57 protein-coding genes, 1 tRNA gene and 2 pseudogenes are annotated in these 55,631 nt (G+C 64.9%); 38 read left to right on the top strand and 22 right to left on the bottom strand.

Features of this window, described 5'->3' with window-relative positions; translation table 11 throughout:
* Window positions 1–128: 128 nt before the first annotated feature.
* Window positions 129–593: a hypothetical protein gene (locus CFR71_RS12095; protein WP_110531477.1), complete on the top strand. Its 465-nt coding sequence runs from the start codon at window positions 129–131 to the stop codon at window positions 591–593.
* 147 nt (window positions 594–740) lie between these two features.
* Here the strand turns inward: CFR71_RS12095 and CFR71_RS16580 are convergent, their stop codons facing one another.
* Window positions 741–1,460: a hypothetical protein gene (locus tag CFR71_RS16580; RefSeq protein WP_165832102.1), complete on the bottom strand. Its 720-nt coding sequence runs from the start codon at window positions 1,458–1,460 to the stop codon at window positions 741–743.
* Between CFR71_RS16580 and CFR71_RS16575 the strand changes: the two genes are divergently transcribed.
* Together CFR71_RS16575 and CFR71_RS12085 are read left to right on the top strand one after the other, a co-directional pair.
* The gene (locus CFR71_RS16575; RefSeq protein ID WP_165832101.1) at window positions 1,434–1,721 is read left to right on the top strand and encodes an HNH endonuclease signature motif containing protein; all 288 of its coding nucleotides are present in this window, start codon (window positions 1,434–1,436) and stop codon (window positions 1,719–1,721) included. The two genes, CFR71_RS16580 and CFR71_RS16575, sit on opposite strands and share 27 nt — an antisense overlap.
* 252 nt (window positions 1,722–1,973) lie before the next feature.
* Window positions 1,974–2,477, top strand: coding sequence for a DUF1697 domain-containing protein (locus CFR71_RS12085; RefSeq protein WP_207781382.1), 504 nt, complete (start codon window positions 1,974–1,976; stop codon window positions 2,475–2,477).
* 250 nt (window positions 2,478–2,727) lie between these two features.
* Here CFR71_RS12085 and CFR71_RS12080 read toward each other — a convergent pair whose 3' ends face one another.
* Complete coding sequence (locus CFR71_RS12080; RefSeq protein ID WP_110531453.1) at window positions 2,728–2,922, bottom strand: hypothetical protein; 195 nt, start codon at window positions 2,920–2,922, stop codon at window positions 2,728–2,730.
* Window positions 2,923–3,614: 692 nt separating this feature from the next.
* Between CFR71_RS12080 and CFR71_RS12075 the strand changes: the two genes are divergently transcribed.
* Window positions 3,615–5,006 carry a GntT/GntP/DsdX family permease gene (locus tag CFR71_RS12075; RefSeq protein WP_110531451.1) on the top strand — a complete coding sequence of 464 codons (1,392 nt, stop codon included), beginning with the start codon at window positions 3,615–3,617 and terminating at the stop codon, window positions 5,004–5,006.
* 342 nt (window positions 5,007–5,348) lie between these two features.
* Here CFR71_RS12075 and CFR71_RS12070 read toward each other — a convergent pair whose 3' ends face one another.
* The gene (locus tag CFR71_RS12070) at window positions 5,349–5,699 is read right to left on the bottom strand and encodes a zinc ribbon domain-containing protein YjdM (RefSeq protein ID WP_110531475.1); all 351 of its coding nucleotides are present in this window, start codon (window positions 5,697–5,699) and stop codon (window positions 5,349–5,351) included.
* 543 nt (window positions 5,700–6,242) lie between these two features.
* Here CFR71_RS12070 and CFR71_RS12065 point away from each other — a divergent pair.
* From CFR71_RS12065 to CFR71_RS12050, 4 genes are all read left to right on the top strand, one after another.
* On the top strand, window positions 6,243–6,704 hold the full coding sequence (locus CFR71_RS12065; protein ID WP_239020393.1) for a hypothetical protein: 462 nt from the start codon (window positions 6,243–6,245) through the stop codon (window positions 6,702–6,704).
* Between the two features lie 15 nt (window positions 6,705–6,719).
* Entirely contained in the window at window positions 6,720–6,995 is a 276-nt protein-coding gene (locus CFR71_RS12060) for a CBU_0592 family membrane protein (protein ID WP_110531447.1), read from the top strand.
* Between the two features lie 164 nt (window positions 6,996–7,159).
* The gene (locus CFR71_RS12055) at window positions 7,160–7,390 is read left to right on the top strand and encodes a DUF2171 domain-containing protein (RefSeq protein ID WP_110531445.1); all 231 of its coding nucleotides are present in this window, start codon (window positions 7,160–7,162) and stop codon (window positions 7,388–7,390) included.
* 19 nt (window positions 7,391–7,409) lie between these two features.
* Window positions 7,410–7,838, top strand: coding sequence for an NUDIX domain-containing protein (locus tag CFR71_RS12050; protein WP_110531443.1), 429 nt, complete (start codon window positions 7,410–7,412; stop codon window positions 7,836–7,838).
* 131 nt (window positions 7,839–7,969) lie between these two features.
* Here CFR71_RS12050 and CFR71_RS12045 read toward each other — a convergent pair whose 3' ends face one another.
* The 8 genes from CFR71_RS12045 to CFR71_RS12010 all read right to left on the bottom strand — a co-directional run bounded on the left by CFR71_RS12045 (window position 7,970) and on the right by CFR71_RS12010 (window position 13,824).
* Entirely contained in the window at window positions 7,970–8,464 is a 495-nt protein-coding gene (locus CFR71_RS12045) for a YaiI/YqxD family protein (RefSeq protein ID WP_110531441.1), read from the bottom strand.
* 416 nt (window positions 8,465–8,880) lie between these two features.
* Complete coding sequence (locus CFR71_RS12040; RefSeq protein WP_110531439.1) at window positions 8,881–9,123, bottom strand: hypothetical protein; 243 nt, start codon at window positions 9,121–9,123, stop codon at window positions 8,881–8,883.
* A gap of 358 nt (window positions 9,124–9,481) precedes the next feature.
* Window positions 9,482–10,402, bottom strand: coding sequence for a delta(1)-pyrroline-2-carboxylate reductase family protein (locus CFR71_RS12035; protein WP_110531437.1), 921 nt, complete (start codon window positions 10,400–10,402; stop codon window positions 9,482–9,484).
* Between the two features lie 116 nt (window positions 10,403–10,518).
* Window positions 10,519–11,304, bottom strand: a complete 786-nt coding sequence (locus tag CFR71_RS12030) for an SDR family NAD(P)-dependent oxidoreductase (protein WP_110531435.1) — start codon at window positions 11,302–11,304, stop codon at window positions 10,519–10,521.
* Between the two features lie 225 nt (window positions 11,305–11,529).
* Window positions 11,530–12,030: a hypothetical protein gene (locus CFR71_RS12025; protein WP_110531433.1), complete on the bottom strand. Its 501-nt coding sequence runs from the start codon at window positions 12,028–12,030 to the stop codon at window positions 11,530–11,532.
* Between the two features lie 47 nt (window positions 12,031–12,077).
* Entirely contained in the window at window positions 12,078–12,599 is a 522-nt protein-coding gene (locus tag CFR71_RS12020; RefSeq protein ID WP_133251149.1) for a hypothetical protein, read from the bottom strand.
* Between the two features lie 5 nt (window positions 12,600–12,604).
* Window positions 12,605–13,504 (bottom strand): DUF1376 domain-containing protein, encoded by a 900-nt coding sequence (locus CFR71_RS12015; protein WP_110531429.1) that lies wholly within the window; start codon window positions 13,502–13,504, stop codon window positions 12,605–12,607.
* Entirely contained in the window at window positions 13,501–13,824 is a 324-nt protein-coding gene (locus CFR71_RS12010; protein ID WP_110531427.1) for a helix-turn-helix domain-containing protein, read from the bottom strand. Before CFR71_RS12010 ends, CFR71_RS12015 begins: the two co-directional genes overlap by 4 nt.
* A gap of 305 nt (window positions 13,825–14,129) precedes the next feature.
* On the opposite strand from CFR71_RS12010, the gene CFR71_RS12005 reads away from it, so the two are divergent.
* Window positions 14,130–14,417 carry a hypothetical protein gene (locus CFR71_RS12005; protein ID WP_133251148.1) on the top strand — a complete coding sequence of 96 codons (288 nt, stop codon included), beginning with the start codon at window positions 14,130–14,132 and terminating at the stop codon, window positions 14,415–14,417.
* A 260-nt stretch (window positions 14,418–14,677) separates the two neighbouring features.
* Here CFR71_RS12005 and CFR71_RS12000 read toward each other — a convergent pair whose 3' ends face one another.
* Both CFR71_RS12000 and CFR71_RS11995 read right to left on the bottom strand, forming a co-directional pair.
* Window positions 14,678–15,676 (bottom strand): glycosyltransferase family 2 protein, encoded by a 999-nt coding sequence (locus CFR71_RS12000; RefSeq protein WP_110531423.1) that lies wholly within the window; start codon window positions 15,674–15,676, stop codon window positions 14,678–14,680.
* Window positions 15,677–16,012: 336 nt separating this feature from the next.
* A complete protein-coding gene (locus CFR71_RS11995; RefSeq protein WP_110531422.1) occupies window positions 16,013–16,585 on the bottom strand; it encodes a TetR/AcrR family transcriptional regulator in 573 nt (190 codons plus the stop codon).
* A 532-nt stretch (window positions 16,586–17,117) separates the two neighbouring features.
* Between CFR71_RS11995 and CFR71_RS11990 the strand changes: the two genes are divergently transcribed.
* The 7 genes from CFR71_RS11990 (at window position 17,118) to CFR71_RS11960 (ending at window position 23,889) form a co-directional block, all read left to right on the top strand.
* On the top strand, window positions 17,118–17,330 hold the full coding sequence (locus CFR71_RS11990) for a hypothetical protein (protein WP_133251147.1): 213 nt from the start codon (window positions 17,118–17,120) through the stop codon (window positions 17,328–17,330).
* A gap of 345 nt (window positions 17,331–17,675) precedes the next feature.
* Window positions 17,676–17,951: a hypothetical protein gene (locus CFR71_RS11985; protein ID WP_110531418.1), complete on the top strand. Its 276-nt coding sequence runs from the start codon at window positions 17,676–17,678 to the stop codon at window positions 17,949–17,951.
* Complete coding sequence (locus CFR71_RS11980) at window positions 17,948–19,162, top strand: PBSX family phage terminase large subunit (RefSeq protein WP_110531416.1); 1,215 nt, start codon at window positions 17,948–17,950, stop codon at window positions 19,160–19,162. Before CFR71_RS11985 ends, CFR71_RS11980 begins: the two co-directional genes overlap by 4 nt.
* Window positions 19,163–19,315: 153 nt before the next feature.
* Window positions 19,316–20,731, top strand: a complete 1,416-nt coding sequence (locus tag CFR71_RS11975; protein ID WP_110531415.1) for a phage portal protein — start codon at window positions 19,316–19,318, stop codon at window positions 20,729–20,731.
* The gene (locus tag CFR71_RS11970; protein WP_110531413.1) at window positions 20,728–21,846 is read left to right on the top strand and encodes a DUF2213 domain-containing protein; all 1,119 of its coding nucleotides are present in this window, start codon (window positions 20,728–20,730) and stop codon (window positions 21,844–21,846) included. The genes CFR71_RS11975 and CFR71_RS11970 overlap by 4 nt, the downstream gene beginning before the upstream one ends.
* A gap of 244 nt (window positions 21,847–22,090) precedes the next feature.
* On the top strand, window positions 22,091–22,831 hold the full coding sequence (locus CFR71_RS11965) for a structural cement protein Gp24 (protein ID WP_110531411.1): 741 nt from the start codon (window positions 22,091–22,093) through the stop codon (window positions 22,829–22,831).
* Complete coding sequence (locus CFR71_RS11960; protein WP_110531409.1) at window positions 22,831–23,889, top strand: DUF2184 domain-containing protein; 1,059 nt, start codon at window positions 22,831–22,833, stop codon at window positions 23,887–23,889. The genes CFR71_RS11965 and CFR71_RS11960 overlap by 1 nt, the downstream gene beginning before the upstream one ends.
* 34 nt (window positions 23,890–23,923) lie before the next feature.
* Here CFR71_RS11960 and CFR71_RS11955 read toward each other — a convergent pair.
* From CFR71_RS11955 to CFR71_RS11940, 4 genes and pseudogenes are all read right to left on the bottom strand, one after another.
* Window positions 23,924–24,214 (bottom strand): annotated as a pseudogene (locus tag CFR71_RS11955) (transposase); the annotation flags it as partial.
* Window positions 24,215–24,437: 223 nt separating this feature from the next.
* Window positions 24,438–25,508, bottom strand: coding sequence for a hypothetical protein (locus CFR71_RS11950; protein WP_133251146.1), 1,071 nt, complete (start codon window positions 25,506–25,508; stop codon window positions 24,438–24,440).
* A gap of 32 nt (window positions 25,509–25,540) precedes the next feature.
* The gene (locus tag CFR71_RS11945; RefSeq protein ID WP_110531406.1) at window positions 25,541–26,224 is read right to left on the bottom strand and encodes a helix-turn-helix domain-containing protein; all 684 of its coding nucleotides are present in this window, start codon (window positions 26,222–26,224) and stop codon (window positions 25,541–25,543) included.
* A 381-nt stretch (window positions 26,225–26,605) separates the two neighbouring features.
* Window positions 26,606–26,680: transfer RNA gene (locus CFR71_RS11940), tRNA-Gly, on the bottom strand.
* Window positions 26,681–26,924: 244 nt separating this feature from the next.
* Here CFR71_RS11940 and CFR71_RS11935 point away from each other — a divergent pair.
* From CFR71_RS11935 to CFR71_RS11925, 3 genes are read left to right on the top strand one after another with little or no spacing between them, the layout of a single operon-like run.
* On the top strand, window positions 26,925–27,902 hold the full coding sequence (locus CFR71_RS11935) for a tetratricopeptide repeat protein (RefSeq protein ID WP_110531404.1): 978 nt from the start codon (window positions 26,925–26,927) through the stop codon (window positions 27,900–27,902).
* Complete coding sequence (locus tag CFR71_RS11930; RefSeq protein WP_110531402.1) at window positions 27,899–28,648, top strand: LON peptidase substrate-binding domain-containing protein; 750 nt, start codon at window positions 27,899–27,901, stop codon at window positions 28,646–28,648. The genes CFR71_RS11935 and CFR71_RS11930 overlap by 4 nt, the downstream gene beginning before the upstream one ends.
* Before the next feature lie 33 nt (window positions 28,649–28,681).
* Window positions 28,682–28,876: a Trm112 family protein gene (locus CFR71_RS11925; protein ID WP_110531400.1), complete on the top strand. Its 195-nt coding sequence runs from the start codon at window positions 28,682–28,684 to the stop codon at window positions 28,874–28,876.
* 163 nt (window positions 28,877–29,039) lie between these two features.
* Here the strand turns inward: CFR71_RS11925 and panC are convergent, their stop codons facing one another.
* Window positions 29,040–29,906, bottom strand: a complete 867-nt coding sequence (gene panC / locus CFR71_RS11920; protein ID WP_110531398.1) for a pantoate--beta-alanine ligase — start codon at window positions 29,904–29,906, stop codon at window positions 29,040–29,042.
* A gap of 227 nt (window positions 29,907–30,133) precedes the next feature.
* Between panC and CFR71_RS16570 the strand changes: the two genes are divergently transcribed.
* The 3 genes from CFR71_RS16570 to CFR71_RS11905 all read left to right on the top strand — a co-directional run bounded on the left by CFR71_RS16570 (window position 30,134) and on the right by CFR71_RS11905 (window position 32,717).
* Window positions 30,134–30,283, top strand: a complete 150-nt coding sequence (locus tag CFR71_RS16570) for a hypothetical protein (protein ID WP_165829365.1) — start codon at window positions 30,134–30,136, stop codon at window positions 30,281–30,283.
* Window positions 30,284–30,484: 201 nt separating this feature from the next.
* On the top strand, window positions 30,485–31,882 hold the full coding sequence (gene cysG / locus CFR71_RS11910) for a siroheme synthase CysG (protein WP_110531394.1): 1,398 nt from the start codon (window positions 30,485–30,487) through the stop codon (window positions 31,880–31,882).
* A gap of 286 nt (window positions 31,883–32,168) precedes the next feature.
* The gene (locus tag CFR71_RS11905; RefSeq protein ID WP_110531392.1) at window positions 32,169–32,717 is read left to right on the top strand and encodes a hypothetical protein; all 549 of its coding nucleotides are present in this window, start codon (window positions 32,169–32,171) and stop codon (window positions 32,715–32,717) included.
* A 341-nt stretch (window positions 32,718–33,058) separates the two neighbouring features.
* Here the strand turns inward: CFR71_RS11905 and CFR71_RS11900 are convergent, their stop codons facing one another.
* Window positions 33,059–33,889, bottom strand: coding sequence for an aldo/keto reductase (locus CFR71_RS11900; protein WP_110531390.1), 831 nt, complete (start codon window positions 33,887–33,889; stop codon window positions 33,059–33,061).
* A 181-nt stretch (window positions 33,890–34,070) separates the two neighbouring features.
* On the opposite strand from CFR71_RS11900, the gene CFR71_RS11895 reads away from it, so the two are divergent.
* The 7 genes from CFR71_RS11895 (at window position 34,071) to CFR71_RS11865 (ending at window position 40,551) form a co-directional block, all read left to right on the top strand.
* Window positions 34,071–35,108, top strand: a complete 1,038-nt coding sequence (locus CFR71_RS11895) for a dipeptidase (protein WP_207781381.1) — start codon at window positions 34,071–34,073, stop codon at window positions 35,106–35,108.
* A 148-nt stretch (window positions 35,109–35,256) separates the two neighbouring features.
* Window positions 35,257–36,549, top strand: coding sequence for an adenosylhomocysteinase (gene ahcY, locus CFR71_RS11890; RefSeq protein WP_110531388.1), 1,293 nt, complete (start codon window positions 35,257–35,259; stop codon window positions 36,547–36,549).
* 79 nt (window positions 36,550–36,628) lie between these two features.
* Window positions 36,629–37,051, top strand: a complete 423-nt coding sequence (locus CFR71_RS11885) for a DUF3597 domain-containing protein (protein WP_110531386.1) — start codon at window positions 36,629–36,631, stop codon at window positions 37,049–37,051.
* A gap of 282 nt (window positions 37,052–37,333) precedes the next feature.
* Window positions 37,334–38,392 (top strand): CorA family divalent cation transporter, encoded by a 1,059-nt coding sequence (locus CFR71_RS11880; RefSeq protein ID WP_110531384.1) that lies wholly within the window; start codon window positions 37,334–37,336, stop codon window positions 38,390–38,392.
* A 144-nt stretch (window positions 38,393–38,536) separates the two neighbouring features.
* Window positions 38,537–39,721 (top strand): lytic transglycosylase domain-containing protein, encoded by a 1,185-nt coding sequence (locus CFR71_RS11875; RefSeq protein ID WP_110531382.1) that lies wholly within the window; start codon window positions 38,537–38,539, stop codon window positions 39,719–39,721.
* Window positions 39,718–39,927 carry a hypothetical protein gene (locus tag CFR71_RS11870; protein WP_110531380.1) on the top strand — a complete coding sequence of 70 codons (210 nt, stop codon included), beginning with the start codon at window positions 39,718–39,720 and terminating at the stop codon, window positions 39,925–39,927. The genes CFR71_RS11875 and CFR71_RS11870 overlap by 4 nt, the downstream gene beginning before the upstream one ends.
* A complete protein-coding gene (locus CFR71_RS11865) occupies window positions 39,928–40,551 on the top strand; it encodes a peroxiredoxin (protein WP_110531378.1) in 624 nt (207 codons plus the stop codon). It begins immediately after the preceding gene.
* A gap of 133 nt (window positions 40,552–40,684) precedes the next feature.
* Here the strand turns inward: CFR71_RS11865 and CFR71_RS11860 are convergent, their stop codons facing one another.
* Window positions 40,685–41,929: an ABC transporter substrate-binding protein gene (locus CFR71_RS11860; RefSeq protein ID WP_110531376.1), complete on the bottom strand. Its 1,245-nt coding sequence runs from the start codon at window positions 41,927–41,929 to the stop codon at window positions 40,685–40,687.
* 398 nt (window positions 41,930–42,327) lie between these two features.
* Here CFR71_RS11860 and CFR71_RS11855 point away from each other — a divergent pair, with 398 nt between their 5' ends.
* From CFR71_RS11855 to CFR71_RS11845, 3 genes are all read left to right on the top strand, one after another.
* Window positions 42,328–43,458 carry a lysophospholipid acyltransferase family protein gene (locus CFR71_RS11855; protein ID WP_110531374.1) on the top strand — a complete coding sequence of 377 codons (1,131 nt, stop codon included), beginning with the start codon at window positions 42,328–42,330 and terminating at the stop codon, window positions 43,456–43,458.
* Window positions 43,459–43,732: 274 nt separating this feature from the next.
* Window positions 43,733–46,840: an EAL domain-containing protein gene (locus tag CFR71_RS16930; protein WP_408891851.1), complete on the top strand. Its 3,108-nt coding sequence runs from the start codon at window positions 43,733–43,735 to the stop codon at window positions 46,838–46,840.
* Window positions 46,841–46,871: 31 nt separating this feature from the next.
* Window positions 46,872–47,351 carry a hypothetical protein gene (locus CFR71_RS11845; protein ID WP_239020392.1) on the top strand — a complete coding sequence of 160 codons (480 nt, stop codon included), beginning with the start codon at window positions 46,872–46,874 and terminating at the stop codon, window positions 47,349–47,351.
* Window positions 47,352–47,500: 149 nt separating this feature from the next.
* Here the strand turns inward: CFR71_RS11845 and CFR71_RS11840 are convergent, their stop codons facing one another.
* A complete protein-coding gene (locus CFR71_RS11840; protein WP_239020391.1) occupies window positions 47,501–48,859 on the bottom strand; it encodes a chloride channel protein in 1,359 nt (452 codons plus the stop codon).
* 334 nt (window positions 48,860–49,193) lie between these two features.
* Here CFR71_RS11840 and CFR71_RS11835 point away from each other — a divergent pair, with 334 nt between their 5' ends.
* From CFR71_RS11835 to CFR71_RS11825, 3 genes are all read left to right on the top strand, one after another.
* Complete coding sequence (locus tag CFR71_RS11835) at window positions 49,194–49,532, top strand: P-II family nitrogen regulator (protein ID WP_110531372.1); 339 nt, start codon at window positions 49,194–49,196, stop codon at window positions 49,530–49,532.
* 59 nt (window positions 49,533–49,591) lie between these two features.
* Entirely contained in the window at window positions 49,592–50,914 is a 1,323-nt protein-coding gene (locus tag CFR71_RS11830) for an ammonium transporter (protein ID WP_275401687.1), read from the top strand.
* 267 nt (window positions 50,915–51,181) lie between these two features.
* Window positions 51,182–52,459, top strand: coding sequence for an outer membrane beta-barrel protein (locus tag CFR71_RS11825; RefSeq protein ID WP_408889680.1), 1,278 nt, complete (start codon window positions 51,182–51,184; stop codon window positions 52,457–52,459).
* On the opposite strand, the gene CFR71_RS16210 is transcribed toward CFR71_RS11825, so the two are convergent.
* A complete protein-coding gene (locus CFR71_RS16210) occupies window positions 52,446–52,712 on the bottom strand; it encodes a hypothetical protein (protein ID WP_133251145.1) in 267 nt (88 codons plus the stop codon). The genes CFR71_RS11825 and CFR71_RS16210 overlap by 14 nt on opposite strands.
* Before the next feature lie 260 nt (window positions 52,713–52,972).
* On the opposite strand from CFR71_RS16210, the gene CFR71_RS11820 reads away from it, so the two are divergent.
* From CFR71_RS11820 to CFR71_RS17250, 3 genes and pseudogenes are all read left to right on the top strand, one after another.
* On the top strand, window positions 52,973–53,485 hold the full coding sequence (locus CFR71_RS11820; RefSeq protein ID WP_165832100.1) for a M23 family metallopeptidase: 513 nt from the start codon (window positions 52,973–52,975) through the stop codon (window positions 53,483–53,485).
* A gap of 739 nt (window positions 53,486–54,224) precedes the next feature.
* Window positions 54,225–55,148: an FkbM family methyltransferase gene (locus tag CFR71_RS11810; RefSeq protein WP_110531366.1), complete on the top strand. Its 924-nt coding sequence runs from the start codon at window positions 54,225–54,227 to the stop codon at window positions 55,146–55,148.
* Window positions 55,149–55,416: 268 nt separating this feature from the next.
* A pseudogene (locus CFR71_RS17250) lies at window positions 55,417–55,527 on the top strand (IS5-like element ISMex42 family transposase); the annotation flags it as partial.
* Between the last annotated feature and the right edge of the window lie 104 nt (window positions 55,528–55,631).

Raw genomic sequence — 55,631 nt, 5'->3', positions numbered from 1 at the left:
CATGACATATGAAGGCATGTGTGGCCCGGCGGACACGGCCCCATGACATCCTGTGCAGGGGAAAGAAACTGGAGTATTGAATCAGGATTGTGAGCTTGGTCCAAATTTCCCGTAAGGTGTCCCTTACCATGAGTAAAAGCTTTTTTGCCCTTGTTCCGGCGCTTCTGCTGGCTGGCCGGGCGTATGCGACGGACGTGAAGCTTCCCGATGGCACCCCGGCAAGCGTGACCGTCCAGACACCCTGCACAAGCGAAAGCTACAAGGAATACGAAACCTGCATTTCCGCGATCCTGAGCCTGCCGTCCAATCGTGGTGGCGATATCGATGTCAGGGCGATCGAAAGCCTGGTGCCCAGGGACATCCACAAGGCCGCGATCATCAGCGGGATCACGGCGGCGCCGGTCGTGCCGATGACCGTGTCGTTAAAGCATTATGACGACAGGAACATCACGTGGCCCTCAACCGATACGCCGCTTGACCATATCATTATTCCCAATAACGGGACCTATCAGGTCGTGCTGACAACGTCCGACGGCGGGAAAACATGGGGCATGCGGATCATCATCGAACAGCCGGGATCGGCCGAGCAGTAAAAGGCGGATGACGTTGTGGTGTCTGGCGGCATGTTCCGGTTTCCGTCACCCGGGACATGATGCGCGCGCGCCGGCCGGAAATCATGAAGGGGTCTGGTGAAGCTTTTGTCTGGAACGCTTCAGGGAATGCCGCCTTTTTGAAAATCCTCATCCGGCAATTCCGTTTCCCGTCATTGTCGGCAGCCTGCGGGTATTTCCCGCGCGGTTGGTCATGACTGTCCCATCCGGTAGGCTGGGGCCATCAGGGGCGGTCATGTATTGCGAAACGGATGCTGTCCCGGGGAGGGGAATATTCACGTGGATGGAAAAACTCCGAAATACAGGAAAGATGCAATTCCGCTGGCTGTGTTCGGGCCGCTGTTCCAGAAGCTGCGCAAGGGCGCGGTCATGGATACAGGGGACAGGCTGCTCGATTTCTACCAGAAATCCCATCTGCTGGGCATGTTGGAAAAGGCCGGCCTGATCAAAATCCGGAATACCCGGCCAACATCTTTCAGTAGGACGGATTTTTTCCACGGCAAATCCGACAAAATCCTGATGGACCACCTGAAGGCGGAGCTTGGGCCCGGAGTCATTTTCAGCACGCCCGTTGCCGGTGCGGAAAGCAAAATAGTTGGCTGGGGCGAAACACGCGCTGGCGTCCCGGTCATCAGATACGCCATCCTTGGAACAAAAGGACCCGGCAACGGATCTGAAGTCGCGGCCACGGAAGAGACCGTCAGCGAAGAAGTAAAAAGACGGATACGACAGGCGGAAATCGCCCAGCGCCAGCGACAGGCGGAGTTTTCGGAAAGGATACGCAGGATTTATGGCGGCAGATGCGCCATAACAGGCTGCGACGTGCGCGAAGCGCTGGAGGCCGCGCATATCCGCGTCCATGACGGCGCGGACGATCATGCGTCAGGCAACGGCATCCTGTTGCGCAGGGACATTCACGGCCTGTTCGATGCCCTGCTGTTCACGTTCAGCCCTGATGGCACGAAAGTGGAAATCAGCAAAACGCTGGCGAATTCCCGCTACTGCGACCTTCGCAATGCGAAAATCGCAAGGCCCGTGGACGGATCGCCCCCGTCAAGGCAGAACATTGCCGATCATCGAAAACGCTTCCGCGAGAAAAAACTGGCATAAGGGGCTGTTTCGGGCGCAGGCATGAAGGGGGCCATGGCGGGGGTTTGAAAAAGTGGCGGAGGCGACATGTTTTTTGCGAAATGGTCTGGAAATGCACAAAGCTTTGCCAGACGCCGTCTTTTTGCAAAAAGGCGGCACCCAAAAACCTTTTTTATTCTTGAATGCTTTCCCGCGCGACAGGGTTGAAGCGGGCATGGATTGTCCCTGATACTTCGCATCCATGTGCCGGGGGGCAGGAAAATGACGGGATATGTGGCCCTTCTTCGGGCGGTGAATGTGGGGGGCACCGGGAAACTGCCGATGTCCGTGCTGGCTGGCATATGCGCGGATGCCGGGTTCAGGCAGGTCCGCACCCATATCGCGAGCGGGAACGTCGTTTTCGGAAGCGACGGGGCGGAGGATGTCGTGCGCGCGACGCTGGAAAAACGGCTGCGCGACCATGCGGGTAAGGATATCGGCGTCGTGGTGCGCAGCGCGGCCGAAATCGCCGGGGCCCTTGCGCGCAATCCCTTCGCCGATGCGCCGGGTAACCGGGTCATGGCGCTGTTTGTTGACGGGCCGCTGCCGGAAGATCCCCTTGAGGGCGTGAGCGGCATTAGAAACGAGGAAATCCGTATCGGGGCGCGTGAACTCTTCGTGTTCTATCCGGACGGGATGGGGAGGTCGAAGCTGCGCATCCCCGTGGAAAAGCATGGCACGGCGCGGAACATGAATACGGTGGCGCGACTGGCGGAAATGTCGGCCGCCATTGCCTGATGCCCGCCCGGGGCAGCCGCACGTCTGAAAAACCCCGTAAAAATAAAGAAGTTTTTGGTGAAGCTTTTTCCAAAAAGCTTCGCAGGTCGTCACATTTCTAAAAAAATGCGCCCCCCGGAAGCTTTCGCCACGTCCTCAACGGATCGTCTCCGGCCCCCCCCTGTCGTCCCGGTATGCGCCCATGGCGACCGGCCGGCCGCATGGAACGATGAACCGGGGCGCGGGCGTGTCGGGGACCGGCGTCCTGCGTTCAGGGCGCGCCGTTGGCCAGGACGTGGGCCAGCAGGGTGAAGAACCCGCCGCACAGGACGCTGCCCAATGCGATGACCGGGCCGATCCAGATTTCGCGCATGAAGGCGCGCGCCCGGTCCCACGTGCGTGCGGGCCGCCGCGTGTTTTCGGACGGGGTACGGGGGGCTGTCGAATGCAGGCAGGCAATGGACATGGCGTGGCTTCCCGGGGCGCGTATCATGGCCCCCAAAAACGACTTCGATGCGTAGGCGGTCGCGCCTGATGCTCCCACCTGTCATGCAAGTCAATGCGGAAAATGCACCCGGGGCGGAATCTTTTTGGCGTCCGTTCCCGCAATGGCGGAAAAACGCCACGCCATTGCGGTTTCCTGATCCCTTGCGATGGCCGCCATGCACCATCCGCAGCGTTGGCGGCCCCGGTTTTGCCCCGGCGCGGGGCCGGCTTTCCCGATGGGCCGGGCGCGTCGCGGAATCGGGGGAAGGCGGAGCCTGTGGCGGGATTCGCATGGGGCGTCCGGCGTGATCGGGTAAGGGGGCGGATCGCGGGCAGGTCGTATCCTGCCCCATGAACCCGTCGCGACCCGGCCACGCGGAAAGACGGCCGTTGCGGCGTCGTGAAAATCATGCGGGCGTATCTGGTGTGGCCTTCACACCACGCCGCCTTTTTGAAAAAAGGCGGCACCCAAAAACTTTCATACTTATTAACATATTTTCCCTAAACGGTTTTCTGCGGTCCCGTCGCGTGGCGCGGAGGCTGCGGGCCGGGATGCCGGGCCTTGCGACGTTGTGCGGGATACGGGATAAAAGGCATGATCCCGTCCTTTGCGCCCGGCGTCCGATATCCACGGCCGCGCGGGAAGGATGCCATCATTCGCAGGGAACCTGTATGACCCCCATCGCGCTGGCCCTGATCGGAACGGGGGCGATTGCCGTTCTGCTGCTGCTGATCGTGGCGGGGCGGGTGCATCCGTTCCTTGCCCTGCTGCTGGTGGCGACCGGCGTCGCCCTGCTGACGGGCACGCCGGTGGCACAACTGGCGGAGGCGGTGCAGGGCGGGCTGGGCCGGACGGTCGGGCATATCGCGATCATCGTCGCGCTGGGCGCGATGATCGGGCGCATGGTGGACCTGTCGGGGGGCGCGCGGGTCGTGGCGGGGGCGCTGGTGCGTCGCGCCGGGGCGGCGCACGTGCCGCTGGCGATCGTGATCGCGGCCTTTGGCGTCGGCATTCCCGTGTTTTTCGAGGTCGGGGTCATCATGCTCATGCCCCTTGTCTATGGCATGGCGCGGCAGACCGGGCGCGTGCCCGCCATCTTTGCCGTTCCCATGGCCGTCACGATGCTGACGGTGCATGCGCTGCTGCCGCCGCATCCCGGCGCGGTGGCCGTGGGCGGCGCGCTGGGCGTGGGGGCGGGGCGGGTGCTGATGCTGGGCCTGCCGCTGGCGGCGTTTTCGGTCGCCCTGACCTATGTCCTGTCACGGCCGCTCATGTCGCGGCCGCTGGGCTGCGCGCCGGATATCCGCGCCATTGTCGATGACGTCCGCGATGCCAGCGACGCCACCCATGCCGCCCCGGCCGATGCGCGCTTTGTCGAACTGGCGCGCGCGCATCCGGTGCATCCGGGGGAAATCGGCCTGGTCATCGGCCTGCCGGTCGTGCTGATGATCGCGGGCACGCTGGCGTCGGACATGATGGCGGCGGGGATGGCGCGTTCGGTCATCGCATTCGCCGGCATTCCGTATGTCGCGCTGGGCATCGACGTGGTGGCGTGCGCGTGGCTGCTGGGGCTGCGGCGTGGCGCGCGGCTGGCGACGGTGTCCGACGTGCTGGCCGCGGCCCTGCCGTCCACCGCGGGGATCATCCTGATTACCGGCGCGGGCGGCGCGTTCGCGCAGGTGCTGGTGCAAAGCGGCGTTGGAGACGCGCTGGGCGGGATGCTGTCGTCCGCGGGGTTGCCGGTGCTGGCGCTGTGTTTCATCATGACCATGATCCTGCGCGTGGCGCAGGGGCCGACGACCGTCGCGCTGATGGCGACGGCGGGCATTGTCGGGCCGCTGGTCGCGCGGCTGCACCTGGACCAGACGCACCTTGCGCTGCTGGCGCTGTCGATGGGGGCGGGCGGCATGGCGCTGTCGCACGTCAATGACGCCGGGTTCTGGATCGTCACCCGCATGGCGGGCCTGAGCGTGGCGGAGGGCCTGTCCAGCTGGACCCTCATGACCGGCATCGCCGCCCTGACCGCCTTCGCCGGGACGGCGCTGATGTGGATGGCCCTGTAAACCTGACCTAAAGTAATCGGGGTGCAGGGGCCTGTGGTCCCTGCCGGGTCCGGGCAGAGCCCGGCTTTCGCCCCCATGCGACGGCGTGGCGGTGGGTGCGTATGGACAGGGGCGCTGCCCCTGACCCCGCCAGAGGTCGTGGACCTCTGGACACCACGACTTAAGGTAAAAGGGGTGCAGGGGCCTGAGGTCCCTGCCGGGTCCGGGCAGAGCCCGGCTGCTGCCCGCGTGCGACGGCGTATCGGTGGGGGCGTGTGGACAGGGGCGCTGCCCCTGACCCCGCCAGAGGTCGCGGACCTCTGGACACCATGACTTGGGGTGGGGGAGGTTCCCGTTCGGGTGTCAGGCTTTCCTTACGAATTCCGATTTCAGGTTCATCGCGCCGATGCCGTTGATCTTGCAGGCGATGTTGTGGCCATCCGCGCCGTCCGTCAGGCGGATGTTGCGGACCTTGGTCCCGCCTTTGACGACCAGGGACGATCCCTTGACCTTCAGGTCCTTCAGCACGGTCACGCTGTCCCCATCGGCCAGCACGTTGCCGTTGGCGTCGCGCACCGTCGCGGCGTCCGCCGTTCCTTCGGCGGGTGCGGCCTGCGGGTTCCATTCATGGCCGCATTCGGGACAGATCCACAGACTGCCGTCCGGATAGGCATGTTCGCAGCCGCATTGCGGGCATTTCGGGTCGGCATCCATGGTCATCTTCCTTATGTGGGAACAACGCTCATAAAGCATGCCGCCACCCCGTGGAAACCCTGACCCGGGCAGCTGCTCCCGTGCGACGGCGTGTTGATGGGTAAGTATGGACAGGGGCGCTGCCCCTGACCCCGCCAGAGGTCGCGGACCTCTGGACACCATGACTTAAGGTAAAGGGGTGCAGGGGCCTGTGGTCCCTGCCGGGTCCGGGCAGCGCCCGGCTGCTGCCCCCGTGCGACGGTGTTGCGGCGGGGGCGCGGCCCCTTGGGAACCCTGACCCGAACCAGCCCCGCGCCGATCGGGCGCGGCAACCTGCTGGCGGCCTGTGGCGTTGCGCCTGCGTGCCGGTGGCGGGCCCCGGCGTCCCGTCCTTTCGCGCTTTCGCCCCTGTGGGCGCGGCCGGTTTTCCACATTATTATCACACGCAATGTAATTGAAAAAACCCATGTCCCGATGCTTGACCCTGCGTGGCGAACATGGGCACCAAGGTGGGATGAAGCAGGCCCATTCGCGGCAGAACGCTTGAGGCAGAGAGGAACAGACATGTACAAGGCCATGATACTTGCGGCGGCCTTCGGGTTATCGGCGGGCACCTGCGTGGCGCAGACGGTCATCGACGCCAGCGCCGCCCATGTCCCCAACGCGCAGGAGGCGATCCGCAAGGTGGCCGGCACCTTTGCCCAGCCATCGGCCACGCGCTTTCGCCATCTGGGGGCGCGCACCGTCGATGGCGGCGCCGTGGTCTGTGGGGAGGTCTCGCCCACCGCCAGCGATTCCCATTTCCAGCAGTTCGGATACGTCGCCGGCCATGATGACCCGATCGTGTTCGCCAACCGCCCCCTGCCCGCGACCATTCCCTTTGGCGAGGTGAATGCCTGGATCAACGACAGCGTCCACCTGGAGGACCTGGAGGAAATGGGATGCGTGCCCAAGGGCACCTATCATGCCTATAGCGACAGGCTGAACGCCAGGATGAACAGCCGCAAGCAGTACGGCGTCAACTGACGCGGGCGGCTGGTGATGGCGTCGGGGGCGCTCGACATCGCGGCGGATGTCGCGGGGTTCGCGGGATCGGTCCTGATTGTGGTGCAGTATTACCTCAGCCTGCGCGGGCGGATCGACACGTCGGGCGTGGGCTATCCGCTGGGCAACCTGTGCGGCAGCCTGCTGGTGCTGGTCTCGCTATGCGTGCATTTCAACCTGCCGTCATTATGCATCGAAGTGTTCTGGAGCAGCGTTAGCCTGTATGGCGTCATCACGGCCCTGTGGCGGCGTTCGCGGCGGGCAGGGTTGTGATCGGGGGCGGCAGCCGGTACACTGCCGCCTTACCGCAAACACGATGCCGGGCCGCCTGTCGCGATCATGACGGGCGACGCGCCGCAATATCGGGCCACGACAGCGTGCATGCCGCACGCCGGGGCCGGGGCGCATGGCGGGCATCGATATGAAAAGGACATGACATGGCTGATGTAACCCAACAGATGATAGGCCGTGACGTCGTGGCCTCCGCGGGGGGACGCATCGGGAAACTGAGCGCGGTCACGGACAAGGGAACGATCGAAATCACCGTCGATGGTCCCGCCGAAAGCGTGTTCGAGGTCCCGGCAAGCTGGGTCGCCTCCACCGAAAACAACCATATCGTGCTGAGCCATACGGTCGAGGACGTGCAGTCCTACACCCCCGCCAGCTGAGCCGCGGGGACGGCGGGCCATGGCGGAGGGTGGAAACGCGCGCGTCGGGTGCGGCGCGCTGGTGCGGCGCGATGACGGGCGCATCCTGCTGGTGCGCCGCCGCCGCCCGCCAGAGGCCGGGCACTGGGGCCTGCCGGGGGGCAAGGTCGACTGGATGGAAACGCTGGAACACGCCGTCCGCCGCGAGGTGGAGGAGGAAACGGGACTGCGGGTCCACCTGTCGCGCCTTTTGTGCGTGGTGGACCACCTGACCCCCGCCAGTGTGGGGGAGGCCGCCTCCCACTGGGTCGCGCCGGTCTATCTCGCCACGCCGGTCACGTCCACGCGCGCGGAACTGCGCGAGCCCGAGGCCCTGTCGGCGGTGGACTGGTTCGCCCCCGACGACCTGCCCGCGCCCCTGACGCAGGCCACGCATGCGGCATTGCGCGCGCTGGCCGCCGGGGCGTGAAAAGCCGGTAAATCGTGAAGAAGTTTTTGGGTGCCGCCTTTTTTCAAAAAGGCGGCGTCTTTCGAAGCTTTTTGCAAAAAGCTTCACCAAAAACTCTTAATCCTGCCTGACGGTCCTGTTCATGCGTTCCCTCACCCGGCGGGCGGGATGATGGGCGGTGGCCTGCGGGGCATGGTTGCGTTGCGCCGCGCGCGCACCACGGCGGTATCAAGCGCCGAGAGGAAGCTGGAGCGGTCGGCGCGCGTGAACCCGCGCCCGCCCTGCATCATCATCCCGTTGGAACGCAGGTCGTCCATCAGGTTCCGCACCGCCAGCGCCATGCCGATCGCGTCTTCGTCCAGGATGCGGCCGCGCGGGTCCAGCACGCAGGCCCCCTGTGCCACGCATCGCGCCGCCAGCGGGATATCGGCGGAAATCACGATGTCATGCGCGCGGACATGTCCGGCAATCCAGTCATCCGCCACATCCATGCCCTGCGCCACCACCACCCGTTCAATCAGGGGGGAGGGCGGAATGGCCATCATCCGGTTGGACACGACAAAGGTATGCACCTTATGGCGCAACGCCACGCGGCAGGTTTCGTCGCGCACGGGGCACGCGTCGGCGTCGATGAAAATGCGGGTCATGGTTCGGGCCGGGGCGCAACGCCGCCCCGGATGGGGAAATGGGTGGACATCCCCCTGTCTAGCCCGTGACGCCGGCCGAGGCCAGCGATGATGGCAACGCGCCGGGCCGCCGTCTGGAAACACAATGCGGTAAATCATAAAGGTTTTTGGTGAAGCTTTTTGCAAAAAGCTTCGAAAGACGATGCCCTTTTCAAAAAAAGGCGTCACCCGGAAACCTCAGTCGTCCCTTAACGCTTTGCGACGTGGGAAATATATGTCCTGTCTCTAAAAGAACAGATCACCAGTACGGAAAGAATGAAGGCATCGGGAAATATGCCGGATACATGGCTCGATTTGACCCAAAACGGGGAGCTGGCAAACGCAATCATGATTGCCGCAAGCCCGGACAGGACCCGCTTTCCTTTCGGCATGGGGCGTTACACGTCGTCCGCAGCCCCCTGCCGCCTGCGCCGGATCGTGATGCACAGGGGCAGGAGCACGGCCGGGATCCATGCAAACCGGCCGAACAGTCCCACCCGGTACAGGGCGGTGGGGGAGTGGTCCATGTATTCCATGAAATGGCCCGTGGCCCCCGCACAGGCCCAGACCATGCCCAGCGTCAGCACGCCAGCCGCGATCCCCATGCCGATGGTCATGTTCAGCATCCGGCGGTCGGGCATGTCGGGCTTCTCCTGCAACGGGGCAATACTTCCCTGATGCTAGCTGTGCCGGCCATGTCAGGTAAAGCGATTCGATACCCCCGGACGCCGCAGGCAGGGGCGCTGCCCCTGACCCCGCCAGAGGTCGCGGACCTCTGGACACCATGACTTAAGGTAAGGGGGTGTTGGGAAAACGATCCCCGGATCAGTGACCGTTTGAAAAAGATGGCGGGGTAACGCACTGTAATAATTAAAGGTTTTTTGGTGAAGCTTTTTGCAAAAAGCTTCAGAAGAACGCCGCCCTTTTCGAAAAAAGGCGACACCCGGAAACCTTTGTCGTTCCCAGACAGTCCCCTGAAGGGCGGGGCCTGTTACGGCGTCATGCCGCGTCATCCGGCAGGCGGGCCTGCATGTCGCGGGCCACGCGGCAGGCCGCAAGGTCCCATGCCGCGCATCCCACGGACTTGAAGAACACGGGCCGCGTGCCATCGGGCGGGTTGTCCAGCGCATCGGCCAGCGAACGCACGGTGGACCAGTCCACGCCCGCCTGGATCAGGTCGCCTGCCTCTGTCCGCGCGCCGGTGGGGTCGTCCACGTACACCATGCTGTCGCGCACGGTGGGGGCCGCGACCTCCACCATGTCGGGCCGGTATGCCCCGACCGCGATGACCAGGCGGCGCGGATCCGCCGGGGCGTCAAAGACGACTTCGCGGCTGGAGGTCACGGTGATGACCACGTCAAACCCGTCCTCCCCCGCCAGTTCGGGGCGCAGCGTCAGGCGGTCGGTGGCGTACCGGGCGCAGAACTGCTCCGCCTGTCGCGGGGTGCGGCCACGGATCGCGACCTCGATGGCCGGGTGCAGCGCCGCCAGCGCCTCCACATGCGCAAGGGCCTGCGTGCCCGTGCCGATCACCAGCACGCGGCCCACATGGCGGTGGGCAAAGGCACGGATCGCCAGCATGCTGATGGCCGATGTCCGGCGCATCGTCACCGTCGGCCCGTCCAGCCCGAACAGGAACCGCCCGTCATGCGCGTCGGCGCACGTGACCTCCCCCTGGATCACCGGCAGGTGCAGCGCGGCGTTCGCGCCAAAGATCGTCAGCAGCTTGGTCGCGATCAGGTCCGTCCCCACCGTGGGCATGCACATCAGGGCGCCGCCGCCGTCATGCGTCGGCACGCTGGTGCGTTCGGGGCATGCGATGCTGCCCGCCGCGTAATCACGCGCGGTGCGCGCCAGCATGTCCACCAGCGCCGGAAACGGCAGCAGCGCCTGTGTCTGCGTTGCGCAGTAATGTTTCATCGTGGTCGTGTTCCGTTCCGGCTCGGCGCCCGCGCGGCGATGTCGCGGCGCGGGGGGGCTGTGACTGGCGCGGATTTTCACCGCGCGCGACGGCCCGCGTCAAGGGCGCGGTGGCGTCAGATCGTGCTCAGCACCCCGCCATCGACGCGCACCGCCGCCCCCGTGGTGGCCGATGCCTGCGGGGAGGAGAGGTAGACGACCATGTTCGCCACCTCCTCCACCGTTGCGGCGCGGCGGATGATGGAGGACGGGCGGTGCGTCATCACGAAGTCGGCCGCGACCTCTGCCAGTGGCTTGTGCGTGCGTTCCTGTTCCGGGCGCAGCATGTCCGCCAGCCCTTCGGACAGGGTCGGCCCCGGCAGCACCGAATTGACCGTCACGTTCGTCCCGGCCATCCGTTCGGCCAGGCCGCGCGCGATGGCGACCTGCGCCGTCTTGCTGAAACCGTAATGGATCATTTCCACCGGGATGTTCAGCGCGGATTCGGACGAGATGAAGATCACCCGCCCCCAGCCGCCCTTTTCCATCCCCGGAAGGTAGGCCCGCGACAGCCGCACGCCGGACATCACGTTCACCTCGAAAAAGCGGGTCCAGTCGGCATCCGGGGTGTCGAAGAAATCGCGCGGCTCGAAAATGCCGAGGTTGTTGATCAGGATGTCGCACGCCGGATGCGCCGCCACCAGTGCCGCGCACCCGTCGGCGGTGCCAAGGTCCCCCACGAAGCCCGTGGCCTGTCCGCCCGCGTCCGTGATCGCCGCGACCGCGCGTTCCACCGCCGGGGCCCTGCGCCCGTTGACCACGACCCGCGCGCCACAGCCCGCAAGCCCCCTTGCAATCGCCAGCCCGATGCCGCCTGTTGATCCCGTCACGATGGCCGTGCGGCCCGCAAGGTCAATCTGCATGGTCATGTTCCCCTTATGCGATGGCGTGAAAACAGGCGCGGAGCGTACACCACGTCCCCCCGCCCATGCCAGCCGCAACGCCCCGCCCTGTCGCATCGTTGCGGGAAAGAAGGTTCGGCAAGATACGTTGCTGATAAAGTAATAAAAGTTTTTGGGTGTCGCCTTTTTTTCAAAATGGCGGCGTTCTTCAAAGCTTTTTGAAAAAAGCTTTACCAAAAACTTTTATTACGATGACTGTCTTTCCACGGGGTGGTCCTGCCCGCGCCAGAACGCATCCAGCGCGCACAATCCCGCGCGCAGGGTGCGCGTGCGCAGGCCCGTGGGTTCGTCCATGCCGCAGGTCGCGATGACGGCGCGGCGTTGCGGCGGGGTCAGGCGCGACAGGGCCTCGTTCAGTTCCAGCACCGCCCATGTCGCCGGGTCGGGGCCGCCCGTCCTGCCGCCCGCATCGCCCGCATGGGGGCGATAGGACTGCGTCAGGGGCGTCTGTCGCGCCGCGCGCCGCCATAACCCGCGAAAGCGCAGGCCCGCGCGGTACTGCGCGGGGTTCAGGGCGCTGTTGGCGCGATGGAACAGCCGGTCGAGCATGCATTCGCAGCGCACCCGCCGCACCACCTGCGCGGGCGCGCGGGGCGCGGGGATGATGGTGTCGGACACGACCTCGCGCGCCCGCGCGGCGGGGCCGTTCGCGCCCATGTCGGGCCGGGCCGTGGTGTGATGGGGCATGAAAATCCTTTGCCTGACCTGAAAAGATGTTGATCCTGACGGCACCCTTACGTGCCGCCGCCCATCGCCAGCAGCCGGCGCAGGGCGTGGCGTTCGGCATGGATGCGCTGTGCCGTTGGGTACAGCAGGGCATGCAGTTCCCCCGGCGCGGGCCAGCGCGCGCCGATGGGATATCCGTCGCGCGGCGGCTGGCGGCACCACGCCATGCGGGTTTCGGGCGTCCACGCGCCCAGCGGGATGTCGGCGCAGACCTCGGCAATCGCGGCGGTCCGCGCCACGACGGCGGCGGGCGGCGGCGGGTTGGCAACCAGCGCGGCCAGCTTTTTCAGCCACGCGGCGATGACCACCGGCGGCGCGGGAAGGGCGGCGGCCTCGACGTGCGACATCTGCGCACGCAGCGCGCGCATCCGCGATGGCGTCAGGTCGCGCGGCAGGACCGCGATCCCCCCGCGCAGCGCGGCAAGCAGCCCGCCGACATCGCCCGTTGCCGGACGCCACGCGCACCCGTCGCCACCTGATGCAGGGGCAGGCGCGGGCATGCCCGCGCGTGGGGTGTCGATGTCACGCATGTCCGTCATATCCCCCGCAGGTCCGGGATCGCGTCCCATGCCGCAAGGTGCGCCTGGCGCCGGGCCTCCCGCCCTGTCTGGCCGTCGCCCGTGCGCTGGCGCAGGCAGGCGAGCACCCACGCCACCGGGTCCGCCGGACGCAGCGCCAGTCCATCGCGCAGCACGGCATCCACCAGCGCCGTATCGTCACGCGCGGCCTTCATCCATTGTCCCGTCAGGGCACGCGCCTGCCGCATGCCGCGACCCGTCAGGTCCCCGGTGCGTGCGATCAGGTCCGCCATCACCGGCGCACCGCCCTGCGGTGGACGCGCCGTGGCGCGCGCGGCGGAGGTATTGCTGTCACTTTCCCTTTCCCTGTCACTATCACTGTCATCGCATGGCGAAACGCGTTTCGCGGCAGGGGCGGGGGGCGTTCCGGCGGCCATGTCGTCCGGTGTGTCCGGCGCATCCGGCGTATCCGGGGCCATGCCCGCATGTCCCGCCCGCCAGCGGCGCAGGCGTTCGGCATCCCCGTCGCGGCGTCGCTGTGCCCGCAGGCGTCCGGCATGGGCGCGCGTGGCCTCCCGCGACAGAAGCGGATGGTACAGCCGCCCGTCCGAACACGTGACGAACCCGTCCAGCGCCCGCGCGCGCACCCGCCGCCATGCCCGCAGGTCGCGCCCGAAATCCGCCAGCGTCGCCAGCGCGCGGTCATCGGCCGGCAGGCTGCCGGCGGGGACCTGGTTCCATGCCGACCACCACAGCCGCACGGCCGCGCGGAATTCGGCATCCGTGCAATGGGTATAAAGCCGCCCGGAAAACAGCCGGTGCCCGAACAGCGGCATGAAATCATACCCCCGCAGGTCACAGTCCGGCGGCGACAGCGGGGCGGGCAGGACAGGCCCGCGATCTGGCGCGGCGGTCATCCGAACATCGCCCGGCAGGTGGGGCACAGCCGCAGGAAACGGCCATCGGCGATGAAAACCCCGTCACAGTTCAGGCAGGTGCGCCGGACCTCGTCCGGGCCAAGCGCCGTGCCGTCGTCAACGCGATGGACGCGCAGGTGGCGCAGGCGGCTTTCCATCGTCTTGACATTCAGGTTCAGCCGACGCGCGGTTTCACGGTTGCTCAGCCCATCGGCACGCAGGCGTGCGACATGGGGGTCCAGCACCGTCCAGTCGATGCGCGGCGGACGGGTGCGGCGGGAGGCCGGGCGCCTGCCCGGCTGTGTGTGCAGTTTCTTCATACAGATTGTTGTGCGAACAAAAAGCACAAAATGCAAGCGAAATTTTCGCACACCTCGGAAGGGTGCGTGGTGCCCGGCTGTCCTTGCGGATGTCGGGGCGGAACGGTGCTTTATGGAAAAATACTTTATGTAAAAGAAGTTTTTGGGTGTCGCCTTTTTTCAAAAAGGCGACGTCTTGCAAAGCTTTTTGAAAAAAGCTTCACCAAAAACTTTTATGACTTTAGCAGTATCCCATCCTTGGGGCTTGTGTCCTTGTGCAATATAAATGCACAATTCCGGCTTTCATGTGGGACGGGGGGCTTGGCATGTGTGATCCGGATTTCCTGTGTGGCGATCATCCACGCTGGGCGGTGCGGTACGTGGCGCAGCTGTGGGCGCGTCTGGCGCGACTGGCGGAGATGCGGGCCGAACTGTCGGCGGCACGGTTCGAGGGCGCGTATGACGGGGCGGACCTGATCGGCTATCTCGACGATGAATGCGACACGGTGCGCGCGACGCTGGCGGGGGTGGGGGCGGAAATCACGCAACGCCAGCATGAGGAGGCGGAGGACCGCGCCGCCACCGCCGCCGACGCCGCGCGGGACGGACGATGAAGGGGGGGGGCGATCTTTCCCGTCTTTCACGGGGCATGCACCTGTTTTCCACAGGATTGTGCGTGACTCCTTCCCCAGAATCTGTGGAATACGTCATCTGTGGGATGCGTCGCGCCGGGGGCGTTGCCCCCAAACCCCCACCAAAGGTCGCGGACCTTTGGAAACCATGACTGCACGGCGTTTCCGATAATATGCTGAAGTCATAAAGGTTTTTGGTGAAGCTTTTTGCAAAAAGCTTCGAAGACCTGGCGGGTCGTTTTTCAGGCCATCCCCTGCCGGCCAGGTCCCGGCGCGGGGGGATCCTGTTCCACGATCCTGATGGCATGTGACAGGTAGGCGAGTTTCTTGATTTCCAGCCGGGCATGCTTGATCGCGTTCAGGACGATGCCACACAGCAGGCACATGCCCGACAGAAGCATCAGCCCGGTGGCAAGGACCGCCGACGGAAGCCGGGGGACAAGCCCGGTGCGCAGGTATTCCATGATGACCGCATTTCCGGTCAGCAGCCCGGACGCGGCGAACACCGCGCAGAAAAACAGGTAGAAGGGCAGTGGCTTTTCCCGCTGGATAAGGGAAAAGATGGTTTTCAGTATCCGCAGCCCGTCATGGTATGTCCGCAGCTTGGACGTTGATCCGTCGATGCGCTGGAAATACCGGGTGGTGATTTCGGAAATCGGCATGTCCAGTTCCAGGGCATGGACCGTCAGTTCCGTCTCGATTTCGAATCCTGATGCGCTGATGGGGAAGGATTTGACGAACCGCCTCGAAAAAACACGATATCCCGAAAGCATGTCGTCCATGCGATGACCGAAGATGGACATTACCAGGCCCGTCAGGACCCTGTTGCCCAGGACATGCCCGCGACGGTAGGCCGCCGCCTGATCGGTGACCCGCGCGCCATTGACCATGTCGAGTCCCTGTGTCGCGGCCTGCGCCAGCATGTCCGGGGCGGCGGAGGCGTCATAGGTCGCGTCGCCATCGACAAGGATGTAGTAATCCGCCTCGATATCCGAAAACATCCGGCGGACGACGTGTCCCTTGCCCTGCATCGTTTCCCGGCGCACGATGGCCCCGGACGCGGCGGCGATTTCGCGCGTCCGGTCGTCCGAATTGTTGTCATAGACGAAGATATCGGCCTGCGGCAGCAGTTCCGAAAAATCCCTTACGACCCTGCCGATGGAAATTTCCTCATTATAACAGGGGATCAGGACGGCAACCCTGATATCGTCCAGCCTGTCCCCCGAATGTCCACCTGGCATCTTGATCCGTTACCCTGCTGTTTCGCGACAGGCCCCATCCCCGTGGGCAGCATACATCCGTTCACCCGGCTTCGGGGTGCGTGCAAGACTTTGACACATACAGCGTGATGTATCGTCATTCAAGGAATGGGGCCGTCTGAAAAACAGTATCCTGACAGGAAACGATAAAGGTTTCCGGGCGCTGCCTGTTCCCGAAGGGCGACGCCATCCGAAGCTTCCTGAAAAAAGCTTCATCAAGAACTTTTGCAGTTTCGTGGTGGCATCGGGTCCCGTGTCAGGCGGCCGGCGCGGACGCCACCGCCGCACGCCGGCACGCCCGGCATGTGGCTGCGCTGGTTATTCCGGCAGCGCGTCCAGCAGGGTCGCGGCCGCGCGTTCCATCATCCGCCCGAACAGGCGCGGCGTTTCCAGCGCCTGCGACACCACCAGCGCGCCCTGGATGGCCGCCACCGTGTCCTCCGCCAGATAGGTGGCGCGCCCGCCCTCTATCCCCGTGCGGCGCAGCATGTCGCGCAGGGCGATGATCCAGCGGCGGAAAAAGACGTTGATGCGGCGGGCGAACTGTTCGCGCGTCGCACTTTCCTGCGCAAAGGCCCCCATCAGGCACGCCCGCCGCCCGGCGCGGTAATATGCGTCCACCGCCGCGAACATCCGCCCGATGGCGTCGCGCGGCGGGGCGGCATGGTTCAGCACGTCAAAGACATGTTGTGCAAACCACGCATCGACCTGCGCCAGGACCTGTTCGGCCATGTCGTGCTTGCCGCCGGGAAAGAAATGATACAGGCTTCCCTTGCCCTTGCCGGTCGCTTCCGTGATCTGGGACAGCGATGTGCCGGAATATCCGTGGACGCGAAACAGTTCCCCGATGCGGGTGACGGTCTCCTCATGGTCGGAAAGCGGGCTGGTCATGGGTGTCCTTGTCCGTTGGGCGTGTCTGGCGCGGCGGGCATATTACAATATCGCAGCCCCAACGGAACAGGCCCCCATGCGTTCCACACCCGGCAGCCATGAAACAGGAACACCCCCCGCATGGCGCGGCCCCACATATCGCCGCGCCGGACGGGGTACCCCCCATGGCGGCATATTTGCCATCATGTCCGGCCAGCATGCCAGACCAGCAAGTCAGATCAGCAAGTCAGGGCGACGTATCAGGGCAACGTGTGCGACGGTGTCATACGCAAAGTGCGCGGGCCGTCCGTCCCGTTACGCAACTGGTAATGATTATCAAGATCAGGCGTCGGGACTGGCGCAAAATCATATGAATACTGTTCATATGATGTAATATTACATAAATTCACTTTGTCTTGTCATGCGGAAAAATCATTGATTTCGCATTCAGCTTTAAAGAGTATGTAAATACATATTTTATAAAGTGTGCATTAACTTTTTTTGGTATATATAAGGGAACACGGCCCCCGTAACGGAGGAAGAGATGCAGGTCATGACGCATAATCACTTCAGGATTTCAGGCGGCCAGATATGGACCCCTCTGTCGCGTGGCGTGGAAAAGCGGATCGTTCTGGACTGTCCTCCCGGTCAGGTGGGGTTCGTCACCGATCTGCAGCCACCGTCCGCCGGTGTTGTTTATGAAACCCTCAATGATTTTCAGGAATGGGTGATGCTGCACGAGGCCGCGGCGCTGCAATGGGACTGACGCCCGCCCGCTGGTGTCCCCGTTCTGACGCCTTCTGTCCTTTTCTGTCCTGATGGCCGCATGCCGGGTCCGCGTCCCGGCGAATGGCCGGTTCCGCGCGATGGCGTGCGTGGACTGCCGTGACGGCATTTTCCCCGATTTTTTCATGACCCCCGCGATATTTTCTTGAGGGATGTCAGGTTCCGCGACATATTGCGCTTAATCGGTTAACGGTGCGTCCCGCGCCGGGCCACTATCAATCGCTGCGGTACACAGGGGCCGCGCCGATCCATCATGGGACCGGCGCGGCCCTTTTTCATATCGGGCGCGATTTCCATCTTGCGATCGTTACAGGAACCACCGCCGATGTCCGCACACAGCGACGGCGCATCCCCCCAGCACGCGCTGGAGGCGCAGTTGCGCGCCCATCGCGACGTGGTGGTGGCCGCGCTGCTGGAGCTTGCCTGTCATGCCTCGAGCGAGGCGACGCGCCTTGCCGCCCTGCGTGAAATGCTCGACCGGGGCTGGGGCCGGGTCGCGCCCGGCAGCGCGGACACGACAAGCGTTGCGGCCGCGCCCACGCTGGTCATCGCGCCCGCGCTGCTGTCGGGCGGGACGGATGGCGCGGGGCAGGGCGCATGAACACGGTGCGCGTGGAAATCCCGCCCGCCTGTGCCGACATCATGCGTCCCGCACGGTACAAGATCCTGTATGGCGGGCGCGGCAGCGGCAAGAGCTGGACGGTGGCGCGGGTGCTGGTGGCGATGGCCGCCACGCGTCCGCTGCGCATCCTGTGCTGCCGGGAATATCACAGCTCCATGGCGGATTCGGTCCGCAGGCTGCTGTCGGACCAGATCGCGGCGCTGGGGCTGGGGGCGTGGTTTTGCATTCGTGAAAACCTGATGACGACGACCGTCGGTTCGGAAATCCTGTTCCGTGGCCTTGGCCGTAATATCGAGGCGATAAAATCCACCGAAAAGGTCGATATCTGCTGGGTGGAGGAGGCACAGGCATTAAGCCGCGCCAGCCTCGACATCCTGCTGCCGACCATCCGCGCGCCTGGCTCGGAACTCTGGTTTACGTACAACCCCGAACGCGAGGACGCGCCGATGCACCAGATGATGCGCGCCCTGCGTGACGATCCCGACGCCATCGTGCGCCGGGTGGGATGGCGCGACAACCCGTGGTTCCCGCCCGAACTGGACGCCGAACGCCGCCGCATGCTGCGTCACGATCCCGACGCCTATGACCATGTGTGGGAGGGCGAATGCCGCACCCGCAGCGACGCCGTGGTGTTCGGCGGCCATGTGGAGGTCGCGGCGTTCGACACCCCGCCCGACGCGCGGCTGTATTTCGGCGTGGACTGGGGCTTTGCCCGTGATCCCACGGTCATGGTCCGCTGCTTCATCGCCAACGACATCGTGCATGTCGATCACGAGGTCTTTGCGACCGGGGTGGAAATGGACGACCTGGCCACCCTGTTCGACCATGTGCCGGGATCGCGCGAATGGCCGGTCCGCGCCGATGCGTCACGGCCTGAAACGATCAGCTACCTCGCCACGCGTTTTGGTTTCCGCATCACGGCGGCGGCGAAATGGCCGGGATCGGTGCAGGACGGCATCGCGCGGCTGCGGGCGTTCCGGCGCATCCGGGTCCATCCGCGCTGCGAAAACATCGCCCGCGAGCTGCGGCTGTATTCATGGCGGGTGGACCGGCTGACGGGCGACGTGCTGCCGGTGCTGGCCGATGGGTGGGACCACGGGATCGACGCCCTGCGCTATGCCCTGGATGGCGTCATCCGCAACCGCCGCCGCATGCCCGCCTTTACGCCCGCGGCCCTGCGCAGGATCTGACGCGTGCCCCTCAGGGGCTTTGCCCCCGAACCCCCACCAAAGGTCGCGGACCTTTGGAAACCATGACTTAAGTCTCAGGGTGCAGGGAGCGCGCTCCCTGCCGGGTCCGGGCGGCGCCCGGGTGTTGCATGCCCAAAAACGGACAGGACGACAATGAAACACTGGTTCCACCGCGCGCCCACGCCATCGCGCGTGCGGCGTGAACCGCGCGTCGTGCCGCATGCCGGCGCCATGCCGCGCTTTGGCCGCGCCACCACGCCCGCGCCGCCCGACGCGCGCGATGCCCTGCGTCCCTATGTCCCGCCGCCGGGGGTGCGCGAGGCCGGGGCGCTGGCGATGGACCGGGCGCTGTCGGGGGTGCATGACTGGGCCGGGGACGGGCTGTATGACGCGGCCGACCCGGCGGGGGACGCGATCGGCTTCCTCGGCTATCCCGTGCTGGCGCAGATGATGCAGCGCGCGGAGTTCCGCAAGCCTGTCGAGGTCATCGCGCGGGAGGCAACGCGCGAATGGGTGCGCATCACCACCCCCGGCACCGATGCGCCGGACCCCGCCCTGTCGGCGCGCGCGACGCAGCTGCGGACCGAAATGCGGCGCCTGCGCGTGCGCGAGGTGGTGCGCCGGCAGATCGTCCATGCGCTGGGCTTTGGCCTGGGGCATGTCTGGCCCGACCTTGGACAACCGCTGAGCAGCGCGGGACAGGACGCGCCGCTGGTGATCGGGCCGAACGGCATCGCCCGTGGCGCGATCAGGCGTTTCCTGAACGTGGAGCCATTGTGGACCACGCCCGACAGCTATAACGCCGACATGCCGCTGCGGCCCGATTACTTCCGCCCGCGCGCGTGGTGGGTGCAGGGGACGCTGGTGGACGCCAGCCGGATGTTTTCGATGGTGCCGTTCGAGGTCTCGGACATTTTCAAGCCCGCGTTCAATTTCGGCGGCCCCAGCCTGACGCAGATGCTGCGCACCTATGTCCACAACTTCCTGCGCACGCGCCAGTCCGTGTCCGACCTTGTCAGCAACTTCGCGACAAAGGTGCTCAAGACCGACATGGCCGGCGCGATGGGCGACGGGGACAAGGCAGGCGCGACGCAGGTCGATACCGACAGCCTGACGGGCCGGGTCGCGGCGATGAATGCGTACCAGTCGAACCACGGCACGTTCGTCATCGACCGCACGCACGAGGATTTCGCCATCGTCGCCACCCCGCTGTCGGGGCTGAGCGACCTGCAGGCCCAGTCGCAGGAGTTCATGGCCTCCATCCCCGGCATCCCGCTGGTCAAGCTGTTCGGGATCCAGCCGGCGGGGCTGAATGCGTCGTCGGACGGGGAAATCCGCGTTTTCTATGACGAGATCGCGGCGTTTCAGGAGGCACACGTGGCCCCGGTGCTCGATCGTATCTTCCGCATGGTGCAGATCCACCTGTGGGGGGAGGAAGACCCGCGCCTGGATTTCGCGTTCGTGCCGCTGTGGCAGATGGACGACGCGCAGCAGGCCGAAATCGAACAGGCCCGCGCCCGCATCGACGCCATCCGCGCCGCGATGGGCGCGGCGAAAGGAAAATCATGACCGGCATCCTTGCCCACGACCGCATCGGTTCGGTCCGCGTCACGGACGAGGACGGGCGGCTGTATGTCGCGCGGACCCATATTTCCAAGGCCTGCGTCAATGCCTACCGGGGGTCGGAAATCCCCGGCCACGCGGCGCTGGGCCTGCGGGCGGACGCGATGTACCGCCTGTTACGCGCGCCCGACGAACTGGCGCGCGCGGCCCCGACCTTCAACGCCATTCCCGTCCTGGCCGACCATGCGCACGTGTCGGCGGACAACCCGCGCCGCGACATCACCGTGGGCGCGACCGGCACCGACTGCGCCTTTGACGACCCGTACCTTGATAACGCGCTGGCGATCTGGGATGCCGACGCGATCGCGATGGTCCGCGATGGCGGGCGGCGCGAACTGTCGTGCGCCTACCGCTATGACGCGGACATGACGCCGGGGCGCTGGCGGGGACAGCCCTATGACGGGGTGATGCGCAACATTCGCGGCAACCATGTCGCACTCGTCCCCGCCGGGCGCGCGGGGCCGGACGTGCTGGTTGCCGATTCCGCACTACAGGAGAGCAATATGGCCCCCACACCGGCCCCCATGCCCGACGCCACCTTCAGCGTGGAGGTGATCGGCCACGCCCTGCGCACCGGCGCGCTGACGCCTGATACCGCGCCCGACGCGCTGGCCCGCGCGCTGCAGGCCGCAAGGGCGGAAATGGACGAAGCCCGCCCCACGCCCGCCATCCCGGCGGACCCGTCCGCGACGGACGGCACGCCATCGGATACGCCATCGGACACGCCTGCGGAACTGGCGTCGGATGCCGCCGTGCGTGACGCGGTGGCCCGTGCGCTGGACGCCGAACGCGCCCGCGCCCGCGCGATGGAGGACGCCCGCCGCGCCGTCCGCCCCCTGGTGGGCGACGTGATCGGCATGGACAGCGCGGACGCCATCTACCGCTATGCCCTGGCGCAGGCGGGACATGATGTTGCGGGCGTGCATCCGTCCGCCCTGCGCCCGATGCTCGATATGGTGGTCGGGACGCAGGGCGCGGCGGCGGGCGCGGTTGTCGCCGCCGACGCCGCGCCGGATTTCAATACCCGGTTCGGCGTCACCCGCGCGCCGCGCGTGCTGTAGGCTTCTGGCGGGATCGCGATCCCTGCATCCCGAGACTTAAGCCATGGTTTCCAAAGGTCCGCGACCTTTGGTGGGGGTTCGGGGGCAACGCCCCTGAATGCAGGGCCATCGATACATGCGACATCCGGGCGCCGCCCGGACCCGGCAGGGAGCGCGGCTCCCTGCACCCTGATACCTGAAAGCCGTGGTCTGCAGGGGGCCCGGGGCTCACGCGCGGTTTTACTTAAAAACATGGAGGCTATGCATGCCTTTTCCCAATACGGTCAATTACAACTGGCCCGTATCCTTTCCGGGCGCGTGGGCGTCGGAAAACCCGCGCCGGTCGGTGCTGGCGTGGGCCAATGGCCTGCGGGCGGGCACGGGCGGCGTAAGTGTCGCGGCCTTTGCATGGGTGCAGGCGGACGGGGCGTCGGTGCTGAACACGCCGCCGTCCGATGCGGCGACGGCGGCCACCGCCAGCGCGAGCGTCGCGGCGGGCGGCGTGTCCGCCATCGCGGTGACGTCCGGCGGGTCGGGGTATGGCGCCGTACCGACCGTCACACTGTCGGGCGGTGGCGGCACCGGGGCGCAGGCCACGGCCACGATTGGCAACGGCGTGGTGACGGGCATCACGGTGACGGCCCCCGGCACGGGATACACCACCGCGCCCACAATCACGCTGTCGGCCCCCGTGGCGACGCCCGCAGCCCCCGACGGGTTTGTCGTGCGTGAACAGCAGGGGCTGATGACGCAGTACCTGCAGGAAGCGACGATGACCATCCCGCAGGGCTTCATGGTCACGCTGGCCGATGGCGGCGACGTGTTCTGCGCCTGCGCCAGTGACGCCGCGCGCGGCGACGTGGTCTGTGCCTCCGTCACGGATGGCGGCATCACCGCCGTCGCGCCGGGGACGGACGCACCGGACGGGTATGTCGCGACCGGCTGGCGCGTCGCCCTGCCTGCCGCAACCGGCGGCCTGATCGCCATTACGAAAGATGCTTCCTGATGAATACACCCCTGTTTCGCAACGACGCGCCGGTGCTGGCGCGGCAGTATGGCATCCATCTTGAGGGCGTGCGCGACTATTTCCCCGCAGGCGGCCTGGCGATGGATGCCGATGGCGCAGTGACGGCGGCCAATTCGGGCATCCCGGCCATCTTCACCACCTATACCGACCCGGTGGTGATCCGCGCGCTGGTGGCCCCCACCCGCGCGGCCCAGATTTATGGCGAGGTGCGCAAGGGCGACTGGGTCACCGACACGGCGATGTTCCCCGTGGTCGAACTGTCGGGACGCACGGCGGCCTATGGCGATTACAGCGCCGATGGCGAGGTGGACGCCAACGCCAACTGGATCAGCCGCCAGTCCTTTCATTACCAGACCTGGACCCGCTGGGGCGAGCGCGAGGTCGCGCGCATGGGTGCGGCGCGCATCGACCTGGTGAACCAGCGCAACCTTGCCTCCATCTCCGTGCTGGGCAAGCAGCAGAACCTGACCTACCTGTTCGGGGTGGCGGGGCTGGAATGTTACGGCGCGCTCAATGACCCGCAGCTTCCGCCCGCGATCCAGCCGCTGCCGAAGGTCGCGGCCAACGGCACGGCCACGGGTTCGGCCGACTGGCTGGCGATGTCCGACCCGCTGCAGTGCTTTGACGACGTGCTGCGGCTGTATGCGCAGCTTGTCACCCAGATGGGCGGCAACCTGACGCTGGAGACGCCGATGACGCTGGTGATCCCGACGGAGCGCCAGCAGTGCCTGCTGTATGCCAACCAGTACAATGTAAAGCTGCGCGAGCTCCTGTCCGAAAGCCTGCCGAACCTGCGCATCGAAACCCTGCCGGAGGCCGGGACCGCGCTGGGTGGCGGGATGGTGGCCACCACGCTGATGCAGCTTTTCGTCAACGAGGTGGAGGGACAGGCCAGCGTTTCCACCGGCTTTACGGAAAAGATGCGCGCCCACGCGGTGGAGCGTCACTCCACCTCCGTGCGGCAGAAGAAATCGCAGGGCACGTGGGGGACGCTGTGGTTCTATCCGCAGGCGTGCGCCACCATGACGGGGATCTGATGGACATGGCGACATCGAACAATACGGTGACGGTCCTGTGCCGCATGAGGCTACCGAAAGCGACATGGATCATTACCTCCGAGACGTCGATCCTCTGCTCGTAATCCCGAACGAGGCGCTTCCAGCGCATTATCCAACCGAAAGTGTGCTCGATGACCCAGCGCCGGGGCAACACCTTGAAGCCCGTCTCCTTGTCGGAGCGGCGAATGATCTCGAGGACGAAATCCTGATAGGTCGCGGCATCCATAAGACGGGTGCGGTCGTAGGCACCGTCAGCGAACAGATGCTTGAGCCAGGGCCATCGCTTGCGAATGGCCACGATGATTGTTCACGCCCCGCCCTGGATGAGTTCCCATCACCCGCCGGGATGTCGTAAAAAATCGTTGTTTCTTCAGAGGTTTTTATAAACCTTCTGATAATGAATTGACAAAAGTTTTTGGGTGCCGCCTTTTTCAAAAAAGGCGGCGTCCTTTCGAAGCTTTTTACAAAAAGCTTCACCAAAAACCTTTATGATTTCAGTACATCTCTGGTCCTGCAGGGGGCGCCTCCTATCGCAGGGGATGGGTCCCGGACCCTGCGTGCGACGCGGTATCCAGTGCTGCGCTATCCGCCTTCAGGGCATTGATCGCGGCCTCGTGCAGGCGGTCGATCGCAACGGTGTGGAGATCTGCCACGGAAGCCACGCCAAGCCGGTGCGTCAGGACCGTCAGGACCCGCCGGTTGGCATAGCTGTGCGGATCGCCGGGATCGTCGCCCTGATTGTCGGTGAAAGCGTCAAGCACGCGATCCCTTGTCGTGCTGGCATAGGCGACCTCGACAAGCTTGGCGCGATATTCGAGCCGCCATGAGGGCATGCCCCCAAATCGCTTTTTGTCCGAATAATGCTGGCTTTCGTGGGCGAGGAAGTTTACCGAGAAATTCTCGTCGCTCAGGCTTTTGTAGGCCGGGACGACCACGAAAAGGCCCTCGTCGGTGGTCCAGCCCCCGGTCCCGGTGCGGTTGCACGTAAAATAGCTGCTCCAGCCACGGCTTATGAAACCGTCGAGGTAGTTGACCTGTGTCGCGTTGCCGCCTTCCGGCAGGGGAACATTTTCGATTTTCCGTGTGCTGCGGCGCCAGATCATTAAATCATGCAGGACGCCCGTTCGCCCTTCCTGCGAAAAGAGGCCATAGGACGTCAATCGTGCGCCAACCAGCGGTTCAGCGTCTGCGATATTGCTGACAGGACGGCCGAGGAGCCTTGCCAGACCGTCGGTGAGCGCCCTTTCTGCCGCCGGGCGGCCATCCACATCAAGTGCGGCCGCGCGCCAGTAGGTACGATACAGATGCAAAAGATCGCGCGTAAAGGCATTCACGTCAGGAGTATCTGATGTAACCGGCAATGGACCAGCAGCATTCAGGCGCAACAGGGCGCATTCGCGGAAATGACGATCCGTGGTGCCGAGTTGCGTCGGCGCGATGGATTGCAGCGCGGAGCGTGCCTCACGTCCCTGCGCACGCAGGATGGCGCCAATGGCAAGGCGTAATTCCTGTTTCGCGTCTGGCGTGGTTGTCGTCGTCGTCGCGATCGGGATGATGGTGGAGGCAGCGAGCAGGAAAGCAGGGATACTGGCGGGCATCAACATACTCACGTTCAGTAATTTTCCGTCTCCTACCAGTCCTGCATCGCATCGTCTTGAATGGATTTGACCCTCCATTCACGCGGTGAATACCCCGACGCCGCCCTGACCGTCCGGCAGAAATGCGCCTGATCCGCAAAGCCGCACCCCCCGGAAATCGCCGCCAGCGGCGCATTGGTCGTCGCAATAAGCCGCATCGCCCGCAGTAACTGGTTTTCCAGTCGGTACCGGCTGGGTGAAACGCCGAACGCCGCAAGGAAACCGCGACTGACCGTCGCGGGGGCCAGACCTGTTTCGCGTGCCCAGCGGGTGATGGAGACGGGCCTGCGCCGCAGCAGGGCGGCAAGGGCATCCGGCCAGTCGTCATTGCGGGGGGAAACGACGCTGACGGGTCGAAGATACCCCAGGACCGGCACCCCCTGCCGTGCCGCGACGATCAGGGCGTCAGGATCTTCAATGGTAAAAACCGGGGGCAGGGACATGCGGGCCGGGACGGGGATATTGATTATCCATGCGCCCGGGCGGGCAATCTCATTGTCATGGCATTCGAAAGCGGCGTGCGCGATAAGCTGCCCCGGTTCAACCGGCCAGCGGCCCCCCGGACCCCGTTCGCCATACGCACCATCCAGCAGCAGGGAGACATAGGCGGAACCGTGGCGATGTCGCGGGAGCCTGCCGGCCTCCAGTCTCTGTTCATGCGTCGGGCAGCCCAGCAAGATTGCATCTCCACTTCAGCAGAATGATTGACGTGGTCCTGTCAGGGGCCGTTTGGAAATAACCTGCTGGTGAAAAATAACAGAAGTTTTCGGGTGTTGCCTTTTTTTAAAGGGCGGCATCCTTCTGAAGCTTTTTATAAAAAGCTTCACCAAAAACCTTCATGATTTCAGTTGGTTGTCAGGTCCGTCTTTTCAGGCAGCCCCTGATTGGTCCCGTGAAGGTGTGGCATGGGCCGGGTCATGGCCGCGCGGCGGGGACGTGGGACAATCCTGCCCAGCCCATGCCCGGACGGGAAGGTATGTTCCTGTCCCGTTCTGTCTGATTTTTATCTGTCTGGGAAAACCGACTTTACCATAAACCGCAGTAAACTGCCGGTTTTCTGGAGCGGGCGATGGGATTCGAACCCACGACCCCAACCTTGGCAAGGTTGTGCTCTACCCCTGAGCTACGCCCGCGCTCCGTGTCGGTGAAGGGGTGTTTACGGAACAGGTGCCTGTTGCGCAAGGGGGAAAATGCATCCGCGCATGTTTTTTTTCATCTGGCGCGGCGGAGGTTGCGTGACGCGGTGGGAATGACAATCTATCGGTATGAAATGATGCCATCCCGTCCGGCGGGGCAGGCGGGGCCGTGCCGCAGGGCGCGGGCCGATGCACCGGGGCGCGGATGGCCGTGACACAGCCAAGGCAGGATCAAGGTTCCATGGACTATATCATCGGTCAGTCCCCGTCCCCCAACGCGCGTCCCGGCGCCCCGGCCGCCGCGCCGGGTGCCGCATCCGCGCCGGGGGGGGCCGTGATTTCGGATGGCAACCAGAACACCTTCATGCGTGATGTGGTCGATGCCAGCCGCACGGTCCCGGTCCTTGTCGATTTCTGGGCGGCCTGGTGCGGGCCGTGCAAGAAGCTGACGCCGGTCATTGAAAAGGTGGTGACGGCGGCGGGCGGGCGCGTGCGCCTGGTGAAAATCGACGTGGACGCCAACCAGGCGCTGGCGCAGCAGCTGGGCAAGATCGGCCTGCCGCTGCAGTCGATCCCGCTGGTCGCCGCCTTCTGGCAGGGGCAGATCCTTGACCTGTTCCAGGGCGCCCAGCCCGAAAGCGAGGTCCGCCGCTTCGTCGAAGGCGTACTCAAGGCTGCGGGCGGGGCGCTTCCGGCGGCCGACCTGATCGACATGGCGCGCAAGGAACTTGACGAAGGCCGGGCGGAGGCTGCCGCCAGCGCCTATTCGCAGGTGCTGGAGATCGAGCCCGAAAACCCCGTCGCGTGGGGCGGCCTCGTACGCGCGCTGATCGTCATGGGTGATGAGGAAGGGGCGGCCGACGCCCTGCGCGACGTGCCGGCCGCGATCGCGGACCATGCGGAAATCAAGGGAGCGCGCGCGGCCCTCGACCTCAAGCGCGAGGGACGCAAGGCGGCGGAGGAGGCCGAAAGCCTGCGCGCCCGCCTTGCCGCCAACCCGAAGGATTACGCGGCCCGATTCGAACTGTCGAGCGCGCTGAACGCGGCGGGCAAGAAGGCCGAGGCCGCGGACGAGCTGCTGACGATCATGAAGGAAGACCGGTCGTGGAATGACGACGCCGCGCGCCTGCAGCTGATCCGCCTGTTCGAGGCATGGGGCCATGACGATCCCGCCACCGTCGCCGCGCGCCGGCGCATGTCCTCGCTGCTGTTTTCATGACGCCACGCCATGACCCGCTGGGCAGTGTCGTCGAACATGACGGCATCCCCCGCCGCATCCCGCTGATCCAGGACATGACGCTGGCGGATTTTCCGGCGGAAATCGGCCTGTTTCCGCTGGACGAGGCGCTTTTGCTGCCGCATGGCAAGCTGCCGCTCAACGTGTTCGAGCCGCGCTACGTGGCGCTGGTGGAGGACGCCCTGCGGGAGGGGCGGATGATCGGCATGATCCAGCCGCGCGAACGGCGCGGCATGGTGGTGTCCGACGACAGCCATGGCGATCCCGACGACAACCCGCCGCTGTATTCGGTGGGATGCGTCGGGCGCATCACCTCCATGACCGAACGGGCCGATGGCACCTATGGCATCACGCTGACGGGGCTGGCGCGCTTTCGCCTCCTGCGTGAGGCGGGGACGCGGCGGGGATATCGCGTGGCGCGGATCGACGTGTCGGGATTCGCGGCCGACCTGACCGATCCGGAGGAGGAGGTCGCCTATGACCGCGAACGCCTGCTGGAGTCGCTGCGCCGGTTCTGCGCGCAGCAGGGGCTGAGCACCCAGTGGGAGGCGCTGCATGAAATGGACGACGCGACGCTGCTGGTGATGCTGCCGATGATCTGTCCCTTTGCCACGGCGGAAAAACAGGCGCTTCTGGAATCGGGCAGCCTGGCGGAACGCGCCAATACGCTGCGCATGCTGCTGGAGATGGCTGGACATGAGCCGGACGAGGGTGCATCCCCATCGTGAATTCCCATCGTGACTTATGCCGGAGGCGTCCTCATGACCGATAAGCCCACTTCCCCCCCGCTTGACCCGCGGCTTCTGTCGGTGCTGGTGTGCCCGGTGACCAAGGGGCCGCTGGTCTATGACCGCGAGGCGGGCGAGCTGATCAGCAAGCGCGCGGGCCTTGCGTTCCCGATTCGCGACGGCATCCCCATCATGCTGCCGGACGAGGCACGTCGCCTCGCCCCCTGAAAACGGTTTTTTCGGATAAGATAACAGAAGTTTCTGGTGAAGCTTTTTGCAAAAAGCTTCGAAAGAACGCCGTCTTTTCATATGAAAGGCGGCACCCGGAAACTTCTCTGACAATTCCTTCTATCCCGAAGGCAGGCCGGGATGCAGGGATGACGACGCCCGCTCAGCCGGCTGGCGCGACATCCACCCCGTCGATCAGCCGCACCGAATCCAGCCATGCCGCCGCCAGCAGGCGTGCGGGCGCCGTGGGCGATTGCGTCAGGGGTGCCAGGTCGGACGCGGCGCGGAGTTCGAGGTAATCCACCGCGTCGAATCCCGCCGCCAGCAGGTCGGCGCGCGCCTGTTCCATCGCGGCGGCCGGGGCCTCCCCCGCCGTGATGCGCCCGGCGCAGCGTTGCAGCACCTGCGGCAGGGCGCGGGCGCGGGCGCGGGCATCGGCCGACAGGCGGCGGTTGCGCGATGACATCGCCAGCCCGTCCTCCTCCCGCCGGGTGGGGCAGGTGACGATATCCACCGGCAGGTTCAGGTCGGTCACCATGCGGCGCACGACATGCACCTGCTGGAAATCCTTTTCCCCGAAAAAGGCATGGTCGGCCAGCGTCTGCATCAGCAGCTTGCACACCACCGTCGCCACGCCGTCGAAATGGCCGGGCCGCGCCCCGCCGCACAGCCCTTCGGACACGCCGCGCACCGAAATGGTGGTGGCGAATCCGGGGGGATACATCTCCGCCGCGTCGGGGACATACAGTACGTCCACCCCGGCTTCGCGCAGCAGGGCGGCGTCGGCGTCTTCCGTGCGGGGATAGGCGGCAAGGTCGGAGGCATCGTCGAACTGCTTCGGGTTGACGAAGATGGTCACGATCACCCGGTCGCACATCGCGCGCGCGGCGCGGACCAGCGACAGGTGCCCTTCGTGCAGGGCGCCCATCGTGGGCACCACGCCCACGCGCAGGCCGCCGCGTTTCCATGGCGTGGCAATGATGCGCAGGCCACGGACGGTGCGCGCGATGGTCATGTGCGGGGTGGTCATGGAAGCTGTCCTCAGTGTCAGTGGCGCAAGGCGGGCCGGTATCGGAACATGGCCCGTCGCGGCGGGATTTCGCCATGCCGGCGCGGACCCTTTCCCTTTCCTTTGGGGGATCGGCGCGGTGTGCGCAATATGCAAACATCCGCTGTATCACGGTCGTGGCATGATGGGTCGTGACCGGGGGGATGCTTTTCTGCTATGTTGCCCACCCTGTCGTGCTGGAGGCTTGCTTGACCCGCTTTGTCCATGTTCTTGGCCTGTTTGCCTTCGTGCTTGCGCTGGCGGCCTGTTCTTCTGTCACGCCGGGCAAGGTGGACCGCCGCGCCGACTGGCAACGCTGGGGCTATGCCGAGGGGCTGAAGAAAGTCTCCTCCTACTGACCTGCCCCCATGCATGGCGCGGTAATACACTGAAATCATGAGAGTTTCTGGTGAAGCTTTTTGCAAAAAGCTTCGAAGGACGTCGCCTTATTCAGATGGAAGGCGACGCCCGGAAACTTTTATCATTTTTTGATCGACAGGCTATTTTCAGACAGTGCCCTGGTGTTGTTGGAGCCGCCGGCCGGGGCCGGGGAGTGATGCATGACCCAGCCCTCTTCCGATCCCGCATGGTTCCCGCTTTCGCTGCGCCTTGACGACGCGCCGGTGCTGGTGGTCGGCGGCGGCGACATCGCCGTGAACAAGACGCGGCTGCTGCTGGCGCACCGGGCGCGCATTTCCGTCATCGCCACGCGGCTGGTGGCGGACATGCAACGCTGGGCGGAGGAGGGACGGCTGGCCCATATCGCGGCGCAGGCGTCGGATGATACGCTGCGGGCCGCCATTCCCGGATCCCGCCTTGTCTATGCCGCGACCGATGACCGGGCGCTCAACCGCCATGTCGCGGCGATCGCGCGCGGGATGAACGTGCCGGTCTGCGCCGTGGATGATCCCGCGCCCTCCACCTTCATCACGCCGGCGCAGGTCCATCGCGGGGCGGTGCGCATCGCTATTTCCACCGGCGGCGCGGCCCCCGTCCTGGCCCGGCGGCTGCGCGCGCAGGTGGAGGCGATGATCCCCGACGGCACCGGCGCGCTGGCCGATTTCATGCGGGCCCGGCGGCAGGACGTGGGCGCGGCGTGTCCCGACATCGGCCGCCGCCGCCGCGTGTGGGAGTCCTTTCTGGACGGGGCGGGGGCGCAGGCGGCCCGCGTGGGCGACATGGCGCGCGCGGGCCGGATTCTGGACGGCCTGATCGCGGGGAAGGCGCCGGGGGGCGAGGTCTGGCTGGTCGGCGCGGGGCCGGGCGACCCGGACCTGCTGACGCTGCGGGCGCTGCGCCTGATGCAGGACGCGGACGCGGTGCTGTATGACCAGCTGCTGTCCCCCGACCTGCTGGACCGGGTGCGGCGGGATGCGGAACTGGTGTTCGTGGGCAAGCAGCGCGACCGCCATACCATGCCGCAGGCCGACATCAATGCCGAACTGGTCCGGCGCGCGCGGTTGGGCCAGCGTGTGCTGCGGCTGAAGGGCGGGGACCCGTTCGTCTTCGGGCGCGGGGGGGAGGAAATCGAGGCCCTGATGGCGGCGCGCGTGCCGTTCCAGGTCGTCCCCGGCATCACGGCGGCCAATGGGTGCGCCGCCTATGCCGGGATTCCCCTGACGCATCGCGACTGTGCCCAGTCGTGCATGTTCGTCACCGGCCACGCCCGCGCCGACGGGGTGCTGGACCTGCCGTGGGACAGCATGGCGCGTCCGGGACAGACGATCGTCATTTACATGGGCGTGACCAGCCTGCCCGCGCTGTGCGCCGGGCTGACGCGCCATGGCCTGCCGGGCGACTGGCCCGCCGCCATCATCGAACGCGGCACCCGCCCGGACCAGCGCGTCCTTACCGGCACGCTGGCGACCCTGCCGGCGCTGGCCCGTGACAGTGGCGTGGGCAGCCCCGCGCTGGTGATCGTGGGGCAGGTGGTCAGCCATCGCGTGATTTCGCCCTGATGCCTGCGGCGTTTCAGACCTCCTTAGAAGTTTTTGGTGACGCTTTTTGCAAAAAGCTTCGGAGAACGCCGCCTTTTTAAAAAAAGGCGGCACCCAAAAACTTTTGAACTTTTATCGCCGGACCGGTTTCGGGCCATCGCGCCGTTCTGATGCGCGGGGCGTTTCCATGTTCAGGGGAAAGTGAGGGGCGGGCCGATTTTTCTATTGAAAATAAGAATTATTATCATCTAAGGTCGGGAACAGGATGAACCCCCAAGGAGCCGGGCATCGCGTGTCCGGAAAAGCCATGTCCTGTTATGCAACCGTTCTGTCCGATCTTCCCTGTGGTGAACGACTGGCGGTATGGACCGTCCGCCGTCTGGTCGGCCCGGCACGACAGATACCGTCATGTTCCGTTGGTCCGGACGGTGCTGGCCTGTCGGTGAACGCGCGACCGCCACTCGGGTTGTTCCTGCCGTGCGATCGTCGCGAATTTGCCGATGTCGCCCGTGCCTTTGACAATGCGCTGGGATGGATGTCGCGCCATCGCCTGCCGTTGCCCGATATCGCGATGGCCGGGGTGATGCGGGTCACCGAAACCGAACGCCGCCTGCTGGCGGCCACGGCGGCGGCGCAGGCCGGGCATGACGATGACGCCCGCGCCGCCCTGCATGACGTCAGCGCGCACGAGGGCGTGGCCGCGCGGCTGATGCCCGCCATCACGCTGCTGGGCGCGTGCCTGGCGGGGGCGGGATACTGGCTGGGCGCGCGGGTGACGCGCCCGGCGCTGCATCGCGCGCCGCATTACGCCATGGCGATGCGGCCATGCGCCACGCCATCCGCCCGGATGGCCTGACCCGGCGACGCACGCGGCCGTGTCGCCCACCGGCAGGGCGGGAACGGCCGAACGCCGCCCACCCGCCCCCTTCCGACACGCCGACGGCGCGGGATGGGGACAAGGCAGGCGGCGTCATTTTCAGGTCGGGTCAATCAGGGAGACCACAGGGAGGCGCATCGGGTCGTCCCCCGGCGGCCCTGACATCTGCCTGAAAGGACAGCCCGACAATATCCAGAAATCATGAAGGTTTTTGGTGAAGCTTTTTGCAAAAAGCTTCGAAAGACGCCGCCTTTTCAGATGAAAGGCGACACCCGGAAAACCCCCTGTTTTCTATCGGCAGCCTGTTTTCAGGCAGCCCCTTATTCCTCGGTGCAGGTGGCGGGGTCGGGGCCGGTGCGGTTGTTGCCATCCAGCGCGTCGAGGTCGCGCATGTCCGCGTCCGACAGCTGGAAATCGAAAACCTCGATATTCTTCTTCATGCGTTCGGGATGCGCGCTCTTGGGCAGGGGAACGGCCCCGACCTGGATGATCCAGCGCAGCAGGACCTGCGCGGGCGTGCGGTTATGGTGCTGCGCGATCCGGCCGACGACCGGGTTTTCCAGCACGCTGCCACGGCCCAGCGGGCTCCACGCCTCGGTCAGGATGCCCAGCTTCTTGTGCAGGGCCAGGGACTCCTTCTGCGCGAAATCGACATGCAGCTCGATCTGGTTGACCGCGGGGGTTACGCCGGTGGCGTCGATGATGCGCTCGATATGTTCGGGCAGGAAGTTCGACACCCCGATGGAGCGCACGCGGCCGTCCTTCTGCAGCTGCACCAGCGCCTTCCAGCTTTCGACATACTGGTCCTTCATCGGCAGGGGCCAGTGGATCAGGTAGAGGTCGATATAGCTCATCTTCAGGCGCTGCAGGCTGGCGTCAAAGGCGCGCAGGGTGCTGTCATACCCCTGGTCGCGCCCGCGCAGCTTGGTGGTGACGAAGATGTCGCCGCGTCCCACGTCATAGCTGATGAGGCCGGTGCCGACCCCGGATTCGTTGCCATAGTTGGCGGCCGTGTCGAACAGGCGGTAGCCACAGTCCAGCGCCTCGCGCACGGCCTTTTCGGCCTGCGGGTTGTCCAGGGGATACGTGCCATAGCCGATGGCCGGGATCTTGTGCCCGTCATTCAGGCGCAACAGGGGAATGTTCTGCATCTTTGGTTCCTTCGCCTCGCTGAGTGTCCGGCCTGCCGGCGCGCGGGGGCGCGCCGACGTGGATCGACCGGAGGGATGGAGTAGCCAGTCCCCAGACTAACGCCCCCGGGGCATATCGGTTTAATGCCCGGTTTTCAGGACAGCCCTGCGTATGCTTCATTGTGGCAAAAGGATGACAGCCATGAATGAACCAACCATCTCGGCGGTGCAGGCGATGCACCGTTCGATCCTGACACTCGACACCCATGTCGATATCCCCTGGCCCGACCGGGGCGATTTCGCGACCGGCGCCTCCTCGCGCTGCGTGGACCTGCCGAAAATGCGCGAGGGCGGCATGGGGGCGGCGTGCCTTGTCGCCTATGTAGGGCAGGGGCCGGTCAGCGGGGCGGGCCATGCCGCCGCGTCGGCCAAGGCGCTGGCGATGCTTGACGTCATCGCGGGCGTGGGCGACGTGCCGGGGGTGCGGGTGTGCGACACCGCCGACGCCCTGATGGCGGCGCACGCGGCGGGGGAGGTCGCGATCATCCCGGCGGTGGAAAACGGATACACCATTGGCGAAGACATCGGCCTGCTGGCGCGGTTTCGCGCGCGCGGGGCGCGTTACATGACGCTGACGCATAACGGTCACAACGCGCTGGCGGATTCGGCGCGCCCGATGGCCCACCTCGGCGATGAGGCGGAACCCCATGGCGGCCTGTCGACGCTGGGCCGCGCGGCGGTGGCGGAAATGAACCGGCTGGGCATGCTGGTGGACGTGTCGCACACGTCGCGCAAGACGATGATGCAGGCCGTCGAGCTGTCGCGCGCGCCGGTCTTTGCCAGCCATTCGTGCGTGCGCGCCCTGTGCGACCATCCGCGCAACCTCGACGACGGGCAGCTTGACGCGCTGAGGGCATGCGGGGGGGTGATCCACATCACCGCGATGGACGCGTTCCTGTGCCCGCGCGACGTGCGCCAGACCCATCGTGTCGGCGTTCCGGATTTCGTCGACCATATCGATTACGCGGTAAAGCGCATCGGCATCGCGCATGTCGGCATCTCCTCCGACTTTGACGGCGGCGGCGGGATCGAGGGATGGGCCAACGCGGCGCAGGCGCCCAACCTGACGGCCGAACTGATGCGCCGTGGCTATGATCATGCGCAGATCGCGGCCCTGTGGGGCGGCAACTTCGTGCGCATCCTGCGACAGGCGGAGGAGGTCGCCGCGCAAACGCAATGACCCCTGGCGCGTTGCGTGCGTCAGGCCCCGTGTCACTCCCCGTGTCACTCCCCATGTCCGTGCGGCGTCCATGGGCCCGCGCGCTCTGGATCTGCCGGGTGGGAGGGGCTATACCCACCTCCGTCAAACAATAAATTCAGGACAGGTCATGACGACAGATTACAAGGTCAAGGACATCTCCCTTGCGGATTGGGGACGTAAGGAAATCGCCATTGCCGAAGGGGAAATGCCCGGCCTGATGGCGCTGCGCGAGGAATATGGCAAGTCCAGGCCGCTCAAGGGCGCGCGGATCGCGGGCTGTCTGCACATGACCATCCAGACCGCCGTCCTGATCGAGACGCTGACGGCGCTGGGCGCGACCGTGCGCTGGTCGTCGTGCAACATCTTCTCCACCCAGGACCAGGCGGCGGCCGCCATCGCGGCGACGGGCGTGCCCGTGTTCGCGTGGAAGGGCCTGAGCGAGGACGAATTCTGGTGGTGCATCGAACAGACCATCAAGGGCCCCGATGGCTGGACGCCGAACATGATCCTCGACGATGGCGGGGACCTGACGACGCTGATGCATGAAAAATATCCCGACATGCTCAATGACGTGCGCGGCGTCTCCGAAGAGACGACGACCGGCGTGCATCGCCTGTGGGACATGGCCAAGAAGGGCCTGCTGCGGGTCCCGGCCATCAACGTCAACGACAGCGTGACGAAGTCGAAGTTCGACAACCTGTATGGCTGCCGCGAAAGCCTGGTGGACGCGATCCGTCGCGGCACCGACGTCATGATGGCGGGCAAGGTCGCGGTCGTCGCGGGCTATGGCGACGTGGGCAAGGGCTCGGCCGCGTCCCTGCGCAACGCCGGCTGCCGCGTGCTGGTGACCGAGGTCGATCCCATCTGCGCGCTGCAGGCCGCGATGGAAGGCTATGAGGTCGTGACGATGGAAGAGGGTGCGCCGCGCGGCGACATCTTCGTCACCGCGACGGGCAACGAGGACGTCATCACCATCGACCACATGCGCGAGATGAAGAACCGCGCCATCGTGTGCAACATCGGGCATTTCGATTCCGAAATCCAGATCAGCGCGCTGCGCAACTTCAAGTGGGAAAACATCAAGCCGCAGGTGGACGAGGTCGTCTTCCCCGATGGCAAGCGCCTGATCGTCCTGTCCGAAGGCCGCCTGGTGAACCTTGGCAACGCCACGGGCCACCCGTCCTTCGTCATGTCCGCGTCGTTCACCAACCAGACGCTGGCGCAGATCGACCTGTGGACCGCGCCCGAGGGCAAGTACGAAAACAAGGTCTATACCCTGCCCAAGCACCTGGATGAAAAGGTCGCCTTCCTGCACCTGGCGAAGGTCGGCGCGCACCTGTCGAAGCTGTCGAAGAAGCAGGCCGACTATATCGGCGTGCCCGTCGCCGGCCCGTTCAAGAATGATCTGTATCGTTACTGAGACGCGTCGCATCTGCTATCACGGATCCGAGAGTCCCGGCCTGCCGGCCGGGGCGCCTTAGGAAACAAGGAACGATTGCATGAGCATTTTTGGCTCCATCCTGTCCAAGATCTTCGGCTCTTCCGAGGCGAAGGCCGCAACCCCCGCGGCCCCGGCCGCCGCGCCTGCCGCAGCAAAGCCTGCGGCACCCGCCCCGGCTGCTGCCGCCCCGGCCCCGGTCGCGCCTGCCGCCCCCCCGCCGCAGCCCGTCGATGTTGACGCGGTGCTGAGCGCCATGGCCGCGAAGAACCCGGAAAAGCTGAACTGGAAGACGTCCATCGTCGACCTGCTCAAGCTGCTGGGCCTCGACAGCTCGTTTGCCGCGCGCAAGGAACTGGCGGCGGAACTGCATTACACCGGCGACACCAACGACTCCGCCGCGATGAACATCTGGCTGCAGGGCCAGGTGATGAAGAAGCTGGCCGAGAATGGTGGCAAGGTCTCGCCCGACCTGATGAAGTAATCATTACGGTTGACCGGACCATGGGGGCGGAACCGGGCGGCCATCACTGGCCCGCCGGGTTCCGCCCCCGTTTTATGTACCCACCCGCGCCCGTGTCCCCGCCCATGTCCCGTCCATGTCCCCGCCCGCGGGCCATGCCCGCCGCGCCCCGCGCAGGCCGAGCGGTGCCCCCCGGTGCCGCCGGATGCCGCGCCGGGCGCCTCCATGGGGGGCGGTTGCGCCACCCCGGCCATCGTGCAAGATGGGGACACGACTGCCCGAGGCTTTCCGGATACCCCGCCCATGTCCGACATGCTTTCCCCCGTCCCGAACGCCCCGACGCAGCCCGGCCCCGCGCCGTCCCTGCCGCCGGGGGTCGATGGCCTGGTCTGGGCCATTGCGTGCCGCCCGGGCCACAGGCCGGAAAAGCTGGATGCGGAACAGATCGCCCGCGCGCTGTCAGGCGCGCCGCCCGATGAACCCGACGCATGGGTATGGCTGCATTACGACATCGTCCACACCGCCACGCGCGCGCTGGTGCAGGCGATCGCCTGCCTGCCGGAGGAGGCGCGCGCCGCGCTGGGCAATATCGACCGTGGCACCCGGCTGGAGGTGGAGGGCGACATCGTCTATGGCGCGCTGCCCGGTTTCGACGACAGCATGTCGGAGGATGACAAGAACCTTTCGGCCTGGCGTTTCGCGGTGCTGCCGGACCTGCTGATCACCACGCGCCGCCAGCCGGTGCCCGCCCTTGGCCTGATCTACCGCTACATGCAGCGGGGGGAGCCGTTTGCCTCCCCGGCGGAGGTGGTGGACCGCACGCTGCTGGAATTCGCCGATACGGTCCGCCGGAACATCGCGCTGCTTGACGATCACCTCGACCGGGCGGAGGACCTTCTGCTGACGCTGGACCAGCATACCGATTTCGGGCGCATCAGCGGCCTGATCGGGCGGGTGCGGCGGCGTTCGACGGAACTGCGGCGCGTCATCTCCCCCGTGGACCGCATGTTCCGCAGCGAGGACCTCGAACTGCCCGAATGGGCGGAAGACGACCTGCGCGACCGTTCGCAGCGCCAGATCCACGCCGCGCTGGATGACCTGCTGGCGTTGCAGGACCGCGCGCGCTCATTGCAGGACGAACTGGCGTCGGGACAGGCGGAAGAGACGAACCGCCGGCTGTACACCGTGTCCATCGTGACGACGCTGATGCTGCCCGCCACCTTCGTCACCGGGTTCTTCGGCATGAATACCGGCGGCATGTTCCTGGCCGAAGGGCGCGCCGGCACGATCGAGGCAGGGTGCATCTGCTTCCTGTTCATGGTCATCACGTGGCTGCTGCTCAAGCTGATGAAGCTGCTGTAACCACCCGCCATGGCGCGCAGGGCAGGACTGACGGCGTTGCATCGGTCGCGCCGCGTGTTGTACAGTGCGCGCCACCGCCATTTCGATGCGATGGTGGCCTGCGTCCGGGCAGTCCGGACCATCGCAACAGGATCATCGCGGCCCATGTCATCTTCGCTTCTGGCGGAACTTCCTGTCTGGCTACGTTCTTTGTGGCCATGTTCTTTCCGGTCGCGTTGGCGGAAATGGCATCCTTCCCCGGCACGGGGGCACGCGCGGCGCGGATCGGCCGCGCGCTGGCTTTCGCTGGGGCTTGCCGCCGCGCTGGCCGCCTGCGCCGGGCAGCCCCGGACACACGACATGTCCGAAGCCCAGATGATGCAGGAAGCCGACAGCTATCGCGCCCGCGCGCGCCAGAACTATACCCCGCCCGGCCCGCCGGAGGATCCGTGGGGTCCCTACATCACCGAGGCGGGAAAGCGTTTCGACGTGCCCGAACTGTGGATCCGCGCCGTCATGCAGCGCGAGTCGGGCGGACAGCTTTTCCATAACGGGCAGTTCGTGACGTCGCAGCCCGGCGCGATGGGGCTGATGCAGCTCATGCCGCCGACCTATGACGAAATGCGCAACCGCTACGACCTTGGCCCCGATGCGTACGAGCCGCATGACAACATCATCGCCGGCACCGCCTACCTGCGGGAGATGTACGATATCTATGGCTCCCCCGGGTTCCTTGCGGCGTACAACAGCGGGCCGGGGCGACTGGACGATTTCCTTGACCGCAGCCACACCCTCCCGCGGGAGACGCGCGAATACGTGGCCTTCATCGGCCCGCGCATCGCCGGCGTGTCGCCCGTCAACCGTTCGCAGGCCGACCTGATGATCGAGGCCCGGGCACAGGCGCGCGCGCAGGCCCGGGCACAGGGACGCACCCTTGCATCCGGGCGGCGCGGGCGGCAGGTGATCGGCGCGGACCAGCCGCTGCAGGTGGCCGAGGCCCCTTCGGCCGAAAGTGCCGCCGTCCGCGCGGCGTGGAGCGCGCGTGAAAAGGCGGGGCAGCTGCCGATGTCGCCGGCCGGGGCGCATCCCGTCATTGTGATGGATACCGCAAGCTGGGCGGTGCAGGTCGGGGCATACGGATCGCGCGGACAGGCGTTGCAGGCACTGGCGCATGCCCGCAGCAGCGCCGCCCTGCACAGCGCGCGCGAACAGGTGGAGGCCGTGACGGCGGGCCGCAGCCACGTCTATCGCGCGCGGCTGACGGGGCTGTCGCATGCCACCGCGCTGCAGGCGTGCCGCCGCCTTGGCAGCAGGGACTGCCGGGTCATGGGGCCGATGTCGACCTCATGACATGGCGACGCGCCCCGCTGGCGACGCGCCGGCCCATGGTACGGCGCATGGTCCGGCGCATGGTCATGACGGGCGGCGGCGCGCGGCATGCCGGGACATGGCATCCCGCGCCCCCATGCGACGTCGCGTGCGACGCCCCGTGCGGTGCCGCGATGCGACGGGCGCGACAGGATGGCCGCAATACGATGCATGACGGGATGAAGTGAATGAAATATTTCTACAGGCGTCCACGATGGTCATGGATGGGCATATTCGTGCCCCTGCTGGGGGTGCTGTCCTTTGCCGGGGTCGTGGCGTGGTCCAGCGCGCGCGCCGCCCTGCCGATCGGCAGCACCGCCCCGATGTTCGTGGCGCAGGCCAGCCTGGCGGGAAAGGAATTCAGCTTCCGCCTGGCCGATGCGCTGCGCAAGGGACCGGTGGTGGTCTATTTCTATCCCGCCGCCTTCACGCGCGGCTGCACCATAGAGGCCCATGACTTTGCCGAGGCGATGGACAGCTATCACCAGCTGGGCGCCAGCGTGATCGGGGTGTCGATGGACGACATCGCCACGCTGGACCGTTTTTCCGTCAGCGAGTGCCATGGCAAATTCCCCGTCGCGTCCGATCCGGGGGGCAAGATCGCGCAATCCTATGATTCGCGCATGCCGGTGGTCCATTACGCCAGCCGCACGTCCTATGTCATCGCGCCGGACGGCAGGATCATCTTCGCCTACAGCGCCCTGTCGCCCGATGAACATGTCCGCCGCACCCTTGACGCCATCCGGGGATGGCGCGCGGAACAGGCGGGCGCCACGAAGGCCGCCATCCAGGGCACGCAGCCCGCGCCCTGATCCGGTGTTCCGGACGGCTGTTTCGGAACGCTAAAGGTTTGTGGGTATCGCCTTGTTATCCGGAAGGGCGGCGTTCTTCGAAGCTTTTTGCAAAAAAGCTTCACCAAAAACCTTTGTGGATTCAGGCTGCTGTTCAGGGGGCCTGTATCACGCTGTCCCACAGGGACTTCAGCCTGTCGCGCATGTCGGGTGAAAGCTGCGGCAGCAGGCGCGTCGCCGCGATCTGCGCGGGCTGTTCATCCCAGTGCAGGGCGGCCCTGATTTCGGGTGACAGCGGCGTCTGCATGTTCGCGGGCATGCCCCAGTAACATGACGAGGTCGCCAGATGCGCCTGCGCCTGTGGCGTGCGCAGGTATCTGGCAAAGCGCAGCGCCATGTCCTTGCGCTGCGAGGCGGAAAGGATGGAAATCGCCTGCTGCCAGCGCAGCGCGCCCTGACGCGGGATCAGGTAGGTCAGCGTCGGATGCGCCGCAAGCTGGGGCGCGGGCGCGGACGCGGGGGTCGATGGCGTGGCGGCATTGCCGGCGGGCGTTGCGGGCGAATGCGCGCCGGGCGGCGGCGGGGGGCCGTCATCCGCGTCGTCATCGCTGTCCTGTGGCGTGGCGGGGGCGGGTTCGCCCTTCTGCACCATGCCGTCATTGCCGATGCCCGCAGTGGTCCACGCGCCGCCGCCGACGACAATGTCCACCTGCCCGTCGGCCAGCGCCTGCTGCGTCGTGGCCATGTCGCCCACCACCGACGCATTCGCCTTCAGCGCCACCAGCCTGTCATGCAGGGCGGGCAGGTCGGCCTCATCCAGCTGCGACGGGTCCTTGCCCAGCGACAGCGCGACATAGGAAATGCCCGGCAGGTAGGAATCATAGATCGCAAGGCGGCCCTGGTACTGCGGTTTCCAGATTTCGTTGATGTCCGACAGCGCCTGCGCGGACACCCGCGCCTGGTCGAAGGCCAGCGCGAAATACCCGAATTTCTCCGGCACGGCGTACAGGACATTGTCATACGACCCCGCCCGCGGGTCGGCCACGGCGGCGGGAATGCCGGTGGTGGGGAAATCCGATGCGTTCAGGGGCGCCAGCATGCCGCTGCGCGCCATGGGCATCAGGACGGTTTCGTCGGTGACCACCAGGTCCCAGTCGCCCGGCTGGGCCTGCTGGATGATGGACATGACGGAATCCACCGTGTCGATGTCGCGGAAATGCACCTGCACCGCGTTGTCGCGCTCGAACGGGCGCAGCAGTTCGGGATCCTCGTGATCGCAGCTGGTCAGGATGTTCAGGACGTCGTCGCGGGCGTGGGCGGCGGGGCAGGCGAGGGGTGTCGTGGCAAGCAGAACAGCCGTGGCGGCGGATAACAGGCCGTGACCGGACCATCCGGACATCAGGGGCACTCCTGGGAAGAAGGAAGGGATGAAGGCGGACAGGCGGCCCCGTGGCATGCCGGGCCTGTCGCGGCGAGGGGTGCGGGCTGCGACGGTCGATCGCGAAATGGTGTCCTTCATACCTGATAATGCCGCGCGGACACGATGCGACAAAAAAATATTTTATGTAACCGGACGCGGGGGACCTTTATCGTTACGTAACGTGTCATCCCCGCCCGTATTGCGGATCGCGGCTTTCGCGGGGGCGGGGCACGTACTTGACGCGCCCGGAGGTGGCGGCTACGTCCGGAAAGGGCCGCCGCGCACCCATGGCGCGGTATCTGACAGCGCGTGTCGGTCCTGCCACGTGATCGCGACGCCTGTCGGCGCGGTCTGTCCCACCTGTCTATGGATAGGGCATGATTGCCGATTTCATTCAGCGCCGCATCCTGCGACGTCGCGATACCTCCCCCCTCCCAAAGCCGCAGCCTTCCCCGCAGCAGTCCGAACCGCGCGTGACGCGGCAGCGCCGCTCGCTCGCGCCCGTGACGGCGCGCGACATCGCCGATATCGCGGCCCTGCGGGTGCTGCCGTCGGGACCGTGGCGCGAACGGCTGCGGACCGCGCGCGGGATCGGGCGACTGGCGGCCATCACGGTGTGGGTGCCGCTGTCGGTCGGGTTCGAGGCGGTGCTGCTGCTGGTGCCGGGGACGGCGAAAATCCGCTGGACGCGCTTTGTCTGGGGCGGGCTGTGCTTCCTGCTGTCGATGAAAATCCGCGTCATCGGGCGCAGGGCCGGTTCGGTCGGCGGCGCGCGGGCGCGGGCGCGCGGCGAACGGCCGGTGATTTATGTCTCCAACCATTCCTCGTGGCTGGACGTGCCGGTGCTGGGCACCGTGCTGCCTTCGAATTTCGTGGCGAAGGGCGATATCGAGAAATGGCCCATCATGGGGCTGGTGTCGCGCATCGGGCGCACCATCTTCGTCAGCCGCCAGCGCAGCACGACCGGCCGCGAACGTGACGAGATGATGGACCGGCTGATCGGGGGCGACAACCTTGTCCTGTTCCCCGAGGGCACGTCGTCCGACGGGTCGCGGGTGCTGCCGTTCATGTCGGCCTTCTTCGCCATTGCAAAGCTGCCCCGCGTGCCGCGCGGGCGTGAAAACACGCCCGAGGCACAGGCCATGCGCCAGCATCCGCCGGGCATGACGCCGCTGATCCAGCCCGTGTCGGTGGTGTACGACCGGCTGGAGGGCCTGCCGGTCAATCGCGCCCGCCGCCCGGTTTTCGCATGGTATGGCGACATGGAACTGGGCCCGCACGTGTGGCAGCTGGTGAAATGGCGCTCCATGCGCGCCAGCGTCATGCTGCATCCCGCGCTGGACCCCGATGATTTCCCCAGCCGCAAGGCGCTGGCGCAGGCCGCGTGGCGCGCCGTGTCGCAGGGGGCCGCCGAATTGCGCCAGAACGCGGAGCAGGATGCCGCGGAATGCGAATACGCCTGCCGGCCGCTGGGCGGGCTGCTGCCGCAGGACCTTCGCGGGCCCTGATGCATCAGATGCATGCCGCGTACCATAAAAATGGGCGGCGGCGATATTGTAAACACCGTTAACATTGAGGCATATCATGGCCCGTCATCGCGGTTGCGGTTATCCCTGAGACAGGATACGGACCCGTGCATGCGTCACGCGTGGCGGGAAATGTTGATCCATAAGACAGTCGGTGGGCTGAATGGGGCGTGGAATGTTTCCCGTCCCGACCGTGCGAGATGATGTGAAACCTGAAACGTGCGGGACATTCCGCACGGGCGATCTGGAGAGCGTGGTGAGTCAGCCCAATATCAAGGCCGAGATCCTGTTGCCTGCCATGGAACAGGCGATCGACCCCATCGTCATCATCGATGAGCACAACGACGTCGTTTTCTTCAACCCGGCGGCCGAGCGCATGTGGGGCCTGTCCCGTGACAAGGTGGTTGGACGGAATGTCAGCTGCCTTGTCCCTGTCGAGGTCCGCAATGACCATGACGGGTTCATCGACCATAACCGCAGGACCGGGATCAACAAGATCGTCGGCACCTCGCGCGAGGTGGAGTTCACCCGCGCGGATGGCCAGTACGTGTGCGGGGAACTGTCGATTTCCAAGGTCCGGCTGCCGGGCACGGACAAGATTTACTATATCGCGGTGATGAAGGACGCGACGGAGGAAAGCCAGAGGCGCAAGATCCTCATCCTCCAGAACGACGTGCTCCAGGCGCTGGCCAGCGACCTGCTGATCCAGGACGTGGCCGACCTGCTGTGCCGCCGGGTGGACAGCTTCGTCCCCAATTCCGTCGCCTGCCTGATCCTGGTCGATGCCGACAGCCGCCTGCAGATCCTGTCCGCCCCCGGCCTGCCCAAGCGGTATTTCAATGCGATCGACGGGCTGAAGCTGGCGCCCGCCGACCTGGAGCGGCTGAAGCGCGATCCCGCCTACAGCAACCAGCTGCTGTGGCGCAATTACCAGTCGATCGCGATGTCGCTGGGCCTGGAACACTGCCGTTCCGCCCCGATCCGCACGCACGACAACCAGGTTTCGGGCCTGTTCGCGCTGTATTCGCGCGACCCCCACGCCCCGCAGGAATGGCCCGAACGCATTGTCGAGGCCTGCATTCCGTTCTGCGCGCTGGCGGTGGAACAGAACATGACGCGGCAGCACATCTCACAGCTGTCGAACTTCGACTCCCTGACCGGGCTGCTCAACCGCGCCTCGCTGCACAAGGTCATCGACGCGCTGATCATGCGCGAGGGCGACAACCATTTCTACCTGTTCATGCTGGACATCGACCGCTTCCGCGACATCAACGACGCGCTGGGCCATGTCTATGCCGATGAATTCCTGGTGGAAATCGGGCAGCGCATCCGCGAACTGGTGCAGGACGACTATATCATCAGCCGTTCGGGCGGGGACGAATACATCGTCATCGTGCCCGACTGCACCCATGCCAAGGCGGTCAAGTTCGCCGAACTGCTGATCAACACGATCGCCAAGCCGATGCAGGTGGGTGAAAACACCCTCAGCATCTCATGCAGCGTGGGCATCAGCTGCTTCCCCGACAACGGTCCCGACAGCGAATCCCTGCTCAGCAACGCGGATGCCGCCATGCGCCAGGCCAAGGCGGACGGGCGCAGGGTCTACCGCTTTGCCGGGCAGGGCAAGAACCAGGTGGCGCAGGACCGGCTGGTGCTGGGTTCCGCGCTGCGCGATTCGCTGGCGAAGGGGATGCTCAACCTGCATTACCAGCCGCAGGTCGAGGCGGCGAGCGGCGGGCTGTACGGGGTGGAGGCGCTGTCGCGCTGGCACCATCCGCACCTGGGCAACATCTCCCCCTCGCGCTTTATCGCGGTGGCGGAGGAAACCGGGCAGATCGAGGCCATCGGCCGCTGGTCCCTGCAGGAGGCCTGCCGCCAGATGCGCGCGTGGGACGATGACGGCGTGCATGTGCCCACCGTGGCGGTGAACCTGTCGGCGGTGCATTTCCGCAACCGCGCCCTGCCGCAGTACATTTCCGGCCTGCTCAAGCAGTACAAGCTGACGCCGGAACGCCTGACGGTGGAAATCACCGAACTGATGAAGACGAAGGAACGGCTGTCGGAAATGGCGGAGACCGACACGCTGACGGCGCTGCTCAACCGCGGGGGGTTCAACACCGCGCTGACCGCCGCCCTTGGCCTGTCAAGCAAGGAACCGCCGCAGTCGCGCGCGCTGGTGATGTTCGACCTTGACGGGTTCAAGCAGATCAATGATATCCACGGCCACCATGCCGGCGACATCGTGCTGCGTGTCGTGGCGTCGCGGCTGGTGGAGCTGACGGATCCCGACGACCCGATCAGCCGCCTTGGCGGGGACGAGTTCGCCATCGTCCTGAACAAGACGCTGCGCAGCATGCCGCTGGAAAAATACATGGACCGGCTTCAGGCGGCGCTGGAACGGCCCATCGATATCGAGACGGTGACCGTCAGCATCGCCGGCAGCATCGGCGCGGTGTTCCTCGACGCGCGCGAAAGCGTCGAGGACATGCAGAAAAACGCCGACATGGCGCTGTACGCGGCCAAGCGCGCGGGCGGCAAGCAGGCGCAGATGTTCACCGACGCCCTGCGCCAGCGTGCGAAGGTGCGCAGCCAGATCCTGATCGAGGCGCGCAGCGGCGTGAAGGACGGGCAGTTCGAGGTCTATTACCAGCCGATCCTGAACTGCCACACCAGCCAGCTGGACCAGATCGAGGCCCTGCTGCGCTGGCACCATCCCGAACGCGGCCTGCTGGCGGCGGAGGATTTTGCCGACGTCTTTACCGATTCCACCCTGACGCAGGCGATGGGGCCGTCGATGATCGCCTCGTTCCAGCGCGACATCGCGCTGTGGGAACGCACGGGCCAGCCGCCGCGCCAGCTTGCGATCAACATGTCGCGCATGGATCTGGGCCGCACGGAATATCGCGTGGAACTGGAACGTTCGCTGCGTGAATTCGGCCTGTCGCCGTCCGATTTCGTGCTGGAGGTGACCGAGCAGATGCTGCAGGGCCGCCGGGCGGGGCGCAGCATGCGCAACATCCGCGAACTGAGCGAGGCGGGTTTCCAGATCGCGATGGACAATTTCGGCAAGGGCGAGACGACGCTGCGCCACCTGCATGACCTGCCGTTCAACCAGCTCAAGATCGACCAGTCGCTGGTGGCCGGCATCGTGGACAACCCGGGCGAATGCGAGGTGCTTGCCAGCCTTGTCAGCCTGGGGCAGGTCTACGGGCTGGAGGTCACGGTCGAAGGGGTGGAGACGCGCGCGCAGTTCGACCTGGTCCTGGCGATGAAGCCCGACCGGGTGCAGGGGTTCTTCATTTCCCCCGCGCTGTCCTCCTCCGCGCTGACCAAGCTGCCGCCGCGCTTTGAAATCGCGGCCTGAGCGCGACATGCACAGGCCTGATGAAACCCCTGTGACGGGTACGCCTGGGACGGGTAAGCTTGGGACGGTGCGGCTCGACGGTGCCGCGCCGCGCATCGATGTGGCGGAACTGGCCAATACCCGGCGCATCATGCATGTCCGCCACGATGGCGAAGACGTGGTGATGCCCGCCTTTGTCCCGACGCCCGCATGGGCGCGGCTGCTGGAACGGTACTGCACGGGCGACGGCCCGGTGGATGGCGCGGGCGGGCGCCTGTCGCCCACGCGCGTGATGCAGGGGCTGGACCGCGCGATCGGGCGGCTGATGGAGGTCGCGGCGGGGGATGACGCCCGCGCGGGCCGGCCGCTGGCGGCGGGATATGTCGTGGAATCCGACCTGTTCGACCCTGCGGGCGGGCCGGTGGAACTGCGGGTCGTGGTGGATCGCGATACCGGCGTGGCCTGCGTGGTCGCGGGCGTGGCGTCCGATATCGCGGCGCTGGACCTGCCGCCGCTGCCTTCGGGTTCGTAAGCGGATTTCGAAACGGAATTCATTAATGGAACAGAAGTTTCTGGGTGCCGCCTTTTTTTAAAAAGGCGGCGTTCTTCGAAGCTTTTTGCAAAAAGCTTCACCAAAAATCTTTTGGACTTTTACCCCGGGACAGGGGGGAATGCCCGCGTTCATGAGCGGGCGGATACGCTGCCCGGTGCGCTGGGATGGGCCAGTGGCGCGGGCAGGCGGGTCAGGCGCGCGCATGTCCGGCCGGTCGCCACCGCCAGCGCCATGGCAAGGCACATCGGAAACCACATGTCGTGGCCGACGCGCGTGAACTCGATCCCCAGCGCCAGCGCCGTCATGGGCATGGACATGAATGTTCCCAGAAACGCCACCCCGCCCACCAGCGCCGCCGCGTCCGCGTGCACGGGAAACAGGACCGCGTTCCACCCCGCCGCCAGCATGGTGGACAGCAGCGCGCCCATCGTCAGGCTTGGCGTCAGCAGGCCGCCCGCCGCCCCCGCGCGCAGCGCCCCCATGATGACAAGGATCTTCAGCCCCAGCAGCTCCGCCGCCAGCGCCACGCCGACACTGCCCGCCACCGCCAGCTGCATCGGGCCGCGCCCGTTGCCCGGCAGTTGCGGAAACATGCACGCCAGCACGCCAAGGCCGGTAAAGACCGGGACGCACCACCAGATGCGCGCGGCCCCCGACGCCGCGCGGTTCTGTGCCGCCGTGCCCAGCGTCCTGACCAGATGGGCGCCCACCCCGATCAGCGGCCCCGCGCACACGGCCCACGCCATCAGGGCGGGGGTCAGGGCCATGGGGCCGATGTCATATTGCCGCGCATTGCCCAGCGCCCACCATGGCACCAGCGCGGCAATGCCCGACGCGGCCAGGGCGGACAGCGCGGCGCGCGGCGAAAAAGCCTTGAGCAGCACTTCAAGGATGAACAGCGTCCCGCCCAGCGGCACGTTATAGACCGCCGCCAGTCCCGCGCCCGCGCCGCACGCCACGATGATGCGCGCGTCCCCCGCCGCCAGCCCCAGCAGCCGCGCGCCGCGTGTCGCCAGCATCGCGCCCAGTTCGCGGGGCGCGACCTCCCGCCCCAGGGGGGAGCCCAGCCCGACGGTCACGATCTGCAGCATGACATGGATAAAGGTGGCGCGGGCGGGCATCACCCGTCCCGGCGCGTCGCCCCGGCCCACCGCCGCGTTGACGCTGACCAGTCGGACGCCCGTGCGCTGCAGCCGCCACCAGCCAAATCCCGCCACCAGCCCGCAGGTGAACAGGGCCGCGACCCGCCGCCACGGCGGCGCGGCCATGACGCCGTGCAGGAAGTCGTGGGGACCGCCCGCCTGCCCATAGCCATAGGCCATATGCTGCACGTCATGCAGCAGGCATGCCAGCATCATCCCGCCCAGTCCCGACATGATCCCGGTCAGGACAACGGCCAGGAACATTCGCGCGCCGGGCGTGTTGACCGGCATGGCGGTGGCGGCGGGGATGGACGGGGCGGACGGGGGCGGCGCGGATGGGGTCATGGCGGCCAATTCTATGCAGGAAGTGTCGGGTGGATGCAAAAAAAGACCTCGTGTCATCGGGGGTTAGGCCGGATGCGGCGACTGTTGCATTCATGTTGCGCGGCGTGATGGAAAAGACACTTGCCCCCCGTCAGAATCGTAATGACCGCTTGCATGGTTCTGTCTTGTCAGGAATATGGCAGGACGGCGGTTTGTTGCGGTCCACGAACAAGGTACAGGCTGTTGCAATACCCGAACCGGCTGCGCGTTCGGAATGTACCATGCCCGTCTGCGTTGCTGCCGGACACGCACCACCGACGGATCGCGGACGCAGGTTGGGGAAGGAAACACAGACATGAAGTTCGTCATTGCGGTCATCAAGCCATTCAAGCTTGATGAGGTCAGGGAGGCGCTTTCCTCGATCGGTGTCGACGCCCTGACCGCGACCGAGGTCAAGGGATACGGCCGGCAGAAGGGCCAGACCGAGATCTATCGCGGGGCGGAATACAACATTCAGTTCCTGCCGAAGATCAAGCTGGAAATCGCGGTGCCGGACGCGCTGGCCGACCGGGTGATGGAGGTCATCCAGGCGGCGGCAAGCACGGGCAAGATTGGCGATGGGAAGATTTTTGTCCTCGATCTGGAAAAGGCCATGCGGATCAGGACACAGGAAACGGGAGAAAACGCGCTGTGAGTAAGATATACGCCAGACTGTCGCGCGCCTGCGCGCCGGTGGCTGCCTTTGCCGTGGCGATGGGCGGTGCGTCCGCCCTGGCCGCCGATGCCGCGCCCGCAGCGCCCCCCGCCATCGATACCGGCGACACGGCATGGATGCTGGTCAGCACGGCGCTGGTGCTGATGATGACCATTCCCGGCCTGGGGCTGTTCTATGGCGGCATGGTCCGCAAGAAGAACGTGCTGGCGACGCTGATGCAGTCATTCGCGATCTGCTGCATCATGACGATCGTATGGATGGTCGTGGGCTACAGCCTGACCTTCACGTCGGGCAATTCGTTCATCGGCGGCCTGTCGCGCGTGATGCTCAACGGCATGGGGGCCGCGATTTCCAAGGGGTCCGACGTGGCGTTCACCATGGCGGCGGGCACGTCGGCGGCGACGACCATGACCATCCCCGAAAGCGTCTGGATGACCTTCCAGATGACGTTCGCCATCATCACCCCCGCCCTGATCGCGGGTGCCTTTGCCGAACGCATGAAGTTCAGCGCCCTGTGCGTCTTTACCATCCTGTGGTCGCTTCTGGTCTATGTGCCGGTCGCGCACTGGGTATGGGGGCCGGATGGATGGGTCGCGGCGAAGATCGGGGCCATCGATTTCGCCGGCGGCACGGTCGTGCATATCAACGCCGGTATCGCGGGCCTTGTCGCCGCGCTGGTGATCGGCCGTCGCCGTGGGTACGGCCATGACGACATGTCGCCGTACAACCTGACCTATGCCGTCATCGGGGCGTCGCTGCTGTGGGTTGGCTGGTTCGGGTTCAATGCCGGGTCCGCCGGTGGCGCGAACGGCCGCGCGGGCATGGCGATGGCGACGACCCAGATCGCGACCGCCGCCGCGGGCGTCGCATGGATGTGCGCCGAATGGGCCAAGACGGGCAAGCCGACGGTCCTGGGCATCATTTCCGGCGCGGTGGCGGGCCTGGTGGCGATCACGCCCGCCGCGGGCTTCGTCCTGCCGGGCGGTGCGCTGGTGATCGGCCTTGTGGCCGGCGTCGTGTGCTTCTGGGGTGCGACCACGCTCAAGCACATGCTGGGCTATGACGACAGCCTTGACGCCTTTGGCGTGCACGGCATCGGCGGGATCGTCGGCGCGCTGCTGACGGGTGTCTTCGCCTATGGCCCGCTGTCGGCCACCGACGCCAGCCCCGACGGCGTCAGCGGATCGTTCGCGCAGTTCCTGGCGCAGGCGGAATCCGTGGGCGTCACCATCGCATGGTGCGCGGTGCTGACCTTCGTGATCCTGAAGGTCGTGGACCTGACGATCGGCCTGCGCGTGACCCCGGACGAGGAAATGGAGGGGCTGGACATGGCGCTCCATGGGGAGCGCATCAATTCCTGAACCTGTTTTGCCATGGCGGAACAAAGGAAGGCGGGGCATGTCCCCGCCTTTTTTCATGATGTTGCATCGGTGCAATGCGGTATGTGATTTTTTTGGCACATGGCATGTGAAATGTTACGACTGGCCGAGTGTTACGGTGGGGATGCAAATCGAAATCTGGTAAACAGGATCTACGGTTCAGGACGACAGTGGGGACAGTCGATGAAAAAGACGGGGATGGGGGCGACGCTGTTGCGCGCCAGCATTGGATGTATTGCCACCCTGGCCATGGGGCTTGTGGTGGACATACATGAGGCCCATGCCCAGATTGCCGTGTTCAAGAGCATGGAAAAAAGCGATTCCGCCCTGGCGCGGTGGCTGTCGGACATCACGCTGGTGGGGCAGATCGAAGGCGGCATCATGGCCAACCCCGCCCGCCCGCAGCCCGGCTACAACTTTGGCGACTTCTTTGCCGACCATGCCAACCAGGTGCAGCTGAACCAGGCCGAATTCACCCTGCAGAAGGCGATCGACCCGTCGCGCGGCGGATACCAGTTCGGCTTCACGCTGGAGGGGATGTACGGTTCGGACGCGCGTTATTACCAGATCCTGGGCGTCAGCGCCCATGAATGGAACGCGCGTTACCAGCTGATCCCCGCGCAGGCCCATGCCGACGTTCACCTGCCATGGGCGACCAAGGGCGGGCTGGACATGCATGCGGGCATCCTGCAGGCCCCGATGGGGGTGGAGACGCTGGATCCCACGACGCGCCCGTTCTATACCATCGCCTATACTTCCGAATATTCCGTCCCGTTCCAGCATATCGGTGCGATGTTCAACTGGCATGTCACCGACATGCTGGACGTGACGTTCGGGATCGATACGGGGAACCAGACCTCCTTCGGCAGGTCGGACAACAACAACGCCCCGGCCGGGTATTTCGGGTTCAACCTGAACAACCTTGCGCATGGCAAGCTCAACATCATCGAACTCAGCCGTGTCGGGCCTGAAAACTCGCGTTATTCCTCCGCCGGGGGACGTTACGAGGCGGACCATGCCGAACGCTTCTGGAACGACATCAACGCGACCTATGCCGTCACCGACCGCCTGACCCTGACGGGGGAGTTCAACTATATCCATGACGAGGGCCTGAACGGCATCCGGCCGAACGGCAATTTCAAGGCCGCCGATGCCGAAAGCTTCGTCAGCTTCCTCAGCTACAAGATCAACAAGGTCCTGACCTTCAATTATCGCGGTGAAATCTATCGCGACAACAACAACCTGATGGTCGCGACCTTCATCGGCAACAACTCCTACATGGACGGGATTTCGGGCCGCGCCAGCCCCGGCAGCACCGTGATGCCCGGCCCGACGGGCCATGGCACCACCTATGGCGAAATGACGCTGGGCGTGACGTACAAGCCGGACCTGGGCCATCATGTCCGCGTCTTCATGCTGCGTCCCGAAATCCGTTTCGACCGTTCGCTCAATGGCACGACGCCCTTCAACGGGGGCCGCAATAACGGCATGTTCACCTTTGGCGGCGACGCGGTCATCGGGTTCTGAGGGCCAGCGCGCCACGTGGCGTGAAAAGGGATGCCCGGACGGGACGGGCATCCTTCCGGCTGGAAAAGGGCCGGGCGCAGAATGACCTGAAAATCATGAAAGGTTTTTGGTGAAGCTTTTTGCAAAAAGCTTCAGATAAAGCTGCATTTCCAGAAAAATAAGTCGCACTGAAATTGTCATTAATTTTTACAGACAACCTGTCTTCTTGCGATATCCCGTAATTTATTTGCGGAACACCGTAACGGCGCATCATGGTGCCATTTCGTTGCGATAGTTTAATATCCTGATGCGCCGTTTATCTGTCATACATCACAGGCATTGATCGCATTCATGACGATTATTTCCGACCTGTGAGGTTTTCCTTTGGCATTGCGGCATCTGATCACGACCCTCCTCCTGTTTTCGGGCATGTCCGCGGCGTCCGCCGCGCCGGTGACGTTCCCTCATTTTCCGCAGGCGCCGGGTCTTTTTACAAAGGCCGAGCTTCCGGCATCGGCGCCCGTTGAATCCGTCGTGCTCTCGCCCCTTTTCAACCAGCGGTTCGTGTGTGCGGAGCATCCTGATGGAGAACTCAGGCAACTGGGCGATGCGCTGGGGACGGATTGCCTTGTCATCGGCGGGATGATCGACAGGGAAAACGGGTTTTTCAGGCTGTTCCGGACTGACGGGAAACGGAATGAGGACTGGTACGGCTGGCATGCCGAGGTCCTGGCCCCATTCACCGGGACGGTTGTCGGGGTTTCCAATAACCCGGTTACGAATACGCCCGGATCCATGAAGCCGTCGCTGCCCAGCTTCATCGTGTTCCGGCGTGCCGACGACCTGATCGTGGCATATGCCCATGTGACGGACATCAGGGTCAGGATGGGCGACAGGGTGAGTGCGGGGCAGGTCGTGGCCCTCGACGGGAATAACGGGTTTGCCCGCGCGCCGCATGTGCATGTCGGGGCATATCGTGGGACCACGCCATTCCAGATCCGATGGGACCTGCGTGCGGAACACAGGATCTTTCCTGACCAGAATTAGGGCCTGTTAGGTCTTGGTATAATCTGCTGTAGCAGCGATGGGGATGACGCAGGGAAAGGATGCGACTGTCTTCTCGTATCGGGTTGCGACGGCCCGCCATTCCTTAAGCCTCGACCACAGGTTTTCGACTAGATGCCGATGTCTATAGGCCCATTTGGAACAGGCGACCTCACGATAGCTGTGGCGCCCCCTGTATCCTCTTTTTTGACGGCTTCGCGGCCGTCTTGTAATGGACACGGATCGTCGTGCCATCAAGAAAGACCATGCCTAAGGCCGGGTCTGTGCCTCTGACTTTTTCAAAGAGGTCCCGAGCTTCGATCAGCGAATGAACAGTTGTGTGGCACTCCACCAAAGACCAAACTGCAGGTGCAGGGCGCGTCATTTCGCACCGTTCTGATGGCGCCAGAAAAAATCGCGGAGGTCGTCCGTCGAAGGTTCTTCGGTGGAGCCTTCCCCTTTTTGAACGGATTTCCTCGATCAAAGGCTCGCAGGCAGACTATGCGGCATCGGAAAAGACAGACTTCATCATGCTCATCATAAACAGCTATGTAGTTCGTTCTGTTATCCAAGCCCTAATCGGGACACAAGGATCGAGCATATCGACAATGAAGAAGTCCCACCCAAAGGATGGTATTTTTCGTCTACTGATTACTTTTATGTACAAAGTAATTAATCTTGACAAGTATTTAATAATAATTTATAGAAAATTATCGTAAATAAATATTATGGATTTTAGGTAATGGTGTTTTTTGAGGCGTTTAATCCGAATTTCAGAGAAATAATTTCCAAAAAATCTAAAATACTGCAAAATATAAAAAAATATACGCTCCCTCTTCGTGGGGGACTTTTACATCCACGACACCTGCGCAGGTTTCCCCGTGCCATACTCGAACGCAGTATCCGGGCAAGAACTTATGGCATACCTATGAATGACACTATTCTATGCCGTGTCCTCGGCAAGTACAAAATGTTCGTCGATCCAGAAGATCGTGGGTTGTCACCACATCTCATACTTGATGGATACTGGGAAATTCATGTAACAGAAGTCATGATTGATCTAGTCAAGGATGGCATGACTGCCATTGATGTAGGGGCAAACCTTGGTTATTTCTCCATACTTCTGGCAGATCTGGTCGGTCCGGATGGCAAGGTCTTCATAGCAGAACCCAACCCGAACCTGATGTCCCTGCTTGACCAGTCCATACGAATAAATGGATATGAAAACCGTGTGGAACTGGTTTCTGATGCAATAACTGCGGAGTCAGGAAAAGAACTGACCCTGGAAATTCCCAAAAATTTCCCTCAGAACGGCACAATACACTGGGACGGGGATGACAATAGCACCTCGGTTCATGTGCGGACCAAAACACTTGACGAGGTTGTCGGGGATCGGCCTGTCGATTTCATCAAGATCGATGTCGAAGGAAGCGAACAGGCCGTATGGACGGGAATGCAGGGCATCCTTGGTCGTGGCAAACCCCTTTCGATCATTCTGGAATTCAATCCCGGCCGTTATGATGACCCAATGACTTTCCTGAACAACTTTCTGCAGTCCGGGTTTGCCCTGTCGCAGATCAAGGCTAAAGGCAGGGTGCCCGTCACCCCCGAGGCCGTAATGGAAGACCCAAGGCACATTGACCGGATGCTGGTCCTTTCCAGATAGTATTAGGGCTCTGTTAGGGCTTGGATAACAGAACGAACTACATAGCTGTTTATGATGAGCATGATGAAGTCTGTCTTTTCCGATGCCGCATAGTCTGCCTGCGAGCCTTTGATCGAGGAAATCCGTTCAAAAAGGGGAAGGCTCCACCGAAGAACCTTCGACGGACGACCTCCGCGATTTTTTCTGGCGCCATCAGAACGGTGCGAAATGACGCGCCCTGTCACCTGAGTTTGGTCCTTGGTGGAGTGCCACACAACTGTTCATTCGCTGGTCGAGGCTTAAGGAATGGCGGGCCGTCGCAACCCGATACGAGAAGACAGTCGCATCTTTCCCCTCCGTCATCCCCATCGTTGCTACAGCAGATTATGCCAAGACCTAACAGGCCCTAGCAGCCTGTCGGGTTGGGGTACCCTGTGAAGGGGTAAGGCTGTAGAGTGTCGCGATGAGCCGCTTCATCCCGTTTGACCGATCCCAGCCGTATCT

Source organism: Novacetimonas pomaceti, from assembly GCF_003207955.1.
GTDB lineage: Bacteria > Pseudomonadota > Alphaproteobacteria > Acetobacterales > Acetobacteraceae > Novacetimonas > Novacetimonas pomaceti.
Note: the sequence above shows the minus strand (reverse complement) of the source record. Positions and strands in the feature narration are given on the sequence as shown.

Coding starts and splice junctions, on each gene's coding strand:
- CFR71_RS11970 (WP_110531413.1), top strand. CDS start 20,728: ATGACCGGCATCCTTGCCCACGACCGCATCGGTTCGGTCCGCGTCACG.
- CFR71_RS11965 (WP_110531411.1), top strand. CDS start 22,091: ATGCCTTTTCCCAATACGGTCAATTACAACTGGCCCGTATCCTTTCCG.
- CFR71_RS11900 (WP_110531390.1), bottom strand. CDS start 33,889: ATGCAGAACATTCCCCTGTTGCGCCTGAATGACGGGCACAAGATCCCG.
- CFR71_RS11810 (WP_110531366.1), top strand. CDS start 54,225: ATGGTGTTTTTTGAGGCGTTTAATCCGAATTTCAGAGAAATAATTTCC.
- CFR71_RS16580 (WP_165832102.1), bottom strand. CDS start 1,460: ATGCGCGGCCTCCAGCGCTTCGCGCACGTCGCAGCCTGTTATGGCGCA.
- CFR71_RS11865 (WP_110531378.1), top strand. CDS start 39,928: ATGAAATATTTCTACAGGCGTCCACGATGGTCATGGATGGGCATATTC.
- CFR71_RS12040 (WP_110531439.1), bottom strand. CDS start 9,123: ATGCCCGACCGCCGGATGCTGAACATGACCATCGGCATGGGGATCGCG.
- CFR71_RS11885 (WP_110531386.1), top strand. CDS start 36,629: ATGAGCATTTTTGGCTCCATCCTGTCCAAGATCTTCGGCTCTTCCGAG.
- CFR71_RS11840 (WP_239020391.1), bottom strand. CDS start 48,859: ATGACCCCATCCGCGCCGCCCCCGTCCGCCCCGTCCATCCCCGCCGCC.
- ahcY (WP_110531388.1), top strand. CDS start 35,257: ATGACGACAGATTACAAGGTCAAGGACATCTCCCTTGCGGATTGGGGA.
- CFR71_RS11860 (WP_110531376.1), bottom strand. CDS start 41,929: ATGTCCGGATGGTCCGGTCACGGCCTGTTATCCGCCGCCACGGCTGTT.
- CFR71_RS11990 (WP_133251147.1), top strand. CDS start 17,118: ATGACGCATAATCACTTCAGGATTTCAGGCGGCCAGATATGGACCCCT.
- CFR71_RS12030 (WP_110531435.1), bottom strand. CDS start 11,304: ATGCAGATTGACCTTGCGGGCCGCACGGCCATCGTGACGGGATCAACA.
- CFR71_RS16210 (WP_133251145.1), bottom strand. CDS start 52,712: ATGATGCGCCGTTACGGTGTTCCGCAAATAAATTACGGGATATCGCAA.
- CFR71_RS11875 (WP_110531382.1), top strand. CDS start 38,537: ATGTCATCTTCGCTTCTGGCGGAACTTCCTGTCTGGCTACGTTCTTTG.
- CFR71_RS12020 (WP_133251149.1), bottom strand. CDS start 12,599: ATGCGTGACATCGACACCCCACGCGCGGGCATGCCCGCGCCTGCCCCT.
- CFR71_RS11950 (WP_133251146.1), bottom strand. CDS start 25,508: ATGCCCGCCAGTATCCCTGCTTTCCTGCTCGCTGCCTCCACCATCATC.
- CFR71_RS11975 (WP_110531415.1), top strand. CDS start 19,316: ATGAAACACTGGTTCCACCGCGCGCCCACGCCATCGCGCGTGCGGCGT.
- cysG (WP_110531394.1), top strand. CDS start 30,485: ATGACCCAGCCCTCTTCCGATCCCGCATGGTTCCCGCTTTCGCTGCGC.
- CFR71_RS11985 (WP_110531418.1), top strand. CDS start 17,676: ATGTCCGCACACAGCGACGGCGCATCCCCCCAGCACGCGCTGGAGGCG.
- CFR71_RS11905 (WP_110531392.1), top strand. CDS start 32,169: ATGTCCTGTTATGCAACCGTTCTGTCCGATCTTCCCTGTGGTGAACGA.
- CFR71_RS11995 (WP_110531422.1), bottom strand. CDS start 16,585: ATGACCAGCCCGCTTTCCGACCATGAGGAGACCGTCACCCGCATCGGG.
- CFR71_RS11870 (WP_110531380.1), top strand. CDS start 39,718: ATGACATGGCGACGCGCCCCGCTGGCGACGCGCCGGCCCATGGTACGG.
- CFR71_RS11925 (WP_110531400.1), top strand. CDS start 28,682: ATGACCGATAAGCCCACTTCCCCCCCGCTTGACCCGCGGCTTCTGTCG.
- panC (WP_110531398.1), bottom strand. CDS start 29,906: ATGACCACCCCGCACATGACCATCGCGCGCACCGTCCGTGGCCTGCGC.
- CFR71_RS11935 (WP_110531404.1), top strand. CDS start 26,925: ATGGACTATATCATCGGTCAGTCCCCGTCCCCCAACGCGCGTCCCGGC.
- CFR71_RS12015 (WP_110531429.1), bottom strand. CDS start 13,504: ATGACCGCCGCGCCAGATCGCGGGCCTGTCCTGCCCGCCCCGCTGTCG.
- CFR71_RS12025 (WP_110531433.1), bottom strand. CDS start 12,030: ATGCCCCATCACACCACGGCCCGGCCCGACATGGGCGCGAACGGCCCC.
- CFR71_RS12060 (WP_110531447.1), top strand. CDS start 6,720: ATGGCGTCGGGGGCGCTCGACATCGCGGCGGATGTCGCGGGGTTCGCG.
- CFR71_RS12005 (WP_133251148.1), top strand. CDS start 14,130: ATGTGTGATCCGGATTTCCTGTGTGGCGATCATCCACGCTGGGCGGTG.
- CFR71_RS11830 (WP_275401687.1), top strand. CDS start 49,592: ATGGGCGGTGCGTCCGCCCTGGCCGCCGATGCCGCGCCCGCAGCGCCC.
- CFR71_RS11980 (WP_110531416.1), top strand. CDS start 17,948: ATGAACACGGTGCGCGTGGAAATCCCGCCCGCCTGTGCCGACATCATG.
- CFR71_RS12065 (WP_239020393.1), top strand. CDS start 6,243: ATGTACAAGGCCATGATACTTGCGGCGGCCTTCGGGTTATCGGCGGGC.
- CFR71_RS11835 (WP_110531372.1), top strand. CDS start 49,194: ATGAAGTTCGTCATTGCGGTCATCAAGCCATTCAAGCTTGATGAGGTC.
- CFR71_RS12055 (WP_110531445.1), top strand. CDS start 7,160: ATGGCTGATGTAACCCAACAGATGATAGGCCGTGACGTCGTGGCCTCC.
- CFR71_RS11930 (WP_110531402.1), top strand. CDS start 27,899: ATGACGCCACGCCATGACCCGCTGGGCAGTGTCGTCGAACATGACGGC.
- CFR71_RS12070 (WP_110531475.1), bottom strand. CDS start 5,699: ATGGATGCCGACCCGAAATGCCCGCAATGCGGCTGCGAACATGCCTAT.
- CFR71_RS12000 (WP_110531423.1), bottom strand. CDS start 15,676: ATGCCAGGTGGACATTCGGGGGACAGGCTGGACGATATCAGGGTTGCC.
- CFR71_RS11855 (WP_110531374.1), top strand. CDS start 42,328: ATGATTGCCGATTTCATTCAGCGCCGCATCCTGCGACGTCGCGATACC.
- CFR71_RS12075 (WP_110531451.1), top strand. CDS start 3,615: ATGACCCCCATCGCGCTGGCCCTGATCGGAACGGGGGCGATTGCCGTT.
- CFR71_RS11895 (WP_207781381.1), top strand. CDS start 34,071: ATGAATGAACCAACCATCTCGGCGGTGCAGGCGATGCACCGTTCGATC.
- CFR71_RS11880 (WP_110531384.1), top strand. CDS start 37,334: ATGTCCGACATGCTTTCCCCCGTCCCGAACGCCCCGACGCAGCCCGGC.
- CFR71_RS11825 (WP_408889680.1), top strand. CDS start 51,182: ATGGGGCTTGTGGTGGACATACATGAGGCCCATGCCCAGATTGCCGTG.
- CFR71_RS11960 (WP_110531409.1), top strand. CDS start 22,831: ATGAATACACCCCTGTTTCGCAACGACGCGCCGGTGCTGGCGCGGCAG.
- CFR71_RS12095 (WP_110531477.1), top strand. CDS start 129: ATGAGTAAAAGCTTTTTTGCCCTTGTTCCGGCGCTTCTGCTGGCTGGC.
- CFR71_RS12035 (WP_110531437.1), bottom strand. CDS start 10,402: ATGAAACATTACTGCGCAACGCAGACACAGGCGCTGCTGCCGTTTCCG.
- CFR71_RS12050 (WP_110531443.1), top strand. CDS start 7,410: ATGGCGGAGGGTGGAAACGCGCGCGTCGGGTGCGGCGCGCTGGTGCGG.
- CFR71_RS12045 (WP_110531441.1), bottom strand. CDS start 8,464: ATGACCCGCATTTTCATCGACGCCGACGCGTGCCCCGTGCGCGACGAA.
- CFR71_RS12010 (WP_110531427.1), bottom strand. CDS start 13,824: ATGAAGAAACTGCACACACAGCCGGGCAGGCGCCCGGCCTCCCGCCGC.
- CFR71_RS12080 (WP_110531453.1), bottom strand. CDS start 2,922: ATGTCCATTGCCTGCCTGCATTCGACAGCCCCCCGTACCCCGTCCGAA.